General features: G+C 49.3%; 48 protein-coding genes and 1 tRNA gene. 25 read left to right on the forward strand and 24 right to left on the reverse strand.

What is annotated here, in order from left to right:
- The first annotated feature begins 114 nt into the window (after positions 1-114).
- The 8 genes from rimP to VK958_RS00450 all read left to right on the forward strand — a co-directional run bounded on the left by rimP (position 115) and on the right by VK958_RS00450 (position 9,817).
- Complete coding sequence (gene rimP, locus VK958_RS00415; protein ID WP_325238284.1) at positions 115-603, forward strand: ribosome maturation factor RimP; 489 nt, start codon at positions 115-117, stop codon at positions 601-603.
- 25 nt (positions 604-628) lie between these two features.
- Entirely contained in the window at positions 629-2,095 is a 1,467-nt protein-coding gene (nusA, locus tag VK958_RS00420) for a transcription termination factor NusA (RefSeq protein ID WP_325238285.1), read from the forward strand.
- 111 nt (positions 2,096-2,206) lie between these two features.
- On the forward strand, positions 2,207-4,903 hold the full coding sequence (gene infB, locus VK958_RS00425) for a translation initiation factor IF-2 (RefSeq protein WP_325238286.1): 2,697 nt from the start codon (positions 2,207-2,209) through the stop codon (positions 4,901-4,903).
- Positions 4,903-5,289, forward strand: coding sequence for a 30S ribosome-binding factor RbfA (rbfA, locus tag VK958_RS00430; protein WP_325238287.1), 387 nt, complete (start codon positions 4,903-4,905; stop codon positions 5,287-5,289). Before infB ends, rbfA begins: the two co-directional genes overlap by 1 nt.
- Before the next feature lie 6 nt (positions 5,290-5,295).
- Complete coding sequence (gene truB / locus VK958_RS00435; RefSeq protein ID WP_325238288.1) at positions 5,296-6,195, forward strand: tRNA pseudouridine(55) synthase TruB; 900 nt, start codon at positions 5,296-5,298, stop codon at positions 6,193-6,195.
- 64 nt (positions 6,196-6,259) lie between these two features.
- On the forward strand, positions 6,260-7,288 hold the full coding sequence (locus VK958_RS00440) for a histone deacetylase family protein (RefSeq protein WP_325238289.1): 1,029 nt from the start codon (positions 6,260-6,262) through the stop codon (positions 7,286-7,288).
- 59 nt (positions 7,289-7,347) lie between these two features.
- Positions 7,348-7,665 carry a DUF2946 family protein gene (locus tag VK958_RS00445; RefSeq protein ID WP_325238290.1) on the forward strand — a complete coding sequence of 106 codons (318 nt, stop codon included), beginning with the start codon at positions 7,348-7,350 and terminating at the stop codon, positions 7,663-7,665.
- Between the two features lie 112 nt (positions 7,666-7,777).
- Complete coding sequence (locus tag VK958_RS00450) at positions 7,778-9,817, forward strand: TonB-dependent receptor (protein WP_325238291.1); 2,040 nt, start codon at positions 7,778-7,780, stop codon at positions 9,815-9,817.
- A gap of 71 nt (positions 9,818-9,888) precedes the next feature.
- On the opposite strand, the gene VK958_RS00455 is transcribed toward VK958_RS00450, so the two are convergent.
- Positions 9,889-10,284, reverse strand: coding sequence for a diacylglycerol kinase (locus VK958_RS00455; protein ID WP_325238292.1), 396 nt, complete (start codon positions 10,282-10,284; stop codon positions 9,889-9,891).
- 76 nt (positions 10,285-10,360) lie between these two features.
- On the opposite strand from VK958_RS00455, the gene VK958_RS00460 reads away from it, so the two are divergent.
- The gene (locus VK958_RS00460) at positions 10,361-10,633 is read left to right on the forward strand and encodes an oxidative damage protection protein (protein WP_055829014.1); all 273 of its coding nucleotides are present in this window, start codon (positions 10,361-10,363) and stop codon (positions 10,631-10,633) included.
- A gap of 51 nt (positions 10,634-10,684) precedes the next feature.
- Here the strand turns inward: VK958_RS00460 and phoU are convergent, their stop codons facing one another.
- Together phoU and rpiA are read right to left on the reverse strand one after the other, a co-directional pair.
- Positions 10,685-11,389: a phosphate signaling complex protein PhoU gene (gene phoU / locus VK958_RS00465; RefSeq protein WP_325238293.1), complete on the reverse strand. Its 705-nt coding sequence runs from the start codon at positions 11,387-11,389 to the stop codon at positions 10,685-10,687.
- Between the two features lie 85 nt (positions 11,390-11,474).
- Positions 11,475-12,143, reverse strand: coding sequence for a ribose-5-phosphate isomerase RpiA (gene rpiA, locus VK958_RS00470; protein ID WP_325238294.1), 669 nt, complete (start codon positions 12,141-12,143; stop codon positions 11,475-11,477).
- 89 nt (positions 12,144-12,232) lie between these two features.
- Between rpiA and ilvA the strand changes: the two genes are divergently transcribed.
- Positions 12,233-13,744 (forward strand): threonine ammonia-lyase, biosynthetic, encoded by a 1,512-nt coding sequence (gene ilvA, locus VK958_RS00475; protein ID WP_325238295.1) that lies wholly within the window; start codon positions 12,233-12,235, stop codon positions 13,742-13,744.
- A 163-nt stretch (positions 13,745-13,907) separates the two neighbouring features.
- Entirely contained in the window at positions 13,908-15,029 is a 1,122-nt protein-coding gene (locus VK958_RS00480; RefSeq protein WP_325238296.1) for a YVTN family beta-propeller repeat protein, read from the forward strand.
- 62 nt (positions 15,030-15,091) lie between these two features.
- On the opposite strand, the gene VK958_RS00485 is transcribed toward VK958_RS00480, so the two are convergent.
- The 3 genes from VK958_RS00485 to VK958_RS00495 all read right to left on the reverse strand — a co-directional run bounded on the left by VK958_RS00485 (position 15,092) and on the right by VK958_RS00495 (position 15,786).
- Positions 15,092-15,325: a sulfurtransferase TusA family protein gene (locus VK958_RS00485; protein ID WP_325238297.1), complete on the reverse strand. Its 234-nt coding sequence runs from the start codon at positions 15,323-15,325 to the stop codon at positions 15,092-15,094.
- A 26-nt stretch (positions 15,326-15,351) separates the two neighbouring features.
- Positions 15,352-15,669, reverse strand: coding sequence for a rhodanese-like domain-containing protein (locus tag VK958_RS00490; protein ID WP_325238298.1), 318 nt, complete (start codon positions 15,667-15,669; stop codon positions 15,352-15,354).
- A 41-nt stretch (positions 15,670-15,710) separates the two neighbouring features.
- Positions 15,711-15,786 (reverse strand) — tRNA-Phe (locus tag VK958_RS00495).
- Between the two features lie 342 nt (positions 15,787-16,128).
- Between VK958_RS00495 and VK958_RS00500 the strand changes: the two genes are divergently transcribed.
- From VK958_RS00500 to VK958_RS00525, 6 genes are all read left to right on the forward strand, one after another.
- On the forward strand, positions 16,129-17,022 hold the full coding sequence (locus VK958_RS00500) for a PfkB family carbohydrate kinase (protein WP_325238299.1): 894 nt from the start codon (positions 16,129-16,131) through the stop codon (positions 17,020-17,022).
- 179 nt (positions 17,023-17,201) lie between these two features.
- On the forward strand, positions 17,202-17,471 hold the full coding sequence (rpsO, locus tag VK958_RS00505) for a 30S ribosomal protein S15 (protein ID WP_055828993.1): 270 nt from the start codon (positions 17,202-17,204) through the stop codon (positions 17,469-17,471).
- A 301-nt stretch (positions 17,472-17,772) separates the two neighbouring features.
- Positions 17,773-19,893, forward strand: coding sequence for a polyribonucleotide nucleotidyltransferase (gene pnp / locus VK958_RS00510; protein ID WP_325238300.1), 2,121 nt, complete (start codon positions 17,773-17,775; stop codon positions 19,891-19,893).
- Positions 19,894-20,091: 198 nt separating this feature from the next.
- A complete protein-coding gene (locus VK958_RS00515) occupies positions 20,092-20,316 on the forward strand; it encodes a hypothetical protein (RefSeq protein WP_325238301.1) in 225 nt (74 codons plus the stop codon).
- 50 nt (positions 20,317-20,366) lie between these two features.
- A complete protein-coding gene (locus tag VK958_RS00520) occupies positions 20,367-22,253 on the forward strand; it encodes an ATP-dependent nuclease (protein ID WP_325238302.1) in 1,887 nt (628 codons plus the stop codon).
- A 2-nt stretch (positions 22,254-22,255) separates the two neighbouring features.
- Positions 22,256-23,644, forward strand: coding sequence for a DUF2130 domain-containing protein (locus tag VK958_RS00525; RefSeq protein ID WP_325238303.1), 1,389 nt, complete (start codon positions 22,256-22,258; stop codon positions 23,642-23,644).
- Between the two features lie 61 nt (positions 23,645-23,705).
- Here VK958_RS00525 and VK958_RS00530 read toward each other — a convergent pair whose 3' ends face one another.
- The 6 genes from VK958_RS00530 to VK958_RS00555 form a co-directional block, all read right to left on the reverse strand.
- Positions 23,706-24,257, reverse strand: a complete 552-nt coding sequence (locus VK958_RS00530) for an isochorismatase family protein (protein ID WP_325238304.1) — start codon at positions 24,255-24,257, stop codon at positions 23,706-23,708.
- A 1-nt stretch (position 24,258) separates the two neighbouring features.
- Entirely contained in the window at positions 24,259-25,602 is a 1,344-nt protein-coding gene (locus tag VK958_RS00535; protein WP_325238305.1) for a TolC family outer membrane protein, read from the reverse strand.
- Positions 25,603-25,615: 13 nt separating this feature from the next.
- Positions 25,616-26,272 carry a protein-L-isoaspartate O-methyltransferase family protein gene (locus tag VK958_RS00540; RefSeq protein WP_325238306.1) on the reverse strand — a complete coding sequence of 219 codons (657 nt, stop codon included), beginning with the start codon at positions 26,270-26,272 and terminating at the stop codon, positions 25,616-25,618.
- A gap of 132 nt (positions 26,273-26,404) precedes the next feature.
- Complete coding sequence (locus tag VK958_RS00545; protein WP_325238307.1) at positions 26,405-29,596, reverse strand: efflux RND transporter permease subunit; 3,192 nt, start codon at positions 29,594-29,596, stop codon at positions 26,405-26,407.
- Entirely contained in the window at positions 29,597-30,676 is a 1,080-nt protein-coding gene (locus tag VK958_RS00550; RefSeq protein WP_325238308.1) for an efflux RND transporter periplasmic adaptor subunit, read from the reverse strand.
- The gene (locus VK958_RS00555; RefSeq protein ID WP_325238309.1) at positions 30,669-31,304 is read right to left on the reverse strand and encodes a TetR/AcrR family transcriptional regulator; all 636 of its coding nucleotides are present in this window, start codon (positions 31,302-31,304) and stop codon (positions 30,669-30,671) included. Before VK958_RS00555 ends, VK958_RS00550 begins: the two co-directional genes overlap by 8 nt.
- 249 nt (positions 31,305-31,553) lie before the next feature.
- On the opposite strand from VK958_RS00555, the gene VK958_RS00560 reads away from it, so the two are divergent.
- From VK958_RS00560 to VK958_RS00570, 3 genes are all read left to right on the forward strand, one after another.
- The gene (locus VK958_RS00560; RefSeq protein ID WP_325238310.1) at positions 31,554-31,958 is read left to right on the forward strand and encodes a DoxX family protein; all 405 of its coding nucleotides are present in this window, start codon (positions 31,554-31,556) and stop codon (positions 31,956-31,958) included.
- Positions 31,959-32,283: 325 nt separating this feature from the next.
- The gene (locus tag VK958_RS00565; RefSeq protein ID WP_325238311.1) at positions 32,284-32,673 is read left to right on the forward strand and encodes a DoxX family protein; all 390 of its coding nucleotides are present in this window, start codon (positions 32,284-32,286) and stop codon (positions 32,671-32,673) included.
- A 19-nt stretch (positions 32,674-32,692) separates the two neighbouring features.
- Positions 32,693-33,463 carry a DODA-type extradiol aromatic ring-opening family dioxygenase gene (locus VK958_RS00570; protein WP_325238312.1) on the forward strand — a complete coding sequence of 257 codons (771 nt, stop codon included), beginning with the start codon at positions 32,693-32,695 and terminating at the stop codon, positions 33,461-33,463.
- A 50-nt stretch (positions 33,464-33,513) separates the two neighbouring features.
- Here the strand turns inward: VK958_RS00570 and VK958_RS00575 are convergent, their stop codons facing one another.
- Positions 33,514-34,875 (reverse strand): sigma-54-dependent transcriptional regulator, encoded by a 1,362-nt coding sequence (locus tag VK958_RS00575; protein ID WP_325238313.1) that lies wholly within the window; start codon positions 34,873-34,875, stop codon positions 33,514-33,516.
- 12 nt (positions 34,876-34,887) lie between these two features.
- Positions 34,888-36,540, reverse strand: a complete 1,653-nt coding sequence (locus VK958_RS00580) for a sensor histidine kinase (RefSeq protein ID WP_325238314.1) — start codon at positions 36,538-36,540, stop codon at positions 34,888-34,890.
- 60 nt (positions 36,541-36,600) lie between these two features.
- On the opposite strand from VK958_RS00580, the gene VK958_RS00585 reads away from it, so the two are divergent.
- Entirely contained in the window at positions 36,601-37,623 is a 1,023-nt protein-coding gene (locus VK958_RS00585; RefSeq protein WP_325238315.1) for a hypothetical protein, read from the forward strand.
- Positions 37,623-38,111 carry a hypothetical protein gene (locus VK958_RS00590; RefSeq protein ID WP_325238316.1) on the forward strand — a complete coding sequence of 163 codons (489 nt, stop codon included), beginning with the start codon at positions 37,623-37,625 and terminating at the stop codon, positions 38,109-38,111. Before VK958_RS00585 ends, VK958_RS00590 begins: the two co-directional genes overlap by 1 nt.
- Here the strand turns inward: VK958_RS00590 and VK958_RS00595 are convergent.
- From VK958_RS00595 to VK958_RS00610, 4 genes are all read right to left on the reverse strand, one after another.
- Positions 38,085-39,869, reverse strand: a complete 1,785-nt coding sequence (locus VK958_RS00595) for a phosphoethanolamine transferase (RefSeq protein WP_325238317.1) — start codon at positions 39,867-39,869, stop codon at positions 38,085-38,087. The two genes, VK958_RS00590 and VK958_RS00595, sit on opposite strands and share 27 nt — an antisense overlap.
- Entirely contained in the window at positions 39,866-40,591 is a 726-nt protein-coding gene (locus tag VK958_RS00600) for a phosphatase PAP2 family protein (protein WP_325238318.1), read from the reverse strand. The genes VK958_RS00595 and VK958_RS00600 overlap by 4 nt, the downstream gene beginning before the upstream one ends.
- Positions 40,561-42,267, reverse strand: coding sequence for a phosphoethanolamine transferase CptA (gene cptA / locus VK958_RS00605; RefSeq protein ID WP_325238319.1), 1,707 nt, complete (start codon positions 42,265-42,267; stop codon positions 40,561-40,563). The genes VK958_RS00600 and cptA overlap by 31 nt, the downstream gene beginning before the upstream one ends.
- A 274-nt stretch (positions 42,268-42,541) precedes the next feature.
- A complete protein-coding gene (locus tag VK958_RS00610; protein WP_325238320.1) occupies positions 42,542-43,471 on the reverse strand; it encodes a quinoprotein relay system zinc metallohydrolase 2 in 930 nt (309 codons plus the stop codon).
- Between the two features lie 91 nt (positions 43,472-43,562).
- On the opposite strand from VK958_RS00610, the gene VK958_RS00615 reads away from it, so the two are divergent.
- Complete coding sequence (locus VK958_RS00615) at positions 43,563-44,159, forward strand: cytochrome b (RefSeq protein ID WP_325238321.1); 597 nt, start codon at positions 43,563-43,565, stop codon at positions 44,157-44,159.
- Between the two features lie 71 nt (positions 44,160-44,230).
- Here VK958_RS00615 and hemE read toward each other — a convergent pair whose 3' ends face one another.
- The 5 genes from hemE to VK958_RS00640 all read right to left on the reverse strand — a co-directional run bounded on the left by hemE (position 44,231) and on the right by VK958_RS00640 (position 54,501).
- Entirely contained in the window at positions 44,231-45,295 is a 1,065-nt protein-coding gene (hemE, locus tag VK958_RS00620) for a uroporphyrinogen decarboxylase (protein WP_325238322.1), read from the reverse strand.
- A 202-nt stretch (positions 45,296-45,497) separates the two neighbouring features.
- Positions 45,498-46,925, reverse strand: a complete 1,428-nt coding sequence (locus tag VK958_RS00625; protein WP_325238323.1) for a glutamate synthase subunit beta — start codon at positions 46,923-46,925, stop codon at positions 45,498-45,500.
- Between the two features lie 87 nt (positions 46,926-47,012).
- A complete protein-coding gene (locus VK958_RS00630; RefSeq protein ID WP_325238348.1) occupies positions 47,013-51,662 on the reverse strand; it encodes a glutamate synthase-related protein in 4,650 nt (1,549 codons plus the stop codon).
- Positions 51,663-52,132: 470 nt separating this feature from the next.
- Positions 52,133-53,413, reverse strand: coding sequence for a glutamate-1-semialdehyde 2,1-aminomutase (gene hemL / locus VK958_RS00635; RefSeq protein WP_325238324.1), 1,281 nt, complete (start codon positions 53,411-53,413; stop codon positions 52,133-52,135).
- A gap of 71 nt (positions 53,414-53,484) precedes the next feature.
- Positions 53,485-54,501 (reverse strand): S1 family peptidase, encoded by a 1,017-nt coding sequence (locus VK958_RS00640; protein WP_325238325.1) that lies wholly within the window; start codon positions 54,499-54,501, stop codon positions 53,485-53,487.
- A 150-nt stretch (positions 54,502-54,651) separates the two neighbouring features.
- Here VK958_RS00640 and VK958_RS00645 point away from each other — a divergent pair, with 150 nt between their 5' ends.
- Together VK958_RS00645 and gndA are read left to right on the forward strand one after the other, a co-directional pair.
- Positions 54,652-55,392 carry a dienelactone hydrolase family protein gene (locus tag VK958_RS00645; RefSeq protein ID WP_055828890.1) on the forward strand — a complete coding sequence of 247 codons (741 nt, stop codon included), beginning with the start codon at positions 54,652-54,654 and terminating at the stop codon, positions 55,390-55,392.
- Positions 55,393-55,533: 141 nt separating this feature from the next.
- A complete protein-coding gene (gene gndA / locus VK958_RS00650) occupies positions 55,534-57,048 on the forward strand; it encodes an NADP-dependent phosphogluconate dehydrogenase (protein WP_325238326.1) in 1,515 nt (504 codons plus the stop codon).
- 220 nt (positions 57,049-57,268) lie between these two features.
- Here gndA and VK958_RS00655 read toward each other — a convergent pair whose 3' ends face one another.
- Positions 57,269-57,454 (reverse strand): hypothetical protein, encoded by a 186-nt coding sequence (locus VK958_RS00655; RefSeq protein WP_325238327.1) that lies wholly within the window; start codon positions 57,452-57,454, stop codon positions 57,269-57,271.
- Positions 57,455-57,671 lie beyond the last annotated feature (217 nt).

The following is a 57,671-nucleotide window of genomic DNA, read 5'->3' on the forward strand; positions in this document are numbered from 1 at the left end:
GTGCATCAAGTATGGCTTTAAATTTAAAAGGAATTTTGGTATAATGCTTCGGATTGATGGGCTTTGCGCCCATTTTTCGTTTCTGGTCGATATGTTTGGGAATTAAGGCTCGTTATGCAAGATTTGCATTCGGTTGTTGAAAAGACGGTTACCCAGTTGGGGTATGAGTTGGTTGACTTTGAAGTAGCCAGCCGCGGTAAATTATTACGCGTGTTTATCGACAAGCTGACGCCTAAAGATATTAAAGACAGCGTTAACATCGATGATTGTGTATTGGTAAGTAATCAGTTAGGCAATGTGTTAACAGTTGAGCTGGATATTGATTATGACCGGCTGGAAGTTTCTTCCGCCGGTCTGGATCGTGTGTTGCGTAAAGAAAATGATTTTATTCGCTTTGTCGGCGAGCGCGCATTAGTTAAATTGCGCATAGGTATTAAGGATGATGGTCCTAAAGCTACTGCAACGACTTTACCTAGAAAAACCTTTTTAGGTGTTCTGCAAGGCGTTGAAGAGGGCAAAGTAAAGATTGAGTGCGATGGCTGGATGTACAGCTTTTCGCTGGATAATATAGATAAGGCTCGGTTGAGCCCGGTTTTTGATTAATTCGTACGGTGCGTTGGAGATTGCGATGAGTCGTGAAATATTGTTGTTGGTAGATGCTCTGGCACATGAGAAGAATGTCAGTAAAGAAGTGATTTTTACGGCATTGGAGCTGGCATTGGCTTCGGCAACTAAGAAGAACCATGAAGAAGGTGCTGATATTCGTGTCGAGATTGACCGCGAGAGTGGAGACTATAAAACGTTCAGACGCTGGCAATATGTGGAATACGACTTACTGGAAAGTTCTACCTACCAGTTTGACGAGGAGGATCAACGCGCCGAAGGCCGCCAGATTGGCGATTATTACGAAGAGCCATTAGAATCTATTTCTTTTGGCCGTATTGGCGCACAAGCAGCCAAGCAAGTGATTCTGCAGAAAGTCCGCGAAGCTGAACGTGAGCAAATGATCCAGGACTTTTTAGGCCGAGGTGAAAGCCTGGTGACGGGTGTGATTAAGCGCATGGAAAAAGGCAATGCGATTATCGAGGTAGGCCGTATTGAATGCCTGTTACCACGAGAGGCAATGATCCAGAAAGAAAACCTCCGCGTTGGTGATCGCGTACGTGCATATTTGTCACGCGTAGACCGTGGTGGCCGTGGCCCGCAATTGATTTTGTCGCGTATCGCGCCTGATTTCCTCAAGCGTTTGTTTGAACTTGAAGTGCCTGAAATTGAAGAGGGTTTGCTGGAGATTCGTTCAGCAGCCCGTGATCCAGGCCTGCGTTCCAAAATTGCGGTAAAAACCAATGACCAGCGCTTGGATCCAGTGGGCACTTGTGTGGGTATGCGTGGTTCACGCGTACAGGCAGTGACCTCTGAACTTGGCGGCGAGCGTGTGGATATTGTGTTGTGGAGCATGGATCCGGCGCAGTTTGTAATCAACGCATTGGCGCCTGCTGAAGTGAGCTCCATCGTGGTTGATGAAGATGCACACAGCATGGATGTTGTTGTAAGCGAAGAGCAATTGGCAGTGGCGATTGGCCGTAATGGTCAAAACGTACGCCTGGCTTCAGAACTAACCGGCTGGAGCTTGAATATCCTGACCGAAGAAGCCGCTGCACAGAAAAATCAGGACGAATACGCGAAAATCAGCCAGTTGTTTATTGAGAAGCTAGATGTGGATGAAGAAGTCGCTGACATTCTGGTACAAGAAGGCTTTAGTACGCTGGAAGAAATTGCGTATGTGCCGATTGCAGAAATGGCGGAAATCGACGCATTTGATGAAGATACCGTGAATGAATTACGTTCACGTGCGCGTGCTGCTTTACTGACCGAGGCGATTGCCAAAGAAGAGAAAGTTGAAGAAGACACGCATGATTTGATGACGCTGGAAGGCATGGATGCCGACACTGCGCACAAACTGTCCGCAAACAACATTCATTCAAGTGAAGATTTAGCTGAGCTTGCAGTGGATGAACTGGTTGAGTTAACCGGTATAGATGATGAACGTGCCAAGTCATTGATTATGACAGCGCGCGCTCCCTGGTTTAAATAGCCTGGGTTTGTAACCTGAGTTTAAGAAATTAGCGGTTTCTTGTAACCCGCCAGGCAAGAATCATGCGTACACCTTAAATTAGAATATAGAGTAATTGAACTGGAGCAGTACATGGCACTTTCAACCGTCGCACAATTTGCCGCAGAGCTAGGTCTTCCAACGACCCTGCTCATCGAGCAACTGAAAGGCGCAGGCGTTAATAAAACGTCTGTGGATGATTTTTTGGAAGAAGGTGACAAGGCTGCGCTGCTGGATTACTTGCGTAAAGAGCATGGCGCCGCCAATGCGCCGAAAAATAAAATCACGCTGATGCGCAAGCAAAATACCGAAATCAAGAAAACGGATAGTTCGGGCAAAGCACGCACCATCCAGGTAGAGGTGCGCAAAAAACGTGTACTAGAACGTCCGGAAGAGCTTGCATATGAATCTCCGGCAGAAGCAGCAGTTGAAGAGCCAAGTATTGTAGAGCCTGAGTTGCTTGAAGAAGTGCCAGAGATTGTCGCTCAACCGGAAGCCGAAGTCCCAGTTGTAGAAGTTGAGCCGGAACCTGAGCTTGATCCTGTTGTAGAAGAAGCTGACCCTGCGCCTGAAGCAGAAGCACCAGTCGCCGCCCCAACCAAATCCAAAGCAGCCGTGTTGTCTGTGCAAGAGATTGCTTTGCGCGAGAATGAAGCGGTGCGTCATGCTAAATTATTAGCGCTGCAAGCTGAGGATGTACAACGCAAACAGGCATTGACACAACGTCGCGCTGAAGAAGAGGCCAAGCGCCAAGCCGATGCTGAAGCGGCCAAAAACAAACCAGCCCCTACTAAATTATCTGAAGGGACGTTGCACAAGCCAGCGAACAAAGTCACTGACAAACCAGCGGAAAGCAAAGATAAAAAGAGCAAACCCGGTAACCGTGACTGGAACGATAACGAAAATAAAAAACGCGGCATTAAAACCCGTGGTGATGCCGCGGGTGGTGCCTCTCAAGGATGGCGAACACCTAAAGGCAAGCATCACAAATCAAATAAAGATGACCAGCATGCATTTAATGCACCGACAGAACCCGTCATCAAAGAAGTGATGATCCCTGAAACCATTTCAGTGGCTGACCTGGCACACAAAATGTCAGTAAAAGCGGCTGAAGTGATCAAGGCCTTGATGAAAATGGGCATGATGGTCACCATCAACCAGGTACTGGATCAAGACACTGCCATCATTCTGGTAGAAGAGATGGGACATAAAGCCGTGGCCGCTGCCGCCAATGATCCTGAAAGCTTCCTGGAAGAGACTGACATGACGGAAGCCGTGTTGCAAGCGCGTCCGCCGGTTGTGACAGTCATGGGTCACGTTGACCATGGTAAAACATCATTGCTGGATTATATCCGCCGTAGCCGTGTGGCTTCTGGCGAGGCTGGCGGTATTACCCAGCATATTGGTGCTTACCATGTAGAAACACCACGTGGTATGGTGACTTTCCTGGATACTCCGGGCCATGAAGCATTTACTGCCATGCGTGCACGTGGCGCCAAGGCCACTGATATCGTGATTCTGGTAGTTTCTGCTGACGATGGCGTGATGCCGCAAACGATTGAAGCGATTCACCACGCCAAAGCTGGTAACGTGCCTATCGTGGTGGCGATCAACAAGGTGGATAAACCGGAAGCACAGCCTGATCGTGTTAAGAATGAACTGATTACCCATGAGGTAGTGCCGGAAGAATATGGTGGTGAAGCCATGTTCCGTGAAGTGTCTGCTAAAACAGGTAAAGGCATTGATGAGCTGTTAGAAGCAGTGTTATTGCAGGCGGAAGTGCTTGAATTAATGGCACCACAAAATACGCCAGCCACCGGCCTGGTTATTGAAGGTCGCCTGGATAAAGGCCGTGGTCCAGTCACAACCGTACTCGTGCAATCCGGCATATTACGCCGCGGCGATATGTTGTTGGCAGGCACGGCTTATGGACGTGTACGCGCCATGCTGGATGAGAACGGCAATGACATTAAAGAGGCTGGTCCTTCTATCCCGGTAGAAGTGTTAGGCTTATCAGACGTGCCAAGTGCTGGTGAAGAAACCATTGTATTGAATGACGAACGCAAGGCGCGTGAAATTGCCCTATTCCGTCAAGGCAAGTTCCGTGATGTGAAACTGGCCAAACAGCATGCAGCCAAGTTGGAAAATATTTTTGAAAATATGGGTGAAGGCGCAGTGCAGACATTGAACCTGATTGTTAAATCAGATGTTCAGGGCTCTTTCGAAGCATTGACGACCAGCTTGCAAAAACTGTCTACCAGCGAAGTGCGCGTCAATATTATTCACACCGCTGTGGGTGCGATCAGTGAGTCTGATGTCAACCTGGCAGCTGCGTCTAAAGCCGTGTTGATTGGCTTTAACGTGCGTGCCGATACAGGCGCACGCAAGCTGGTCGAAACCTTGGGTGTTGATTTACGTTACTACAACATTATTTATGAAGCCGTAGACGAAATCAAAGCCGCTTTGGGTGGCATGCTGGCACCAGAGCAGAAAGAGCAAATGATCGGTACCGTGGAAATCCGCGAAGTGTATCGTATTTCTAAAGTTGGCGCTGTGGCTGGTTGTTATGTACAGGATGGCGTGGTTAAACGGAATGCTAAGGTCCGCCTGTTGCGTAACAATGTGATTATTCATACCGGTGAGCTGGATTCGCTGAAACGCTTTAAAGACGATGTGAAGGAAGTGAAAAACAACCTTGAATGTGGTCTGTCACTTAAAAACTACAATGAGATCGAAGTGGGCGATACGCTGGAAATTTATGAAGTCGTTGAAGTGGCACGTACGCTCTAATGGCAAAGGCATTTTCCCGTAACGACCGTGTCTCTGAGCAAATTCGCCGTGAACTGGCGGATTTGCTCATGTTTGAGGTTAAAGACCCACGTGTGCAAATGGTGACCTTGACTGATGTTGAGGTCGCTGGCGATATGGCACACGCAAAAGTGTTCTACACCGCATCCAAAAGCAGTAAAGGCTTGCAGGAAGGTCTTGAAAAGGCCGCCGGTTTCTTACGCTCGCAACTGGGCAAGCGCATGATGCTGCGCACGATGCCGCAACTGCATTTTGTCTATGATGATTCCATAGACCGTGGTATGCATATGGATAAGCTGATTGATCAGGCGGTATCCGAGCCATCGGTACCCGAACAAGCGACACCCGATACCCCCTCGCAAGACTAATTTTCTATGCAAACCAAACGCATCAAACGCGCCGTTCACGGCGTGTTACTGCTTGATAAGCCGCATGGTTACTCATCCAACCAGGCACTGCAAAAAGTTAAATGGCTTTACCAGGCACAAAAAGCCGGTCATACCGGCACGCTAGACCCGCTGGCGACTGGGGTGTTACCTATTTGTCTTGGTGAAGCGACCAAGTTTGCACAGCACCTGACCGACGAAAATAAAACCTACATAGCCACAGTGAAGTTTGGCGTCACGACCTCGACAGGCGACAAAGAGGGTGATGTTTTGCAGGTGGTTGCCTGCAATGTCCAGTCAAAAGACATTGAAGAAGTACTTCCTGTATTGACGGGTGAGATTACCCAAATCCCACCTATGTATTCTGCCCTTAAGGTTGAAGGTAAGCCTTTGTATGCTTATGCCAGGGAAGGAATCGAGCTCGAGCGCAAGCCACGCCAAGTGACTATTTATGCCATGCAACTGCTGGATTGCCAGGATAATATTGCGAACATTGAAGTCACTTGCAGTAAGGGCACTTATATCCGCACGCTCGCGGAAGATATTGGCAAGGCACTGAATGTCGGCGCACACCTGATTGATTTGCGCAGAACGGCCACAGCGACTTACCAGATAGTGCATACGGTGACGCTTGAGGGTTTGGAAGCGATGACGATGGAAGCGCGCGATGCGCTCTTACTACCGGTAGATACCGCGATTAGCGCCTTGCCAAAAGTAGAGCTGCATCCAGATGCGGCGTATTATTTCAAACAGGGCAATCCGGTGTGGTTGCCGGGACATATTCCAGATGGTGATGTGCGGGTTTACAGTGAAGCGGGCCTGTTTTTAGGCCTCGGTGTGCAACTTGAAAACGGAAGAGTCGCACCCAAACGCGTCGTTAATTTGTAGCGCTGCCTAGCCTGATTTATAGGTGCCTGGTATGTAGCATCGAATGAAGCTTGAGGAGAGCAGCATGCATATCCTTCGTCATTATTTTATCAGTCTGCTGTTGTTATCCATTTTACCTATCGAAGCCCGGGCTTCATCGGCGACTGTATTATACGATGAGCGTTTCCTGTTGCATGATGCCGGTGCCGGCCACCCGGAAAAGCCAGATCGGCTTGGCTATATCGTCCAGCATCTCAGACAACATAAAACCCTAAGCGCACACTTACGTTGGCCGTCGTTTTCTGCGGCTACCCGAGAAAATTTACGTGCGGTGCATCAGGACACTTATCTTGATTTACTCGATGCCGAGCAGCAACAACTGACTACCACTCGACCTTATCTGACGTTAAGTACCGGCGACACTGTTATCTCGAAAAAATCAATTGAAGTGGCCAAACTGGCTAGCGGTGCAGCAATGGCTGGGATAGATGCAGTCATGCAACACAATACCAAAAGTGCTTTTGCGCTGGCCAGGCCGCCTGGACATCACGCGACCGCTGATCGTGGCATGGGTTTTTGTATTTATAATCACGTGGCGGTGGCGGCGCGTTATGCGCAGAAGAAATATGGTGTACAGAGGGTGTTAATCATGGATATCGACGTTCATCATGGTAACGGTACGCAAGATATCTTTGACCAGGATGACAGTGTGTTTTATTTCAGCGCGCACCAGCATCCGCTGTATCCCGGATCTGGCAGGCCTGCGGAAAAAGGGCATGGTAAAGGTGCTGGCTATACGATGAATGTGGATGTGCCTTTCGGCAGTGATGAGGCCATCATTTTAAAAGCGCTTGCCTCACAACTGGAACCTGCCATGCAACGTTTCCGCCCTGAACTAATTTTAGTCTCGGCAGGCCTGGATGCACACCAGAATGACCTGCTGGGTGGATTGCGCTATACAGACGCAGGTTATGCTTCCATCGCGCAACAGGTGGTGAAGCTGGCGAATCTATATGCGCAGGGCAGGACAGTCTGGGTGTTGGAAGGCGGCTATGTGCCAGAAAATAATTCAAACGCTGTTGAAGCGATACTAGAGGTACTCATAGGTCAGTAGGCATAATTTTGCAACAAAATTGCATATAAAGCGTTGTGAGATATGTTAATATATTCAACATGTTAAAGCGGTTTTATACCTATGTGCTAATTTCCATGCTGTTTGCGTTCACGCAAATTGGCATCGCTGCACATGAAATTAGCCACTTAAACGATCTCAGCAACCAATCACAATCTGATCACCAGCATGCCGGTGGTGAGCCTTGTACATTATGTCTTGGCTTATCTGTGATTGCGGGCGGCATGCCTTCAACGGCCTTTGTTCTCCCTGCCATTGCGGGTGATAAACCCGACTACATTTTAATCACATCCACCTCAGTGCAATCCTTTACCAGGATCTATGCTGCACGCGCTCCCCCTTCTTTTTCTCAGCTTTAATTACCATTGAATGCGCCTAGAGCGCACCTGAATCCTTGCCTGTTGATCTGGCAGCCGCAGTCTGTGCGGTTGTCTTCATTGCAGGACGATTAATTGTTGAGAAAGAGTGATCATGAATATCGCAAAGCACATCGCACGTGCTCCAAATTTACAACTAAGCCCGGTGTGGCTGGCATTAACAACCGTGTTAGCCTTTCCTGTTTCAACATTGCATGCCGAAGAGCATAGCCATACACTGGATCTGGATAATGTGCCTATCACGGGTAATCCCCTAGGTGTAGGTTCAGATGATATGGTAGTGCCGGTGTCTGTGCTTGGTGGACGTGAATTAAGCTTACGTCGCGAAGGCACCTTGGGTGAAACTTTGAATGGTATTCCTGGGGTCACCGCCACGCAGTTTGGCCCTAATGCTTCGCGCCCGATTATCCGTGGCCTGGATGGCGAACGCGTGCGTATCATGCAAAACGGTGTCGGCATCCTGGATGCCGGTTCGCTTAGTTTTGATCACGCGGTTGCGATTGATCCTCTCATTATCGAGCAAGTCGATGTGGTGCGTGGGCCTGCAGCATTGCTATATGGCGGTAGCGCAGTGGGTGGTGTCGTGAATGCGATTGATCACCGCATTCCAAAAGAGTCTTTAAATGGCATGACAGGACGTGGAGAAGCACGCTTTGGCGGACCGGATAATGCGCGTAATGGCGCTGCAGTAGTCGATGTCGGTAACGGTACGTTTGCGATCCATGCCGACGTCTATTCACGTGAAACCAGTAATCTGGATATTCCTGGCTATGCAGTCTCAAAGCGTAAAAGCCTGGCAGATGGTACGGCCCGCGATAGCAAAGGCAACGGAAAGTTGAACAACAGTAGTGCCTTATCGAATGGTGGAGCGCTGGGCGCGGCCTGGACCTTTGACACTGGTTACCTGGGAGTTTCCTACTCAAGTTTGAATAACAATTATGGTGTTGTGGCAGAGGACGATGTACGTATTGATATGGAGCAGCAGCGCTGGGAACTGGCGGGTGAAGTCAGGGAGCTACGCGGCCCTATCCAGAAGTTGAAGTTACGCATGGCGCACACCGATTACCAGCACGTTGAATTGGAAGGTGGTGAAGTCGGTACGACTTTTAAAAACCGTGGCATGGAAGGCAGCCTGGAAGCGACCCATATTCCCTGGGCCAGCGTCAATGGCGTGGTTGGCTACCAGTTTCAGAACACTCGCTTCCAAGCCTTAGGCGAAGAGGCATTTGTGCCTAGCGTTGTGACCCAGACGCAGGCGCTATATGTATACGAAGAATTGCCGATTGACAGGCATAAAATCACTTTTGGTGGGCGCGTCGCAGAAACATCGGTGGCTTCCAGTGCGGATAATATATTTACGCAGGCTTTCAACAACCGGTTCAACCCGAATAGTTTTGCCTTGGGAGGCCTGTATACCATTGACGATGCCTGGAGTGCGACAGCAAATTTGTCACACAATGAGCGTGCGCCTAGCTATTTTGAACTGTATGCCAATGGCGAGCATGTGGCGACCGGCCAGTTTGAAGTGGGTAATACCAATCTGGATAAAGAGGTTTCAAACGGCATTGATGCGCAATTGAAGTGGAAAGCGAATGGGCACAGCATCACGCTGGGTGCTTATGCGACCCGTTTCCAGAACTTTATTGGCTTGTTGAATTCCGGTGCGACAGATCCTGGAACTGGTCAGGCGATTGCTAATTTCACTGCTGTGCCTGCGCTATTTAAAGGGCTGGAACTTGAAGGTAAGTTTGCATTGAATGATGAGTGGATACTGAAAATGCGTGGCGATTATGTACATGCCAAAGACACCCGCAATAACGAGTATTTGCCACGTATTTCGCCTTTACGATTGGGCGGTGGGCTGGATTACCGTTTAGGTAACTGGAATGCGCGTATGGACGTGCTGCATGCGTTCAAGCAAAACGATGTTTCTGAAAACGAGTTGAAAACAGATGGCTATACCAATTTAAGCGCGCTGCTGGCGTACAAGCTGCCGGTAAAATACCATGTCGAGCTGTTCGCCAAGGCGAATAACCTGCTGAATGATGAAATTCGCGAGCATGCCTCTTTCCTCAAAGATATTTCCCCAGCGGGATCACGCTCTGTGTTGATCGGTGCGAGAGCTGATTTCTAAGAGTTATCTGCGTTGGCAATGCAATAAAAAAGGGTTGGCGATTGCCAACCCTTTTTTATTGGGATGAACATCTAACTAAATAAAATAAGTCCCCAGACGATACCAAGATTAATCAGTGCCAATAAAACGGCGGCACTGCCAATATCCTTGGCACGTTTGGCCAGCGCGTGGCGCTCAATCGAGACACGGTCAACCACGGCTTCGACCGCAGAATTCAGTAATTCTACGATCATGACCAGCATGACGCTGCCCACCATCAGGATGCGGTGCAAGGCTTCTGCTTCGAGGTAAAACGCCAATGGAATCAGCACCAGGGATAACCAGACCTCTTGCCGGAAGGCGTCTTCATGCTGGTAAGCGGCTTTGAATCCGTCCATCGAATAACCGAATGCGTTCACCAGGCGACGGATGCCGGTTTTGCCCTTAAACGGGCTTTCTTCATGTGATGCGGAGGGTTTGTTTTGCATGGATATTCTCTAAAAATCTACATCACATTTTAACATGCGCTATGATAACGCTTTTAGCAGTGTAATGAGGGTTAACATGGCAAGAATGGTGCAATGCGTGAAACTGGGCAAAGAGCTGGAGGGCATGGATTTCCCGCCATATCCCGGTGAGCTGGGTAAAAAGATTTATCTGCATGTTTCAAAGGAAGCCTGGGCAGGTTGGCTGAAACAGCAAACCATGCTGGTCAACGAGAACCGCCTGAGCCTGGCTGATGCCAGTGCCAGGAAATATCTCGCTGAGCAAACTGAAAAATATTTCTTCGGGGATGGTGCGGATGTGGCCACAGGTTATGTTCCACCCAGTGCTTAAATAGCCGGGCATAAAAAAAAGCACTCGAAGGAGTGCTTTTTGTTTTAATGATTAAGACATGGTTTCGCGTTGAATGTCTTCCAGGCTGGTATGGCGGATATCTTTGCCTTTGACCATATACACAACGTATTCTGAGATGTTTTTTGCATGGTCACCGATACGCTCAATTGCTTTTGCCACGAATAGCACTTCCAGTGACATGGAAATCGTGCGTGGATCTTCCAGCATAAACGTAATCAGTTGACGCATGGCCGCACGGAACTGCTCGTCAACCTGCTCGTCCTGTTTCGCGACTTCAACGGTCTGGCTCACATCCAGGCGCGCAAATGAATCCAGTGAGGTGCGCAACATTTCACGTACCAGGCCGACCATGGATTTAATCTCGTTGAACCGAGGTTTGTACATGCGGTCTTGTTCATAAATACGCTGTGCCGTACGGGCGATTTTGGTGGCTTCGTCACCAATCCGCTCCAGATCGGTAATGGTTTTGACCATCATCATAATCATGCGCAGGTCGCGCGCCGCAGGCTGGCGGCGGGCAATGATATGGCTGCAATCTTCATCTACTTGCACTTCAAGCGCATTGACGCGAGCGTCACGCGCCATCACATCTTTAGCCAGATTAACATCAGCGGTCGTCAGTGATTCCAGCGCGTTTACAATTTGCTGTTCAACCAGCCCACCCATTTCCAGAACCTTGGCGCGTACCGATTCCAGTTCAACATCATATTGTTTTGAGGTGTGTTCAAATTGCATGACGTAATTTCCTAATTATTGTGCCCGCTAGGTTACCAGTACAATATGACAACTTTATGATGGTTGTTGGCGGGGTGGTTTTCAATTATTTGGTCAGGGTTTTAACACCGTTTGGCGTCGCCAGCAGCAAAACATTGGCTGGACGTGACGCAAATAAGCCGTTGGTGACTACACCTACAATTTGATTGATTTTGGTTTCCAGTTCGATCGGGTCGCTGATGGTCAGGCCGTGTACATCAAGAATAATGTTGCCATTATCAGTCGTGAAGTCACGCAGTTTTGGCTGGCCGCCGAGTTTGACCAGTGCACGCGCCACCTGGCTGCGTGCCATAGGCAATACCTCAACTGGCAACGGAAATTTGCCCAGCACTGGTACAAACTTGCTTTCGTCACAGATACAGATGAAAGATTTAGCCACTGCCGCAACGATTTTTTCACGCGTCAATGCGCCGCCGCCGCCTTTGAGCATATGCAGGTGTTCGGTGATTTCATCAGCGCCATCGACATAGATGTCCAGGCTGTCAACACTGTTTAAATCAAATACTTCAATGCCATGGTCGCGCAACCGTTTTGCAGTCGCTTCTGAACTGGCAACTGCCCCTTCAATTTTGTGTTTAACCTTGGCTAATTCATCAATAAAAAAATTGGCGGTTGAACCTGTACCTACACCGATAATGCCATCTTTTACATAGGTAATCGCTGCTTTTGCTACTTCCAGTTTGAGTGCGTCTTGTTGTGCTTTATCCAATGCCATCTGCTTCAATCCTTGATTAATTCTTTATAATACAAACAATTCCCTATCATACACTGCAACCTTGCGGTTTTAAAACCTTAAAGCATTTGATGACCACCGACTATCGCGAAAAAATCGAACACTCCCAAGTCTACGCCGTTGCCCGGCACACGCCGCTGGATATGATGCCAAACCTGAGTGTCCGCTTGCAAAACCAGGTATTGCTCAAGCGCGAGGATATGCAGCCGGTATTCTCATTCAAGTTGCGCGGCGCCTACAACAAAATGGCCAATCTCTCGCAAGAAGCGCTTGCGCGTGGCGTGATTTGCGCCAGTGCCGGTAACCATGCGCAAGGCGTTGCCCTGAGCGCGCAAAAACTAGGCTGTCGTGCCGTGATCGTGATGCCGACCACGACGCCAGCAATCAAGATCAATGCGGTGCGTGCGCGTGGCGCAGAAGTGGTGTTGTCCGGCGATAGCTATTCCGACGCTTATGCGCATGCACTCGAAGTAGAAAAAAGCGAAGGCCTGACCTTTGTGCACCCATACGATGATCCGGATGTGATTGCCGGGCAAGGTACCATCGCCATGGAAGTTTTGCAGGACCATCCTGAGCCTATCGAAGCGATTTTCTGTTGCGTTGGCGGTGGCGGTTTGCTGGCGGGGATTGCGGCTTATGTCAAAGCATTGCGGCCTGAAATCAAGGTCATCGGGGTTGAAGCACAAGATGCCGAAGCCATGACCGAGTCACTTAAAACCGGCAAGCGCATCATGCTGGAGCAGGTGGGTTTGTTTGCCGATGGCGCAGCCGTCAAGCAGGTTGGAGAACACACCTTTGCACTGGTGCAGCAATATGTAGATGAGATGATCGTGGTGGATAACGATGAGATTTGTGCCGCCATTAAAGACGTATTTGAAGATACGCGCAGTATCCTGGAGCCAGCAGGTGCACTGGCTGTGGCCGGGTTAAAAGCCTATACCGAACAACATCACCTGCAAGGTAAAACTTTGGTGGCAGTTGCCTCAGGTGCCAATATGAACTTTGACCGCCTGCGTTTTATTGCAGAGCGGGCCGAGTTAGGTGAACACCGCGAAGCCGTATTTGCGGTGACGATTCCCGAAACGCCAGGCGCATTCAAAACATTTTGCCGTTTACTGGGCAACCGCAACATCACTGAATTCAATTACCGTTACGCAGATTCAAAAGATGCACATATTTTTGTGGGCGTGTCGGTACAAAATCCAAACGAACCTGCCGAAATCACCCGCGCCCTAGAGGCAGCCGGCCTGAAGGCTCTAGACCTGACTGGCAACGAAATGGCTAAACTGCACTTGCGCCATCTGGTGGGTGGGCATGCGCCACAAGCCAGGAATGAGGTGGTTTACCGGTTCGAGTTTCCGGAAAAGCCCGGGGCATTGATGAACTTTCTCGAATCTATGGGTCACAATTGGAACATCAGTTTGTTTCATTACCGTAACCATGGCGCGGATTTTGGCCGTGTGCTGGTAGGCATGCAGGTGCCGCAGCAAGACAAGGCTGCTTTCGAGCATTTTCTAAAACAGCTAGGCTATCCTTACTGGAATGAAAGTGATAATCCGGCGTATCAGTTATTCCTAGGCTAAGCGTTGGCGGCTGATAGCAGCCAACATGGTGGTTGTTATCAGCCGTTTCGGAATAGCGATAAATGGTAATATGAATGAAAGCGGTGTTCACACTGGCTTTAATCGGTGAGAATGATTTTTGCTGGTGTCATTAAACTTAAATAATAATCAGGAGATAGATTGCATGTTGAACTCACCCTTAGCGCGTCGCACGCGCACCAGTTTGCTGTTGCTGGCCCTGGTCGCCACTGTGGCTGCCTGTAACAAACCGGAAGAGCCCGCGGCAGAAGCAGCCGCAGCGCCTGCCGCTGACAATCTGAGCGCCGGCCCGGTAGCGTACGTTTCTACGCAAGATGCTGGTGTAGAGGTGATTGACCTGGTGACCATGCAGGTGGCCAAGCAGTTCGATGTCAAAGCGGAAGGCCCACGCGGCCTGGCTGTGACGGACGATGGCAAGAAGCTGATTGTAGCGACCAAAGACAATGAAAGTATTTCTGTCATTGATACTGCGACCGGTGAAGTGTTACAGCAGATCAATGTCGGCAAAAACCCTGAGTTTGTGCGCGTGAGCGGCAATTATGCTTTCGTATCTTCCGAACCGAGCTCTAAAGGCGGGCCACCACCTAAACCGGGTGAAGAAGAGGATGACGATGATGATGAAGAGAAAGTCCCGGCCAAAATCGCTGTGGTTGATTTAACCAAAGGTGAAAAAATACGTGAAATCACCGGCGGGCCAGAAACTGAAGGCATTGAATTTTCAGCGGATGGCAAGCAACTGGTCATCACCAACGAGGCTGACAATACCGTGACGGTGCATAACATCGAAACCGGTGAGTTGATCAAAACCGTCCAAACGCATTCGCTTGGTGATCGCCCCCGCGGCATCAAGGTTTCGCCAGACGGTAATACTTACCTGGCCACACTGGAGTTCGGTAATAAATTCCTGGTGCTGGATAAAGAGTTCAATGTGGTGCGCACAGTAGATACGGCCGAAACACCCTATGGTATTGCCTACGATGCTAAAGGCGAACGTATTTTTGTGGCGACCAACAAAGCTAAATTACTGCAAGTGTTTGACGCCAATACCTTTGAGAAAATCAAAGAGGTCCCGACAGGTAACCGTTGCTGGCATTTCAGCTTCACACCGAATAACAAGGACATTCTGTTAGCATGCGGCAAGTCGGATGCGGTGCTGGTGATCGATGCGGAAAAGCTTGAGGTAACCAAGCAAATCGTGGTTAAAAACATGCCTTGGGGTGTGGTGACTTTCCCGAAAGCCATGGGTAGCCTGGAAAACGCCAAGTAGCAGGATACTTTCCAGAAACAAAAAAGCCCGCATCGCTGCGGGCTTTTTTATGACAGAACTGGTTATGCTGTGCGTTTTTTGATCCAGAAGGTGAAGATGCCCTCGTTCTCTTGTAATTCAAGCAGTGTATGGCCGGTCTGGCGGCAAAAAGCATCAAAATCTTTTTTTGAGCCAGGGTCGGTTGCCATGATCTTGAGCACTTGTGCCGGGCCTAAATCATTCAGGGCTTTTTTACAGCGCAAGATAGGCAAAGGGCAATTCAGGTTGCGTGCATCCACTTCTTTATCGCTTAACATTTGAATATCCTGGAATGAATATTTAACTACGCAGGCTTAATCGGCAGTCCGGCGCCAGCCCATGCCAATATGCCACCTGCCAGGTGAGAGACGTCAGCACACCCTTGCGCGAGGGCGAATTCACCGGCTGACACTGAGCGTACGCCACTGCGGCAATAAAATACCAGTTTTTTATCTTGTGGCAATTGATCAAAGGCGGTGGCGAGATTGCCAAGGGGCACATGAAGCGCGCCAGGTAATATGCCGGAGACCAGCTCGTGATCATTGCGGATATCGATCAGCAATACCGATGGGTCATTCAATAATGGGTGTAATTCATCCGGTGTTAAGTGTTTTAATGACATCAACAAACCCAGGAATAATATGCCGGGAGGCATGAAAGAAGTGGTGGCCAGAGGCAGAATCGAACTGCCGACACGAGGATTTTCAATCCTCTGCTCTACCGACTGAGCTATCTGGCCAACAACAATTCGAGATCGCCCCGAATTGCAAGAGGCGCATTATAGCAAAGTTATTCGTGTATGCACACAAAAGATAAAAAAATACTTACATGGCTGGCATGCTTATGCTGAGCACTGTTTAAAGCAATTGTAGGTTCTGGGCAGGTTCTGGTTAGATGAATGAAATCTATTGAAAATAGCTTTGTCTCAACTTCTTCGATCTTAATCAGCAAGTGATTAATGATTCATTGCAACAATGGATTCTGATTGCGGTCACACTTTTTCAGAGTTCTGCTCAGGTGGTTTAAGGTCGCTTCATCCCTGCAATATATAAGCTGCTCAAATAAAAATTAGGATAAACGTATGTCAAATTCAGTCATGATTTTAGGCGAAGTACTGGGAGATGTTTTTCCCGAACAGACCATTATCGGCGGTGCTCCATATAATGTTGCCCGTCACTGCCATGCTTTTGGCCTGGATGTACATTTATTAACGGCGGTTGGTGAAGACGCTTTGGGGCAGCGGATACTTGATGAAATGCACACCCAGGGCTTATCCACCAAAGGTGTGCAGCAACACCCTACTTTACCCACCGGGCAGGTGCATGTGCATTTCGAGCAACACGGGCATCGCTTCGAAATCCTGGATAATCAGGCTTATGATGCATTGGATTGGCTGCCGGTTGAGGCGTTGACTGAGCAATACTCACCCGAGTTGATTTATTTTGGCACACTCGCCTTAAGGCACGCGCCCATGCAGAATGTAGCCGGGCAATGGTTAACACTCTGCCGTAGCGCCATGGTATTTTGCGATATTAACCTGCGCGAGCCATGGTATGACAAAACCAACATAGCGCTAGCCTTGCAGGCAGCCAATGTCCTGAAAATCAATCATGAGGAATTGCCGGAAGTTTCCAAGCTGGTTGGTTTGCCGGGAGCTTCGGACCTGCATGCACAAGCCAGGCAGTTGCTTGAAACATTCGAGTTAAGCGAGATGTTTGTGACCTGTGGCGAGCAAGGCAGCTTCTGGCTGGATGAAAATGGCAGCAGTTTCCGCGAGGCACCGGTGCCATTAAAAGCCCCATTCGTTGATAGCGTTGGTGCAGGTGATGCCTACACTGCCATTGTGATTCGCGGCCTGTTGGCGAATGCGCCCAGGCAAACCATGCTGGCGGATGCAGCCAAATTTGCTGCCGCTATTTGCGGTGTCCGTGGCGCAGTGCCTGACAGTGCCGCGTTTTATAAAGAGTATGCATAACTGATGTGCATGCCCAATTCTGAAAAAATTAGCAAAAACAGAAACTTACTTACACAAATCTCTTTGCAAGGTAAGCCTTTGTCTCTATAATGCTCGGTTCGAGTAAATTGATTATCGACGCGGTAAGGCAAATAGGTTGTCTGGCTGCAGCGATATTGACGCTAATTAGGAAAATAAAGATGGCTGTTACCGCAGAACAATCCGCAAAAATTATCAAAGAATTCCAACGCAGTCCAGGCGACACGGCTAGTCCGGAAGTACAGGTTGCTTTGCTGACTAACCGTATTACCTACCTGACTGAGCATTTCAAAGCTAACAAAAAAGACAACCACTCACGTCGTGGTCTGTTGGCAATGGTTAGCCAACGTCGCAGCTTGTTAGACTACCTAAAAGGTAAAGACGTCAGCCGTTATCAGACATTGATTGAGCGTCTGAACCTGCGTAAATAATTTGGTTAAAGTGGCGAAAATTACAGCGCACTTTTAACGAAATAAAAGCCGATGGCATGGTGATTGCCTCGGCTTTTTTGCTTTTAAAAATCCCCGAAATGTATCAATTCAAGGGAATGAATCACCACCGGGGTGGCTTCTGTGAATATGTTTTGTTAGTTTGCAAAAAGCATATTGATAAAAAAGCGTATTGATAGAAGTCACCGCATATCGCGAAACGCGGAATAAATGCTTATTCCAAGTTTCTATTGTTGAGATTGGCTATTAGGTAGTGAATAGCCATGGTAGAAAAGGAAAAACAATGTTTGAAATTACTAAAAAAAGCATCCAGTTCGGTGCGCATACATTAACCCTGGAAACCGGGGAAATTTCGCGCCAGGCTGATGGTGCCGTGGTTGTAAGTTATGGTGACACCGTGGTGTTGGTGGCTGTGACCGCAAAACGATCAGTAAAAGAAGGCCAGGACTTCTTTCCATTGACAGTGGATTACCAGGAAAAAACCTATGCGGCAGGCCGCATTCCAGGTGGTTTCTTTAAGCGTGAAGGCCGTCCTTCTGAAAAAGAAACATTGACTGCACGTTTGATCGATCGTCCATTACGCCCGCTGTTCCCAGATGCGTTTTACAACGAAGTGCAAGTAGTGGCCACTGTACTGTCACTGGATCCTGAGATTGACTCAGATATCCCAGCAGTGATCGGTGCTTCAGCCGCTTTGGCATTGTCTGGTATCCCATTTTATGGCCCGTTAGGTGCCGCCCGTGTGGGTTATATCAATGGTGAATATGTATTGAACCCAACAGCTAGCCAGTTAAAAGAATCTGAGCTGGATCTGGTGGTGGGTGCCACTGAGTCTGCCGTGATGATGGTGGAGTCGGAAGCTAAAGAATTGTCAGAAGAAGTGATGCTGGGTGCCGTTGTATTCGGTCACGAGCAAATGCAACCTGTGATTGCGGCTATCAACGAGATGGCTGCTGAAGCAGGTAAAGATGCCTGGGACTGGACAGCACCAGCCCCGGATGTTGCCCTGATTGAAAAAGTAGCCGCGATTGCTGCTGATGACATCAATGCTGCCTTTAAAATCAAATCCAAAGGTGAACGCTCTACCAAACTGGATGAAATCAAATCACGCGTCATGAGCACGCTGATTACAGAAGAAACCTCAACAGAAGAAGCCAACACCATTAAAGACGAGTTCTTTAAACTGGAAGCGAAAACCGTGCGTAGCCAGATCTTGAATGGCGAGCCACGGATCGATGGCCGCGATACACGCACCGTGCGTCCGATTGTGATCCGTACTGGCGTGTTGCCACGTACACATGGCTCAGCATTATTCACGCGTGGTGAAACACAAGCGCTGGTGGTGGCCACATTGGGTACTGGCCGCGATGAGCAAACCATCGATGCCTTGGCTGGTGAATACTCTGACCGCTTCATGCTGCATTACAACATGCCTCCGTATGCGACCGGCGAAACTGGCCGTGTAGGTACGCCTAAGCGTCGTGAAATCGGTCACGGCAACCTGGCTAAGCGCGCATTGAAAGCAGTATTGCCAGCGAAAGAAGACTTTGATTACACCATGCGTGTAGTGTCAGAGATCACTGAGTCTAACGGTTCAAGCTCCATGGCTTCTGTCTGTGGTGGTTGCCTGTCTTTACTCGATGCTGGCGTACCATTGACTGCGCATGTGGCCGGTGTGGCCATGGGCCTCATCAAAGAAGGTAACCGCGTAGCGGTGCTGACTGACATCCTGGGTGATGAAGATCATCTGGGTGACATGGACTTTAAAGTAGCGGGTACCGACAAGGGCGTCACCGCACTGCAAATGGACATCAAAATCACAGGCATCACTGCACAAATCATGCAAGTGGCGTTGGCACAGGCTAAAGAAGGCCGCGCCCATATCCTGGGTCTGATGAAACAGGAAGTATCCGGCGTAAACAGCGAGATGTCACAATTTGCTCCACGCATCATCAGCATGAAAATCAATCCGGACAAAATCCGTGATGTGATCGGTAAAGGCGGCGCAGTGATCCAGGCACTGACTAAAGAAACCAACACCAGCATCGACATCGAAGATGACGGTACAGTGAAAATCGCTTGTACTAATGCGGATGAAGGTGCTGAAGCACAACGCCGTATTGCACAGATCACTGCCGAAGTAGAAATTGGACAGGTTTATGAAGGCCCGGTAGTCAAGATTCTTGACTTCGGCGCAGTAGTGACCTTGATGCCAGGTAAAGATGGCCTGGTTCACATTTCACAAATTGCCCACGAACGCGTAAAAGCGGTGGGCGACTACCTCAAAGAAGGCGACATCGTGAAAGTGAAAGTCGTTGAACTGGATGATAAAGGTAAAGTGCGTTTAAGCATCAAAGCCCTGATTGATCCACCAGCAAGAGAAGAAACACCGGCTGCTGAGTAATTTGCAGTGAAGTAAAAAGCCCGCGCAAGCGGGCTTTTTTTATGACCATTACATCCATGAAATATAGAGAGCACGCGCTGCGACGCGTCACGAGTTCCCATATAGATGACCTGGCGGATGGCTACATTAGTGTTTTATTAATCAGTAGGTTATTCTGAAGGTTTATTAGGCCATCAACTTAAGACGAGGAGGCATTGTATGAAAGTCTATAAAGATATAAATAATGATTCTGGCGTTATAGCATATGACTACACTGATACAAGTATCCAGGTTCAATTTGAATCTGGAGAAGTATATGAATATCCGGCATCTATTATTGGTTTACAGCACCTATCCAATATGAAAAGACTTGCTGACTCAGGAGATGGTTTAAACGCATACATAATGAAAAACTCTACAGTTAGAAAAGGATATAAACGCTAAGTCATTAATCATGATCTACAAAATAAAAAAAATTAAGAGGGTGAAGGGCTATGAAAATAAAGTCAGTGCGAATAAAAAACTTCCGCACTTTGAAGGATGTGACCATACCGTTCGATAAAGTGACTACATTCATAGGTCCTAATGGAGCAGGTAAGTCTACAGTTTTGAGAGCACTAGATTGGTTTTTTAACGGTAAGTCAGGTTCACTTTCTGGAAATGATTGCTCTTTTGGAGCAGTCGATGAAGACATCGAAGTACGAGTTACTTTTAATGAACTTACCCCAAGAGATAAAGAGGCATTGGGAAAGTATGTGCCCACTGGAGTTGAAACATTTACAGCATTGAAGTATAGAAATCCAGCAGGTATTGAAGTCTTGTCGGCAAACGCTAAAAGTTATCCTCCGTTTAATCAAATACGCTCTAAAGGTTCAGCAGGTGATAAGAAAACAGCATATAACGAATTAAGAGCTGCTGATTCTTCACTTAAACTGCCAGCATGGACAAGCCAAGATGCGGCCTTGGGAACTTTGATTGCATGGGAGGCAGCAAACGTTGAACTCCTTGGTGATGCACCTGACGTATTAGAGACGAATTTTTTTGGGTTTAATAGTGGGGGCAAGATGAATGGCTTATTTGACTTTGTCCTTGTTACCGCAGATCTAAGAGCTAGTGAGGAGTCTCAGGATGGTAAATCAAGCATCATTGGGAAGATAATTGAAAGATCAATTAATCGGACAGCTGCAGATGCGAAAATTGCTGAAATAGTCGCCGAGTCAAAACTAAAGCAGCAACAAGTTTATGAAGAAACGTTTAATGCACAACTTAATGTTTTAACTAATCAACTTAATGATGTAATTTCGATCTACTCACCCGGGCGTAGAGTTACTGTTGAACCTGCTGAAATAGAATTAAAAGCGCCAAAGACTACTTTCAATGTCGGTATTTTAGATGGTAATACCGAGACAGCTGTAGATCGTCAAGGGCATGGCTTTCAAAGAACATTGCTAATTTCAGCACTTCAACTACTGGCCCAATCAACTGCCGCTGATACTGAAGGCGTTATATGTCTTGCAATTGAAGAGCCCGAGCTTTTTCAACATCCAATCCAAGCACAAGCATTCGCAAAGGTTTTAAGGTCGCTTGCCGAAGACGAGTCGAAAAGAATTCAAGTAACCTATGCTACTCATAGTCAGTATTTCATTGAGGCTAAATATTTTGATCAAGTAAGACGGCTAACAAGAAAATCTGGCCCTGAAGGTAAAACGAATGTGGCAGTTAACTTTTCGACAGTTGAGATAGTAAAAGAGAAATTAAAGGAAATAGTGCCTCCAAATCAGGTCGATCGTCAATTGGATGGAATTGTTGCAGGAAGACTCACAGTTGGATTATTTGCTGAGAGTGTGCTTTTGGTTGAAGGTACTACTGAAGTGGCGGTATTTCATGGTGTCGGTGATAGAGAAAGTATTGGTTTTTTAGAGTCAAATGGCCTTGCTGTTATAGATGCTGGCTGTAAGGGCGGAATAGCTTTAGCACATGCAATTTTAACTAGCATTGGTATACCAACCTTCGCACTATTTGATGGTGACGGAGGTTATGTAGATAGGGCTTTAGCACTTAATCAGCCTGAAAAAGTAATAAATAATGAACGAGCAAAAATCATCAAAGAGAATCGTCTTTTATTAGCTTATCTTCATGAAGATATAGTTGACTTTCCTTCCGATAAAATTGGAAAAAAATCAGCCACGCTAGGTGATAACCTTGAGACTTATCTAGAGACGAACTGGACTGAATGGGTGATATCTTGTAAAGAGCTTGAGGATCAAGCTGGAATAGAATTAAAAAAGAATAATTCTGCTTATAGACAAGCAACACTTAAAGCTGGAGGTAATGCGCCAGAATTATTAAAACAAATATTGAATAAAGTACTAGAAAGGTGAATATGCAAGAAATTATCTGTCCCCATTGCAACACAGCCTTCAAAATTGATGAGGCTGGTTACGCCGGCATTCTCAAACAAGTACGCGATAGTGACTTTGAGCATCAGCTCCACGAACGCCTTGAGTTGGCTGAAAAAGATAAGCAAAATGCAATCGAGTTAGCTAAAACCAAATTGACCAGTGAGTTACAACAAACTGCAGCAGCCAAAGATAGTGAGATTAAAGAGCTTAAAGCCAAGCTAGAGTCTGAAGCCGTGGCTCGGCAATTAGCGATAACTCAAGCTCTGAATCAGGTTGAAAAAGAGCGTGATACTTTGGCGAACCAGCTTGCTCAAACAAAACAAGAAGTTAGTAGTATGGCTAATTTGGCAGAAGCAAAGCTTATGAATGAGATTCAAAAAACAACTTCAGCCAAAGACAGTGAAATCCAAGGTTTAAAAGCAAAACTTGAAGCGATTGAAACGGAAAAGAAACTGGCGATTAATCAAGCCGTTAATCAGGTGGAGAAAGAACGCGATGAGCTTAAAGCAAGTTTGGTACGCGCAGCCTTAGAAAAAAACTTAGCTGAACAATCGCTAAAAGATAGATATGAAACCCAGATTAAAGACCGTGATGATGCTATTGAGCGTTTGAAGGACTTGAAGGCAAAGCTCTCAACCAAAATGGTCGGTGAAACACTGGAGCAGCACTGCGAAACCGAGTTTAATCGCATTCGCGCTACTGCTTTCCCTAAAGCCTATTTTGAAAAAGACAATGATGCGCGTTCTGGCAGTAAAGGCGACTATATCTTTAAAGACCACGATGATGGTGGTACCGAAATTGTTTCTATTATGTTTGAGATGAAAAATGAGAATGACACCACTGCCACTAAAAACAAAAACGAAGATTTTTTAAAAGAGCTGGACAAAGATCGGAACGAGAAAGGTTGTGAGTATGCGGTGCTGGTTTCACTATTAGAGCCTGAGAGTGAGTTATACAACACCGGTATCATTGATGTGTTTCATCGTTACCCTAAGATGTATGTGGTACGCCCGCAGTTTTTTATTCCCATGATTACGCTCTTACGTAATGCCGCTTTAAATTCGATGAAATACAAAACTGAGCTGGCTACTGTAAGAGCTCAAAATATAGACATCACCAATTTTGAAACTGAGCTTGAGACCTTTAAAAACGCGTTTTCTCGTAACTATGAACTTGCGTCAAATCACTTTCAAAAAGCGATTGATGAGATTGATAAATCTATAGATCATTTGCAAAAAACTAAAGATGCATTGCTCAGTACCAGCCGCAACCTTCGTTTAGCGAATGACAAGGCACAGGATGTGACTATTAAAAAGTTGACTAAAAATAATCCGACTATGGCTGAAAAGTTTGAAGAATTAAAGCCATAGTAAAACATTTTTCAGTACCTTATACCAAATAAACTGACCTAATCTCAGCGTGTGTATCCGACTAGCGAATCAGCGCGGAGATAGCCTTGAATTGCGGATGCGTTGCACCTTGCATGGGCTCGAATAACACAGATTCAGTATTGGTAATGATGCAACCAGCTGCCTGTAATCTCGCCAACGCATTTAAACGATGGGCTTCATTGCGTGAGATCACAGCGTCTTCAACCACAAATACCTGCTTGCCGGAAGCCAGTGCATCTAATGCAGTTTGCAATACACAGATGTGAGCTTCCAAGCCAAACAGTACAACTTGTGGCGCTACGCTGACGGAGGATTCCTGCAAGGCTGCTTCATGCCAGGCGGAGAAAGCCAGCTTGGCGAAACGTGGTGTGTACTCTGGTAATAGTGTCTGCAATTCCGGTAAGGTTTCACCCAGTTTGTCCGGATATTGCTCAGTCACCCAAAGTGGAATATTGAGGAGCTGTGCGCCTTGGATCAGTCGTTGAATGTTATTCACCACGGCGGACATGGCGTCTTTTTGCATGACTGCGCACAAGCGTGTTTGCACATCGACGAGCATCCAGACGGCGTCCGTACTTGCTATAGTATTCATACTATTTCCTTGCCAGTTGCTGGTCTATATCCTGCAAATCCGCTTCTGACACAATGCCACTGGCGGTTTTCAGGCGGATGATATTCACGAGATAGTTGTAGCGCGCCTGCAATAAATCGCGGTTGGCGCTGAAGTATTGCTGTTGCGCGTTGAGCACATCTACGCTGGTGCGTATGCCGACTTCATAACCTAATTGCGTGGAGTCCATCTGGCTTTGGCTGCTTTTAAGTGCTTGTTCTAAAGCTTTTACCTGTGCGATGCTGGTATTTAAATTCAAATAGGCACGCTGGGTTTCCAGGGTTGCCTGGCGTAAGGCATTCTGCAAGTCATCCAGCGCTTTTTGCCGGTTAAAAGCGGCCTGGCGCACACGCGAAGTCACTGCACCGCCCTGATATAAGGGCATGGAGACTTCGACTCCGATGCTGGCGCTTTTCAGGTCACCGCCAAATCCATACTGGCCACCATTGCTGTAACTGTCCTGGTAGCTGGCCACTGCATCTACCGCCGGGTAATGGCCGGCGCGGGCAATTTCAATGTCTTTTTCACTGACCTGTATGGTTTCCTGCTGGATCTGGATATTCAGATTGCTGGCATTGGTCACGTCCTGCCATTCCTGCATGGCTTTCAGGTTGGGTATGACCTGGATATCTTCGCGAACGCTGGCGAGTTGTTCCGGTAGTTTGCCGGTAATTGCCTGCAGGCTGCGTCTGGCAATTTCCATGTCATTCAGCGCAGAAAGTTCTTGCGCGGCAATCAGGTCATAACGCGCCTGCGCTTCGTTGACATCGGTCACGGTGGCGGTGCCTACTTCAAAATTGGCGTTTGCCTGCTGCAACTGGCGTTGAATGGCTTTTTTCTGCGCGTCGATCAAGGTGATGCGGTCTTGCGCGAGCAACATATCAAAGTAAGCCTGCGTGGTGCGTAACATCAGCCCTTGCTGGGCAAGGTGATACTGCTTGTCTGCGATGCTGACCTGTACTTTGCTTTGGTCTATGCGCTCCAGGTTTTCTTTACGGAAGAGGGGTTGTCTGGCTTGCAGTTGCGCCTGGTAGCCTTCAAAATTATTTCGCCCGCCAGGGAAGGGTGCCGGACTGCCAACAATCTTTAAATCGGTGCGATTGGCATTGGCCCCAGCCAGGAAGTTGACCGATGGCCGGTAACCGGCTTTGGCCTGCTCTATGATTTCCTGGGCAGCCTGGTTGGCGCTACCGGCAGAAGCAAGTACCGGGTCATTGGCTTTGGCTTCCTGGTAAATATCCACCAGGCTTTGCGATGACGCCGATGCTGGCTGTGTGAGGATGAACCCCGGCAGTAACAAGCAAAAAATCAACCTGGCAATGGGCATGGTGGGCGGTAACCTAAAATGAAAATGCCTGTGCTTGTGGCGCATTCTGCATTTCTGACAGGCTGGTCTCAAACAGTACGTCCTGTTTGTAGCTATGCTCAGCCAGGCGCTGGATCAATGTTGCCTGCATCACTGGCGCTTTGCCAAGCACGATCAGCATGCGGCCACCAATGCTCAGCTGCCGACGGACACCTTCAGGCTCAACCGGGCTGGAGGCTGTGAACACAATCGCGTTAAACGGGGCATGTGATTCATAACCGCTATGCCCATCCGCTTCTACTACCTGCACATTCTGGATACCCTGTTTGCTCAGGTTCTGGCTGGCCAGTTGACATAGATCAGGGAAGATTTCCAGCGCGGTGACTTTCGCACTGTGTTGTGCCATGAGCGCCGCCAGGTAACCGCTACCGGCACCAATGAGTAATACTTTATCGGTTGGCTGCAGTTGCAACGCTTGCAAAAAACGGCCTTCCACTTTCGGGCTCAGCATCTGCTGCGCATGCGCTAACGGAATTTCAATATCGGCAAAGGCCAGTCCGCGGTAGGCATCGGACACGAAGTTTTCACGCGGGATACTGTTTAACGTTGCCAATACCTTGGGATCCAGCACCTCCCAGGTACGGATCTGTTGCTCAATCATGTTAAAACGTGCGGTTGCCTGGTTTGTCATGGTCTAGTCCTAAAGTGTAAGTTCAATGTCCATCTGGCTTGCAGAATGCAAGGCGATTGCCTTTGATCCCGTCCTGCATTGAATGCCTGTTTTCTCTCGCTATTATAGTTTATTGTACCCATTGATTCTTTGTCATTTCGAGGCTTTGGAAGTCAATCCGGCCCAGAAGGTATACAGGGCAGGCACAAATAATATGGTCAGTACCGTTGCAACTGCCAGCCCCCCCATGATCGCTACCGCCATCGGACCGAAAAATACACTACGCGTCAGCGGGATCATGGCCAGGATCGCGGCGGCGGCGGTGAGTACGATAGGCCGGAAACGGCGTACGGTGGACTGTATGACGGCTTGTTCCAGCGAAGCGCCCTCAGCGATATCCTGCTTGATCTGGTCGACCAGGATCACCGAGTTACGCATGATCATGCCCGAAAGTGCAATGCTGCCAAGCATGGCCACAAACCCGAACGGCATATTGAACAGCAGCAAGGCGAATGTGATGCCTATCATGCCCAATGGTGCGGTCAATACCACTAGCAACACATTCGATATACTCCGTAACTGCAACATCAATAAAGTAAACACTGCGGCAAAAAATAAGGGCACGCCTTTGGCGACCGATGTCGCGCCTTTGGCAGACTCTTCAATCGCCCCGCCTGTTTCTACAGTCACGCCAGCAGGCAATGTTTGCAATAACGGCTGAATCGCTTGCGTAATTTGTGTGGAAACCACGGGTGCCTGCGTATTGCCGCGTAAGTGGGCACGTACTGTCAGTGATGGTACGCGGTTACGCCGCCAGATGACGCCTTCTTCAAAACCGTCATGGATATCGGCGACCTGTGCCAATGGTACCCGCTCGCCGCGTTGACTTAATACCGTGAGTTGCGCCAGCTGCGAGAGTTTTTTGTGATCCTCTTCAGGGCTGCGCATGACGAGGTCTATGCGTTCATTGCCTTCCCTGAACTCGCTGACCACCTGCTCGTAATACTGGGTATTCAGCAGTTGCGCGATATCAGGCGAACTGACACCTAACAGCCTGGCTTTGTGCTGGTCTATGTCTACATGAATGACCTTACTGGGCTCTTCCCAGCCCAGTTGCACATTACGCAGGTGTGGATTGGCACGCATGACATCGGCGATCTTGTGTGCCACCTCCCTGATCGCCTGCAAGTTCTGGCCATCGACACGGTATTGCACCGGAAACCCGACCGGCGGACCATTTTCCAGCCGCAGGATGGACGCGCGTAACTGCGGGAAGTCGCTTTCAAACAATGTCAGCAGGTCGTTACGTAAAGCTTCGCGTTGTTGCAAGTCCTTACACAAGATCACCAGCTGCGCAAATGCACGATGTGGCAGTTGCACATCCAATGGCAAATAATAACGTGGCGCACCGGAACCGACATAGGACACTACATTCTGTAATGGCGCGTGGGTATGTTGCCATTGCTGCAACCACTGCTCGAATTTTTTCACGGCCGCATCGGTAGACTGGTCGCTGGCATTTTCTGCCAGGCGCAGATCCACCACGATTTCAAGCCGGGTAGAATCAGGGAAAAACTGTTGTTGTACTTTGCCAAAGCTGAGCATGGAAAGCACAAACAGGATAATGGTGGCGATAATGACCATGCCTTTGTGCATCACGCACCAGCTGACGACGCCTTGCAGGCGCTGGTAAAATTTTGTTTCATAGATGGAGTGATGGTGAGCGCTTGCTTCGCTTTCAGCACGTTCTTTCAAGCCTAAAAAATGTCTAAATTTTTGTATCAGTCCGTTTGGTGAATGGGTTGGTTGCGCAGCATTCGGTAACAGGTGATAGCCTAAAAACGGCACCACGATGACGGCAGCCACCCAGGACAAACTCAGCGCAATGGCAGAAACCTGAAAGATGGAGCGGGTATATTCACCGGTTGAGGAAACGGCAGTGGCAATCGGCAAAAAACCAGCCACAGTGACCAGCGTGCCGGTCAACATCGGCATGGCCGTGGAGGTGAATGCGAATGAAGCGGCCTGCATCCTTTCCCAGCCTTGTTCCATTTTTGAGGCCATCATCTCCACCGCAATAATGGCGTCATCCACTAACAGCCCCAATGCCAGGATCAGGGCGCCCAGCGAGATCTTATGCAGGCCGATGTCGAACCAGTCCATCAGCAGGAAAGTGCCAGCGAGCACGATTGGGATTGCGACGGCGACCACAATGCCGGTCCGCCAGCCGAGCGAGAGCAGACTGACAGCCAGAACGATGATGAGTGCTTCTGTCAGGGAGTGTACAAAGTCTTGAACCGAGTGCTGGACAATGTCCGGTTGCGACGTGACCAGTTGTAACTGCACACCCACCGGTAACTGTGTTTGCACGCTGGTGATGGTTTGCTGCAATGCTTTGCCCAAGGCGATGACATCGCCGCCTTGTTGCATACTGACGCCAATCAGTAAGGCAGCATGGCCGTTAAAGTGGATGCGTTGCGCGGGCGGATCGGCATAGCCGCGTTTAATCGTTGCAATCTCGCCTAAGGTGAGGTTTTGGTTGCCTGCGCGGATGGGGAAACTCCGTAAGTCTTCCAGCGTTTGCAAGCGACCACTCACATTGATCCTGATGCGCTCAGGGCCTGCATCAAAAGTGCCTGAACCAGTCACCGCATTTTGCTGTTGCAGCATTTGCGCTAATTGCGCCGGGCTGATGCCCAGCGAAGTCAGTTTCTGGTTGGAAATCTCAATGATGATTTTCTGTGGCTGTTCACCGAACAGATCGACTTTTTCCACATCTGGTAGTTTAAGCAGGCGTGCGCGTACCCATTCAGCCTGCCGTTTCAGTTGCTGCGGATTCAGGCCATCGGCCGTCATCGCGTACATGGTGCCGTACACATCGCTGAACTCATCGTTGAATGTGAGACTTTGCAGGTCACTGGGGAAAGTGTGGCGGATATCCCCTATTTTTTTTCGTATTTGGTACCACAACTCGGGAATTTTCTCTGAGAAAGTATTATCCCGGATCACAATAAACACCACCGATTCACCAGGCCTGGAATAGCTGCTGGTGTAATCGATAGATGGAATCTCCTGCAGTTTTTTCTCTATCCGGTCAGTGACTTGCTGTTCGACCTCCTGGGCTGACGCACCCGGCCAGCTGCCACGGATCAGCATGACCTTGAAAGTGAATGGCGGGTCTTCAGATTGACCCAGGTGGGTATAAGCCAGCACACCACCAATCAGCGTCAGGATAATAAAATACAACACCAGCGCCTGGTTTTTGAGTGCCCAGGTCGAGAGGTTGAAGTGCTGGTGTTCTTCAGCTTGGTGCTGTTGCTCAGGCGGCATATTCGGTGCAGTCATTTAGCGTAACACCTCAGGTCCGGGCGTCACCGCTTTTACCTGCATGCCTTCGGTCAATGTGTGCACGCCTATGGTGGCGATGGTTTCACCGGCTTGCAGGCCGGAAGTGATTTCTATGCCTTGTTCGTTGAGCGGGCCGGTCGTCACCGGGCGCAAATGCACCTGCTGTTGGTGATCGATGACCCAGACTGCGGTTTGTTGACCATGTTGCGTGACGGCTGTGGCAGGGGCGAACATCCTTTGTGCTGTATCCGGCTGTGAAAAGGTCACGTTTGCCGTCATCCCAAGCTTGATGCGCTGGTCGATATTGATTAGCTGGATACGCAGGTCAAAGGCATGTGTCTGGCTGTTAGCCGCCGGCGAGATTTCGCGGATACGCCCGCTATACGTTTGGGCTGATTCATTCAGCCTGACCTCTGCCGCATCCCCGATTTTCAGTGTGTCTATAGTGGTTTCCGGGACGGAAATCTGGATTTCCAGGGTTTGCAAATCGTATATCTGCGCAACGGTTTGCCCGGCGGCAACCACTTGCCCTGGTTCTGCCTGGATCATGCCGACCGCGCCGGCACGATCAGCGAGTAATTGCGCGTAGGCCGTTTGGTGCTGGCTGACGGCCGCTTGCGATTGCGCCTGGGCCAGGCGAGCCTGTGAGGTTTTGACTTGTGTTTCGTAGCTTTCCAGTGCGGATTTGGAAATAAACTGTTTTTGGTAAAGTTGTTCGCGACGCGCCAGTTCTGACTTGGCTAGCGCCAGGTTGGCCTGTGCGGTCTGCACTTCGGCATTGGCGGCCTGTGCATTGAGCCGGGTGTCATTCGGGTCAAGGCGGGCGATCAGCTGGCCTTTCTTTACCAAGTCACCGACATTGACTTCACGAGAGGTGATCTTGCCGGCAATGCGGAAGCCGATGCTGGATTCGTACCGTGAGCGAACTTCGCCGGTGTAGCTGCCACTTGCATGACTACCTGTAGTACCGACCTTCATCACCCATACCGGGCGAGGTGCCGCAACTTCCTGGGTTTCCTTGTGGCAGGCGCCGAGTAGCAGGGTGAAGCATAGCGTCAATAAAAAAGCGTTATTCATGTGGAGTGACTTTCAACAATCCTTGTAAACACATCCGCATCATGAAATCGATGCGGGCTTCGATTGGCTGCCAATCAATCCAGGCATCATCGGCCATGTTGATCTGCAATGCACACAACCCGTGCATGGCTGCCCATACGGTTTGTGCCAGGAGCACCGGGTGGTTAAATTCATCTTTAAATATGCCGGCCGCACAAGCGCTGGTAGCCACACCTATCAACTGGGCATAGCCGTCCTGTTCAGGATTATGTTGCTCAATGCTTGATAAGGCCGGGTCGCAAGGATGTTGCGTCATGAACATCATCCGGTAATGATTGGGGTTAGCCAGTGCAAACTGCACATAATGCTGGGCGAACTGTAGAAACCGTTCCAGCGGATCGCTGATGATTAAAGTCGAGTGCAGCGCCTGCGCCAGTTTAAGGGCATCGGCATCCACCACTGCACGCAGTAATTGTTCCTTGTCGCTGAAATAAAGGTAGATGCTGGTAGCTGAATAGCCGATCTTGTTAGCCACGCCGCGCATGGTCACTGCATCTACCCCTTGATGAATAAACAAGTCACGCGCCGCATCAATGATGACGGTGCGGATAGCCAGTTTTTCAGCATCGGTTTTTAGTTTAGGTGGCATGAATCTGGGGGCGGAATTTATTGTTAACGACGTTAACTTAACATCGTTAAATATTAAAGTCAAATCATGCTGGCATTTCAGCCAAGAATCGTGCAGAGTAACAAATGTGATACACCGGTAGTCAGATGGGCTGAGTCACTGAGTGGTAACAATGCCCGCCTGTCACCGGCATGCATCATACCGATGTCCGTAGCGTGCACGTAGAAAGCGCGCGGATTGCGAGTCCAATAACGATTAGGAGCGAAGCGTATGAATGTGCGGCAACGGTGGGTCAGTTTTCTGGGACGTGTATTGTTATCATTGATTTTTATTATTAGCGGGATTGCGAAACTGCTGGACCCGGCAGGCACGATTGCCTACATCGAGAGTGCTCACTTGCCATTACCGCAAGTCGCTTATGTGGTCGCATTAATTGTTGAGCTGGGCCTCGGTGTGGCTTTGCTGGTAGGTTTCAAAGCGCAACTGGCGGCGGCCGGGATTGCGATCTTTACCTTTATTACCGCGCTGATGTTTCACAGCAATATGGCTGATCCCGTGCAAGTGGTCATGTTCCTCAAAAACACCACCATCATTGGCGGGTTGCTGGTCGTGATCGCTTTTGGACCGGGTGGTTATAGCGTCGATCATGGCAAACGGTTCACCGTGGTCGAATAAAGGTGTCGGATCAGGGTTCGCCTGATCCAAGCCATTTCCGCGAGTGACCAATGAGTGTATGGGCGGTGACTGATTATGAGGATACAAGGGCATTAATCCCCGATGAGTGCATGCGGTATTCCACGGCTACTTCTGCAAGTCGTCCGTTTGTTAACCTTTCGCAGACAAGTTTTAACGCATTACAAAAACATTCAGTGATAGCATTACCTGTCATTTAAACATGGTGCTCTCGAGTGAAGCGGGAAGCTCAAGTTAAAGTTGAAAAGACAGGGCAAAAAGTATTTAAAAGACCGGTAACCATGCCATACAACAGGAGGAGTAAAAAATGAATTCATTTCAATCTGCAGTCAGTGTGTTAGGACGCGTGCTGTTATCACACATTTTTATTATTAGCGGTATCGGCAAGGCTACCAATCCGGCTGGCACCATTGGGTATATCCAGAGCGTAGGCGCACCGTTGCCAGAGGTAGCGTATGCCATCGCGTTATTCGTAGAGCTGGTTTTGGGTGTGGCTTTGCTGGTAGGTTTCAAGGCACGCTGGGCCGCGGCTGGCATTGCATTATTTACGCTTGCGACGGCTTTCCTGTTTCATTTCAACCTGGCAGACCAGATGCAACAGATCATGTTCCTGAAAAACCTGACCATTGTGGGTGGTTTACTGCTGGTAGTGGCATTCGGCGCGGGGGCTTACAGCCTGGATAATCGTCGCCGTTAATGAGCGCGTTGATGATTAAATGACGACCTTGTTTGTATCGCATGGCGCGCCGACATTAGTGCTGGAGCCAGGGGAAACCGGCAACATGCTGGCAAGCCTGGCGGCTTCCTTGCCAAGGCCGGATGCTATCCTGGTCATCTCCGCCCATTGGGATACGCGCGTACCTACCGTCAGCCTGGCAGCGCGTCCGGTGACTATTCATGATTTTTCCGGGTTCCCGGAGGCTATGTATGCCATCAATTACCTGGCGCCGGGTGCGCCGGGACTCGCTAAAAAGGTGGTTGAATTATTGCAGGCGCACGATATTCCTGTGCAAACGCATGCTGATCGCGGATTAGACCATGGCGCCTGGGTGCCGATGTCGCTGATGTATCCCGCGGCTGATATTCCGGTCACCCAACTATCGATACAAAGCCGTAGTACGCCGGCAGCACAGTACGCATTGGGGCAGGCGCTGCAGTCTTTGCACGCTGAGAATGTATTGATCCTGGCTTCAGGAGCGATCACGCATAATCTGTCAGATTTTTTCACCGGCAATCGCGATGCTGCGCCATTGGCATATGTCAATGCTTTTGCCGATTGGGTTGCGGGGCAACTGGCAACTGAGCAGGCGCAAACATTGTTGAATTACCGCACTGAAAATACGGCAGGCCTGCAGGCCCATCCCAGTGAAGATCATTTGATGCCTTTGTTTGTGGCGGCGGGCAGTGCGCCGGGCATACCGAAAAGGTTCACCCCGGAAACCACTTACGGCATTCTGGCCATGGATGCTTATGTGTGGGAAGCCTGACTGATGCAACAGGCTGCAACACTATCTAAAAGCCTATCTAAAAGTAAACCTTAACGAAAGCCATATTGGTTAAGTTTATTCCAGAGTGATCGCTCACTGATCTCTAACAGCTTGGCAGCTTTGGTTTTATTGCCCTGACAAGCCTCTAGCGCTTGTGAGATCAATCGCCTTTCCATCGCTTCTGTGGTGCGGGGAATCGAAAGCATATTTGTTTCGGCAGCGGGAGTGGCTTCCACAGACGATGGTTCCAGGTCGGTAATATTTCTTGCAATATCCGTTGGCAAATGTTGCGGCTGGATGGTCTGGTTGCCCGCCAGAATCGCGGCACGTTCCAGGATATTTTCCAGCTCCCGTACATTGCCAGGCCAGGCGTAATGTTGCAGGCAAAGCCGTGCGCTTTCGCTGAGCTTGCAATGGCGCTTATCCAGGAAAAACTCAGCCAGCAAGTCGATATCATCACTGCGTTCGCGCAGGGGTGGAATCTGTAATTGCAACACGTTCAAGCGGTAATACAGATCTTCGCGCAGCTTGCCTTCCTTGACGGCCTGAATCGGGTCCCGGTTAGTCGCGGCAACTACCCGCACATCCAGGGGAATCTGCCGGTTACCCCCCAGCTTTTCCACGACGTTTTCCTGCAATACACGCAGTAATTTTGACTGCAACTGAATCGGCATTTCGGTGATTTCATCCAGAAACAGCGTACCGCCATTGGCCAGTTCAAATTTGCCTATGCGTTCTTTCATCGCGCCAGTGAAGGCGCCTTTCTCATGCCCGAACAATTCGGATTCAAGAATATCCGCCGGGATGGCAGCACAGTTGATGGCGACAAACAAAGCAGCATTGCGTGGAGAGGCTTCATGTAAAGCCTTAGCTACCAGTTCTTTACCAGTGCCGGTTTCACCGACTATAAATACCGTAGCTTTTTCCGGCGCGGCCTGCTGAATCATATGCTTAAGTGATTGCATGGCCTGGCTGTTACCGACCAGACCATTAATATTTGGCTGCTGTGTTTCTTTAAAAAAACTGTTTTCCTGCTTGATACGTTTGAGGGTCAGGGCTTTATCAATGGCGACTTCCAGCGTCTCAAGCTCAAATGGGCGCAAAATGTAATCGCTGGCACCAAGTTTCATTGCCTCCACAGCGGTTTTGATTTCACCTTGTGCCGTGACCATAATCAAGGGCAGATGCTCATGCTCTTTACGTAACGCATCCAGCAACTGCAGGCCATTCATGCCCGGCATATGTAAATCGCTTACCACCAGGTTAATTTGTTGCTGCTGGATAATCTCCAGTGCTTCGCGGCCATTGCCTGCCGACAAGGCGCGATATCCGGCCTGGCGCAAGCTGATTTCCAGCAGGCGCCGCATATTCGGTTCATCATCGACAGCTAAAATAGTGATTGGGGCTGACATGTCTTATTCCGGCTAAAACGGAAGTGCTATGTTAAATTGCGCGCCTTGCGAGGGGCTGGCGCTGTAGGTGATTGTACCACCGTGCCCTTCAATGATTTGTTTGACCACCGCCAGGCCCAAGCCCACGCCGCCAGCGCGCTGGGTAAAAAAGGCTTCAAATAAATGTGTTTGCTGCGCTTGTGGCACGCCTGGGCCGTTATCTGCCACAGAGATATAAGCATACTGCTGGTCATGAAAAAGCGAGACCATGACCTGGCCATGCTCGGGCAAAATCTGGATGGCGTTCATCATCAGGTTAACCATCACCTGGGTCATCTGGTCCTGATCAACGTGAGTGATGACGGGTTCAGTCGCGTTTAATGAAAGCTGGATGTGTTTAGCCTGCGCCTGCTTTTGCAGCATATCGCATACATGCTGCAAGTGAGATTGCAGTTCGAGTGGCGTTTTGCTTGGCAGGCGCGGCCGGGCCGAATCAATCAGTGTTGTGACCAGTTTGTCCAGTCGCTCGGTCTCGGAAATGATGAAACCCAATACTTCACGGCCATCTTCACTGAGTTCGGGTTCGCGTTTTAAGACGTCTGCAGAAGAGCGCATGATGCCCAGAGGCGTGCGTACTTCGTGGCTCATGGCAGCCGCCATTTCGCCAACCACGGCCAACTTGGCTGCACGGGTCAACTGTTGTTCTGACTCAGCCAAATCAGCCGCCATTTTGTTAAATGTCTGGTGGAGTGCTTGAACCTCTACCGGACCGCTAAGCGGTGGAGACACCACATCAGGCTGCCGGAGTTTTTTTACAAAACGCAGCAAATCATCCAATGGTTCGGTGATGCGCCTGGCAATCGGCCTGACCAGGATCAACGAGAAAAACAGGATCACAATCAACAGGATAATAAAAATAATCCCTAGCCTGTGCACGGGGGCGACTGCCACATCATGTTCTTTATTCAGCTTTACTTCCCAGCCATAGATAGGCAGTGAGCTCTGTATGGGAATGTGTGTATGCAAGTTATAGCGTGGCTGGGACCAGTTTTTGGATTGTGCCAGCAGGCGCTCATGCTCATCTACCAAAGCAAGTTCGGTGGCGTGCTGTGCGGCATTATTCAGCAAGTCCTGGATCACAGACCAGTTAAACGTGGCAATCAGGTGACCTAAGGGCTGCAGGGTCAGGTCAGAGTAAATCGGGGTGGAAATCATCAATCTTTCATTTTGCAGATGATAGATTGTGATCGGCTGGTCATCTTCTTTAAACGAAAACCATACCGGCGGGCTGCTTAACCGCTGGTTGATGTGATACGGATCACTGGATGCAACGATGGTTGACTGCAGGTCTATCACGTCGATCGCAATATATTGTGCGGCATAACTCAAACGGGTTTCTTCGAGAAATACGGACAAGCGCTTATCAATATCGCCAATTTGCATGTCTTGCATGATGGCTAGCTGGCTCCAGCTGCGCACGTTTTGTACACGCTCGAACAACACGCGGTCTATGTGTTCCCCCACTGCTTTTCCTGTCGTTTGCAGGTCATGTTTGATTTCGGTGCGCAACGCTGTGCGCGCTTGATAAAAACTTAACGTGCTGACCAATAGTGCAGGTAATAAGCCTGCCAGCAAAAATGCGATTAACAGCATTTTTCGGATGGTTAAAGGTGCTTGTTTAGGCATGGAGTATGAGAAAATACGGTCTCAATTATAGGCGTTGCATTGCTTAATCAGAAAGTGTCTATGTTTACGTTATTACTGCGTTGCGCGGTCAGTGTAATCAGCCTGTGCATGATGTGCAAGCCACTACTGGCGGAAGAAGAGTCGTCCTTCTGGGATGGCTTCCGTTTGGGGGGCTATACCAGCGTTGACCTTAATGTCCCCCGCACAGAATCCACCAGGTTAAACTGGAACGAGCTGGCCATGATCGTGACGTGGGATAAAAACACCCGAGTCAAGTTTTTCGGTGAGCTGGACCTGGAAGATGTTGCTAGCTATACACACAGGCAAGGGCTGGATTTCAGAGATGTTTATATCAATCCTGAGCGCCTGTATTTTGACGTGAACCTGACTGAGCGTGCCAACGTGCGGCTTGGACGTTTCCTGACCCCCTTAGGCCGCTGGAACCAGTTGCATGCTTCGCCGCTGGTGTGGACAGCCAGCCGTCCGGTAGCGACTACCGAACTATTCCCCACGTTTACCAGCGGCATACAGTTTTTTGGTACGGTACCGTTTCAGGAGCGCTCGCTGGATTACCAGATTTACAGTGCTACCATGAATGCACAACCGGAAAGCCGCGGCGAAACGCAATACAAAGATATGCGCGGCGGGCGGATTGCCATCAATAATGTATTTAATTTCACCGATGAAAATGCCGGCCTGAATACCATAGGCCTGAATTACGCCACTTACCGCGAAGAACAATCCTTTGGGCCTAAATACAAGATTCTCGGCATTGACTTCCTGCTTGAATTTAATCGCTGGGAACTGAGCGGTGAAGCCTATACCCGCAAGATAGATCATGGCCAGGGCGGTGGCAGTGGCGCATACCTGCAAAGTGCCTATTTAATCAAGAACGACTGGTACTGGATCACACGGCTGGAAAATTTGCATCAACCTAATACTCCCAACGCCGAGCGCTGGATTGTGGGCGTGACCAAAAGACTTAAACCAAATCAGTTGCTGAAATTTGAAGTCGTGGGCGGTAATGGAGAATATGAGGATATACCGCGCGGATTCACCACTTCATTTGCGATGATGTACTGATGCGTTTCTGTTTGCTCAGTTTCTGGATACTGGCCACAGGCTTGATGCCTGCGTTAAGCATGGCGGATGAGCCGGTGATTGCCGTCATTGTGTCAGCCCAGGCTGCTTACAGCGTGCCTGTCGCTGCCAATGATGTTGCGTCTGTTTACTGGCGCAAAAAGCTGTATGACAACCATGGTAAACCGTTACATCCGGCTAATTTATCCAGCGATCACCCTTTACGCCTGCGTTTTTCACAGCAGGTATTGCACAGTAGCCCCAGGTCGCAGGTAGGTTACTGGAATGAGCTTTATTTCCATGGTATTCAACCGCCATATACCGTGGAATCACAAGAGGCCATGATCCGCTATGTGGCTTATACCGAAAGCGCGATCGGTTATATCGATGCGTGTAAGGTAGACGACCGGGTGCGGCCGGTGATATGGGTGGCATCCAATAAAATCCTGAGTGACCCGCCCAATTTACGATGCAGTACTACTTCGCCGTAAAGCGGCATTGTGCATGGTCTTCACACTTTCTGCCTGTTGATTGAGTGGTGGCCGTTGCTCATGACTGACAACAGCAGGCAGCACAAGAGGTGTTTCCAGCTGCGATGGCAGCGGTGGCAAGTTAAGTTCTGCACGCACCACCGGGTTTGCCATCAACCAATTGTAATGTGAATGACAGGACTCTGATTTCAGCTCATAAGCAGTCAGCAATGTGCAAAACAAGTCATCATGGCTAAGTGGGTAGTTCTGGTAGGGCTGAACCTGGCTGATGGAGTAATCAAACTGCTTGCCCAGCCATAAAATAGCCGGTACATGTGTTTGCTCTTTGGGGGCAATCATGTAGGGGGCTGCATGCAAATACAGGCCATGCTCACCCAACGACTCCCCATGATCCGCCACATACAACATCGCCGTTTCATGGCTATTGTCATATTTCTTCAGTAACTGAATCACTTCACTCAAAAAGTAATCGGTATATAAAATCGCGTTGTCATAAGCATTATCAATTTCCTGCTGGCTGCATTTGGATAAATCACTACTGCTGCAGACCGGGGTGAATTTTTCAAAGGCTTTCGGGTAGCGGCGATAATATTCCGGACCATGATTGCCCATCTGGTGTAATACGATCATGATGTCCTGTGTCTGATGGGACTGAATATACTGGTCCAGGCCCTTTAGCATCCCTACATCCCGGCATTCTGTATCACAGGCGCTGTTATGCGTCGGTGTTTGGAAATCTTCATAAGCCATACGCGTGGCCACGCCTTTTGAATCCGAATTATTATCCCTCCATAACACGCTGACATTATGTTCTTTCAATACATCCAGCGCATTTTCCATATGCCTGGCTTTTTTTGCGGAATATTGTTGCCTGCCCAGTACCGAGAACATGCATGGTACCGATACGCCGGTGGACGTGCCGCATGAAGTCACCTGCTTAAAGCTCACCACGTTCTCCTGTTGCAGGCGCGGGTTAGTCAACTTATGGTAACCGTTCAGTGAAAAGCGATCATAACGTGCGGTTTCACCCACCACCATGATCACAAGTTCGTGTTTGGGGCTATTGCCTATTTTTTGCGTGTCCATGGCTACTTGCTCAAGCGCATGACTCTCCGGAATACTCATTTGCTGATTGGCCCATTTGATCATTGAGTAATGCATAAAGCTCGGATTGGCATACATACGGGCCAGTTTATGTTCGCGAATAAAACTGGCGTATCCGGCAGAGTAAGGCCAGACGCACGTGACCATTACCACCAGTAGCCAACCAATATGCAAGGCTCGAATATGCAGGCGATCGCGTTGAAACCATGTTTGCGGTGCTTTAAACAACAACCACAAAGCCGGTAACACGCCGATCACGCTCACAAATGCGACCATCTCCCACGAAAAAAGTCCAGCCGCTTCTTTGCGGTCGGTCTGTAATAGATTGTCTAACATCACTGTGTCAATAATGATGCCGAACTCCTGCATATAGAACCCTGCAAAGGCACTGCTGAATACCACCAGTGCCAATAGCCAGCGCGCACTGCGGCCATGGCTGATCAGCATGAGCCATACAGCGGTGACCAGTGTAAAAAATAACAGCAAACTGGCCAGCAAGCCGCTTTGTCCGCCTCCTGGTGGGTAGAGCTGGGTCAGGTGTGAAACCAGTGCAGAGTTATCAAATGCCATGAGCCATAGCGTGACGCCCCAGATCAACAGTATTTGTGGCGTGAATAGATGGCGCATTATCACTAACGGGGAAAGTTTTTTCATGCGTAACGGCTTTTGGAATAAAGGTCACTCGCGTAACCACTGTTAAAAAATGACAACACGCACAACAGCAAGGCGCACATCAGCCAAACCGATGTCAGTGTGTGAGAAAGAAAATGTGCCCCGCGTATCTGCTGGCACCAGCCGAGCACAAAGCCCACAGCCAGTCCGGCAAGTGCTATCACCAAAGCTTTACGCGGATGCTGCGGTAACCAGCATAAACACAGGGCGGATAACCATAATCCACTGCTGGCGTGCCCTGCCGGAAAGCAATGGCCGGCCATCTGTGGGCCATGTGCAGCAAACGCAGGAAACCAGTCAGAAGTGCCACCGTAGCGGGTGATGTCCCATGGGCAGGCATGCGGCATCCGATGTTTTAACCATGACACCAGCCCGCTATGCATCACGGCCAGCGCGGCTACCCAGCGTAAACGGTATTGCTGTGATGAAGAAAAGCCGCTGGGTCGCAAGCCACCAGGCAGCAGGGCAAACACCAATAGCACCAGCCAAACGCCCAGCAGCAAGTCCCTGGCATAGCGATGCATGACCGTATCAAAGAAAAACGCATGTTGATAAGTGAATTGGCCACTGTTGAAATCGAACATCCGGTCCGCCAGCATTAAATCTACTTGCGTGTAATTTGCCATGGCGAAAATGCCCAGGGCACACATGCCCAGCAATAGCCATAGCCAGGCTAGTCGCTTGTAGGCAAGCCAGCGTTCCATAACGCGACCTCGCTTTCAGGGAAGTGCTGCGTGCCAGGCAGGGTCTGCAATTTGCCGATATAGGGGTCACCGACCAGGATGCTGTCCGGCATGAATTGTGCGTTGACGATACTCTCATCCGGGCGGAAACCATTGAATGACAGCCCGACCAGGTCGGCCAGGGTGTGGATCAAATCCGAATTGTCGTATTGCATATGCGTATCTGCATTCGCCAGCAATTTCTTGGCATTAAACCAGTTGTCCGAGTGCCAGATAATCAGTGGGATGCTGTACATCGGCAGTGTAGGCGCGGCTTCGTTACGCCCCTGAAAATTGTGCGGTGCCGTGTCATACACATCTTCACCATGGTCAGAGAAATACATGAGCAAGCTATGTTGCTGTTTGACTTTCAGGGTCGAAATAAGCTGGGCCATGATCCAGTCGTTGTAGCGGACAGCATTGTCATAACTGTTGATCAATGCGGTTTTTTCTTCATCCAGCCCGGCTGCCGGTAAGCCCTGGGCCGTTTTAAATACATCAAAGCTTTCCGGGTAGCGGTAGCTGTACTTCATATGGGTGCCTAACAGATGTACGATGATCAGTTTCTTTGGATGCGGGTCGTTCAGACTTTCAGCAAACGGTGCCAAGACCTTTTCATCGAAGCTGTAAGCATTCTGCCTGCGCTCGTTATTCAGGAAGTATTGTTTGTCGGCCTGCTTGGCAAACGTCGTCAGCATGGTGTTACGTCCGGTCAGTGTTTGCTGGTTAGTGATCCAGGTGGTGTGATACCCCGCCTGTTTCATCATCGCTACCAGTGATGGTTTGGTTTTGTAATCGTCCGGATGTTTCTGGTCGGCAAATGTGAGCACTTGTTGCAGGCTTTCAATGGTGTTTGGACGAGGGGAGTACACATTGTCGAACACCGTCAGTTCATGCCTGATTTTGCCCAGTTCCGGGTTGGTATCACGACCATACCCATACAAGCCCATATGCAGGCGCGAGGTAGACTCGCCAATCACCAGCACCACCGTGGTTGGCCCCGGCTTGGCTTGTTCTGATAACCGCGCCAGCGGCGGGATTTTATTCATGGTCAGCAAGGTCTGGTTGACTTCCTCCAGCTGCTGCTGGTAATTCAGGTAACCCAAGGCCAATTGATAAGGAGGCACGCCACTAAAGTGCTTGTTAAAGCTTTTGTATGCGTATACCCACTGATTGTTGAGGGCATGCTTTAACGGGGATGAAAACGCGATCAATACCGTCATCAATGTATAAACTGCCGCGCGTGATTTTGAAAGCTGCGCAGGTTTTAATGTGCGCCAGTACAACGCGGGGATAAATATGCAGGCCAGCAATATCAGCAAAATCCACCATGAAAAATAATTGTGCAGATATTCCTGAGACTCGCTTTTGTTGGATTCAAACAGAATCATCATCAAGCTCTGGGTGAGCTCTTGGCGGTAAATCAAAAAGTAGGCGATGCCAGGTAAGGCAGATAGACCGATAAATACGGCAATCGCTGCGCTCCACAGGCGCAATCGTTGTGGTTGCCACCAAAGCGGAATCAACCACAGTGTGGAAACGATCACCGCATCTTTAAAACCTTCCAGCGATGCGGCCCCAAACAGCCAAAGCAGTAATTGTGTTAAACCGCCCAACAGGAGAAACAGGCCATAGGCGCGTAAGAATGGATGCTTCACTAGACTTCCCTGATTATTTTTGATGAATACCGGGATGTCTTTGCAAGCGTTATGCCACAGTGATCTGATAAAAGAAGTTAATCATTAACTAATTGAAATTAATAGGGTTTATTTGTCTTAGGCTGGTATTTGAATGAATGTTTATTTCTGAAATTATGCAAAGATTGCAGAAATTGCATAATCCAAAAACTAAAAACTCTGCAAAATTTGCAGAGTTTTCAGAGGCTTGAAAAGTCAAAGTTCAATGCGTTAAAAGCGCTTTAACACGTGGCATTTATTCCCATTCGAGCTGCGGGTAAATCACATTCACATTGCGGCGGTTGGCAATATCAAACAATACCCATTTTTTGCGTTCGGATTCCGCTGCGGTGTCCATCGTCTGTTCCATGCTGACCCCTTTTTTGATGCTGGTACGTACGTCTGCCAGCAACAGGTTCAGGTAACGCAATTCATCACCGATGATGGTTTTCTGGTCTGCGCTTTCCAGCCCGTGGCCGGGCACAATCAGCGCATATTGGCTTTTGTTGATTTTTTCCAATGCAGCAATCAGCCCTTTGATGTCGCCTTCTACAACTGGCGTGCGTTGTGCAAACACCAGGTCGCCGGTAAACAGCGTATTGGTTTTTACATCCAGCACGGTCAGGTCGGTATGCGTATGCGCCACGGTTTGCGACTGTAGCTGCAGTACGCGGTCACCTAACTCTAACGATAACTGGTCATGCACAGCGGTATCAGGGGGAACGGTGGTGCTGGCTTTGCCTGCATCGCCCAATAGGGAAGCATTTAATTTTTCGTATTGCTCTTTGCGCAGCAACATGGCGTTGGCCAGTTTTTCATGACCGACAAAATGTACTGATTCACCCTGGAAAGCCGCATTGCCGTAAGTATGGTCAGGATGCACGTGGGTGTTGATCACGTAACGTACTGGTAATTTGCTGATAGTGCGGATAGCCTGCAGTAATTGCTCGCCGGTATGTTTGCTGCCACCGCTGTCAATCACCGCGATGGCGTCGCTGCCAATGATCACCCCCAGGTTACAGATATCACCTTTGTAACCGTCATCAATATCCTGATGCTGGCCATGGTGCACATAAATACCCTCGGCTACTTTTTTCAATTCAAATGTATCTGCCCACACATGGCTACAAAACGTTACAACCCCGAATGAAACACCGACACATAGTGGCTTGATTTTTGATAACATGCTGATTCACCCATGAATGTTTCATACATCATAATCAATACATTCATGATGACAAAGTGACAGTGGTCACAGGGGATTTCAAGGAGAAGACATGAGTTCTACGCAACGATATACCAAAGTTGCTGTTATTTTGCATTGGCTGATTGCATTGGCCATCGCCGGGATGTTTGCACTGGGGTGGTATATGACCGGGCTGCCGAAAGATGGCCCCAAAGAAACGCAATTCGATTTATTTGGCTGGGGCATCTACACCTGGCAGATGGATGAGCCGGGCAGTGCGCGCACCCTGTATTTCAATTTGCACAAATCGCTAGGCTTTACTTTGCTGTGGTTGGTGGTATTCCGCCTGTTCTGGCGTGTAAGCCATACGCCGCCTGCTATGCTGAGTAGCTATCCTACTTTTGAACGCAAATTAGCGACTGCTGCCCATCATTTTCTGTATGTGTTGATGGTGGCGATGCCGTTGAGTGGCGTGTTAATGACGCTGTATAGTAAATATGGATTGAAGTGGTTCGGGCTGGAGGTTTTTGGTGGCCTGGATAATGCGGATCTGCGGGATATTTTCAAAGACTCGCATGAGTTGTTTGCGACTATCCTGCTGGCGGTGATTGCCCTGCATATCGTCGGCGCACTCAAGCATTACTTTATTGATAAGGATAAAACGTTGTCGCGTATGACACTCAAGTAATCTTTACCTCATAAAAAAATCCCGCTCATTGTGTAGCGGGATTTTTTTAGATTGTTTTTTAATTCAGCATTTTATTGATGATATTGCGGGCTAAGCTTGCGCACGGTTTCCAGCATACAGGCTGCATGCTCGGGCGGGGTCCACTGCGTAATGCCGTGGCCCAGGTTGAATACATGTCCATGCCCATGACCATAACTGGCCAGGATGCTAGCCACTTCTTTTTCAATCGCTACCGGTGAGCTCAATAAAATCGCCGGATCCATATTGCCCTGTAATGCGACTTTATCACCCACACGCTGGCGGGCGTTGCCCACATCCATGCTCCAGTCCAGGCCAAGGGCATCTGCACCAATGGCTGCCTGGGCTTCAAGCCACAAGCCGCCGCCTTTGGTGAATACTATACAAGGTACTTGTCGGCCTTCTGCGGTTTTCGTCAGGCCATCGACAATCTTCTGCATATAGTTGAGTGAAAATTCTGTGTAGGCATTGTGCGAAAGTGCGCCGCCCCATGAGTCAAAAATCATCACAGCCTGTGCGCCAGCCGCAATCTGGGCATTCAGGTACTGGATCACCGTTTGTGCGGTGATTTCCAGAATCCGGTGCAACAGTTCCGGCCTGGCATACCCCATTTTCTTGGTATTCAAAAAGTCCGTACCACCTTTGCCTTCGACCATATAAGTCGCCAGTGTCCACGGGCTGCCGGAAAATCCGATCAGCGGCACGCGGCCATTGAGTGCCTTGCGGATGCTGCTTACGGCATCAAACACATATTGCAACTTGGACATATCCGGAATTTCAAGCTTGAGGATATCGGCTTCGGCCTGCAAGGTGCGCTCAAACTTAGGACCTTCACCTTCCTCAAAATACAGCCCCAACCCCATGGCATCCGGTACGGTCAGGATGTCACTGAATAAAATGGCTGCATCCAGTTGTGGATACCTATCCAGCGGTTGCAGGGTGACTTCAGTAGCAAATGAAGGGCTTTGGCACAACTGCATAAAGCTGCCTGCTGTTTTGCGGCTTTCACGGTACTCAGGCAGGTAGCGTCCGGCCTGGCGCATCATCCACACTGGGGTATATTCAGTTGGCTGGCGCATGAGTGCGCGTAAAAAAGTATCGTTTTGCAGTTGGCTCATAGGGATCACAGGGTCCTGATTCAAATTAAACTCACCAATCTTTTAAGTCTGAATAGCGAGTGATTTGATCGTCAAAAAATCAAAATAGCATTATAAAGTGCACAGTCATTTTTCACCGGAAAGAATGCTGTTTTTTTGCGTTAGCACAAATAAAAACGCCGATGAGATCGACCCATCGGCGTTGAGTGATTTTTGTCAGCGATTAACGAGGCAGGGTTGAGCTTCCCATCAGGAAAGCATCCACTTCGCGCGCACACTGGCGGCCTTCGCGTATAGCCCATACTACCAATGATTGGCCGCGGCGAATGTCACCAGCAGCAAATACTTTATCTTTACTGGTTTTGTAGCAACCTTCGCCATCTGTAGTAGCTTTGGCATTGCCGCGGTTATCTTTTTCTACGCCGAAAGCATCCAGCACCTTCTGGATAGGGGAAACAAAGCCCATCGCCAAAAATACCAGGTCAGCCTTGATCGTGAATTCAGTGCCTGGCACCTCGATCATTTTGCCGTCTTTCCACTCTACGCGAGCGCCTTTAAGTGCGGTCAGTTTGCCGTTTTCGCCTATCAGTGCTTTGGTAGTGATAGACCAGTCGCGGTTAGCGCCTTCTTCGTGAGAGCTGGAAGTACGCATTTTGAGCGGCCAGTTTGGCCACACCATGAGTTTGTTTTCTTTTTCCGGTGGTTGCGGCATTAATTCGAATTGCGTAACGCTGGCTGCGCCATGGCGATTGGATGTGCCGACACAGTCGGAACCGGTATCACCGCCACCGATGACAACCACGTGTTTGCCAGTCGCTTTGATCTGGTCAGGCACATGGTCACCTGCCACCATTTTATTGTTAGGGGTCAGGAAATCCATGGCGAAATGCACGCCATCCAGCTCACGGCCAGTCACTGGCAGGTCACGAGGTAGCTCTGCACCACCAGCCAATATGACAGCGTCGTAATCGCGCTCCAGATCAGCGGCGCTGACATTTTCGCCTACGTATTGATTCACCTTGAAGGTCACGCCTTCGGCTTCCATCTGGGTGATACGACGGTCAATGCCGGATTTGTCCAGTTTAAAGTCAGGAATGCCATAACGTAATAAGCCACCGATGCGGTCATTTTTTTCGTATACGGTGACGCTGTGACCGGCACGGGCCAGTTGCTGTGCTGCCGCCAGGCCCGCAGGGCCAGAGCCGACAATCGCGATACTCTTGCCTGTTTTATTCGGATTGATTTCCGGGGTAACCCAGCCATTCTCCCAGGCTTTGTCGATAATCGCATGTTCAATCGATTTAATGCCTACCGGGTCATTATTGATGTTTAGCGTACAAGCAGCCTCACATGGTGCAGGGCAGATACGGCCGGTAAAATCCGGGAAATTATTGGTGGAATGCAGCACATCAATCGCATTGCGCCAGTCCTGGTGATATACCAGGTCATTCCAGTCAGGAATAATGTTATTGATCGGACAGCCGGTAGTACAGAACGGGATGCCGCAGTCCATGCAGCGTGCACCTTGTTGTTTGGCCTGGTCGTCTGTCAAATGCAGAACAAACTCTTTGTAGTTTTTGACGCGTTGCGGAACCGGTAGATTGTCTTCTGCCAGTCGGTCAAACTCCATAAAACCTGTGACTTTACCCATGTGAAATTATCTCTTCCCTATTGCGCCGGTCAGGCACAACCTTAACAAGACCCCGCGCAGACGCGGGGCATTCAATAACAACAACTATTAAGCCGCTTGTTTGGCCGAGGCCGCAGCCATTTCTGTTAGCACGCGTTTATATTCGTTCGGGAACACCTTGACGAATTTTGCGCGTTCAGCTGGCCAGTCAGCCAGGATATCTTTGGCACGTGGACTGCCGGTCAATGCTGCATGCTGCTCGATCAAGCCTTTCAGAATCACTTCATCAGGCTGACCCATATGCTGCACTTTACCGACATCGGCTTCAGCAGCTTCTACTTTTTCCAATGACACCATGCTCATATTGCAGCGCTTGGAGAATTGGCCATCGACATCATAAATATAAGCAATACCGCCGCTCATACCCGCAGCAAAGTTCTGGCCGGTTTGACCCAGCACCACCACAGTACCGCCGGTCATGTATTCACAACCGTGGTTGCCTACGCCTTCAATCACCGCAGTCGCACCTGAGTTACGTACACCGAAACGTTCGCCAGCCACACCACTCAAAAAGCTTTCACCGGTGGTTGCACCGTACATCACAGTGTTACCAACAATGATGTTCTCGTAAGACAGGCCACGGAAGGTGGTTGGTGGTTTGATAATGATGCGACCACCGCACAGGCCTTTACCAACGTAGTCATTGCCTTCACCAGTCAACTCAAAGGTGATACCTTTAGCCAGGAAGGCTGCAAAGCTCTGGCCTGACGTACCAGTAAAGTTAACGTGGATGGTGTCATGTGGCAAGCCATCATTACCGTAGCGGCGCGCTACCTCATGCGACAGCATGGTACCGGCAGTACGGTTGGTATTCATGATCGGCAGGTCCAGGGTGACTTTTTCACCTTTTTCCAGGGCCGCTTGCGATAAGGCAATCAGTTGGTTATCCAGCGCTTTGGCAATACCATGGTCTTGAATATCATTATTTTTGCGTGATACGCTGGCTGGCATGTCCGGCAGATGGAAAATCTTGCTGAAGTCCAGGCCATTGATTTTCCAGTGCTCGATACCGGCTTTCATATCCAGTAAGTCCGCACGACCAATCAGGTCTTCAAATCTGGCGATACCAATGCTCGCCATCAACTCACGCAATTCTTCAGCTACAAAGAAGAAGTAGTTCACCACGTGTTCTGGCTGGCCGGTGAATTTCTTGCGCAATTCAGGGTCTTGTGTCGCCACACCGACCGGGCAGGTGTTCAAATGACACTTGCGCATCATGATACAGCCTTCAACCACCAGTGGCGCGGTGGCAAAACCAAACTCATCCGCACCCAGCAAGGCACCAATCAACACGTCACGGCCAGTTTTCATCTGGCCATCGACTTGTAACACAATACGGCCACGCAACTGGTTCAATACCAGCGTCTGCTGTGTTTCAGCCAGGCCCAGCTCCCAAGGCGTGCCTGCATGTTTAACTGAGGATAATGGTGATGCACCAGTACCACCGTCATGACCGGCAACCACGATATGGTCAGATTTGGCTTTTGCCACACCTGCGGCAACGGTACCAATCCCGGTTTCAGACACCAGTTTCACCGAGATAGAGGCTTGTGGATTGGCATTTTTGAGATCGTGAATCAGCTGCGCCAGGTCTTCAATCGAGTAAATATCATGGTGCGGTGGTGGTGAGATCAAACCCACGCCCGGCACGGAGAAGCGCAGTTTCGCGATATATGGCGAAACTTTATGGCCAGGTAATTGGCCGCCCTCACCAGGCTTGGCACCTTGTGCCATCTTGATCTGGATCTGGTCAGCACTACTCAGGTATTCAGCAGTCACACCAAAGCGGCCGGAAGCCACTTGTTTGATGCGTGAGCGCATGGAGTCGCCAGCTTTAAGCGGCACATCGGCTTCAACCAGTTCGCTGCCCAGTACTTTGGCAATGCTGGAATCGGTTTGCACCGGGATAAAGCGCTTAACGTCTTCCCCACCTTCGCCAGTATTGGATTTGCCGCCAATGCGGTTCATCGCCACCGCTAAAGTCGCGTGTGCTTCTGTAGAGATAGAGCCCAGTGACATTGCTCCGGTGGCGAAGCGTTTAACGATCTCTTTCGCAGATTCAACCTGGTCCAGTGGAATGGCTGCCGCAGCCGGTTTGATTTCAAACAAGCCACGCAATGTCATATGACGGCGGCTTTGATCGTTGATCAGCGCTGCGTATTCTTTATAAGTATCATATTGGCCGGTACGGGTGGCACTTTGCAATTTGCTGATGGATTGCGGTGTCCACAAGTGCTCTTCACCACGCACGCGGAAGGCATATTCGCCACCAGCTTCGAGTGCGTTGGATAAGGTGGGGTCATTGCCGAATGCCTGATCATGCATACGCATGGTTTCTTCAGCCACTTGCTCCAGGCCTATACCTTCGATCTGGCTGACTGTGCCGGTGAAGTAATCATTCACAAACTGGCTGTTCAAGCCAATCGCTTCAAAAATCTGCGCGCCGCAGTAAGACTGATAGGTAGAAATACCCATTTTGGACATGACTTTATACAAGCCTTTGCCCACTGCTTTCACAAAGTTCTTGCCAGCTTTTTCTACATCGCCAGTCATGCTCTTCATGGTTTCATACACCAGCCATGGGCATACTGCTTCAGCACCGTAACCGGCTAATAAGGCAAAGTGATGCACTTCACGTGCAGAGCCGGTATCAATCACCAGGCCAGTGCTGGTACGTAACCCTGCTTTCACCAAAAACTCATGGGTTGCAGAACAGGCCAGCAAGGCAGGAATCGCAACACGCGTAGCTGATACCGTGCGGTCTGACAGGATCAATATGTTGTAACCATCATGCACCGCTTTTTCAGCCTGGTCATGCAGCGTGTCCAGCGCCTGTTTCATGCCATCTTTACCCAAGGCTACATCGTAAGTCAGGTCCAAGACGATAGATCTGAACTGGCCTTTGGTTAAAGTATCAATTTGCTTGAGTTTTTCCAGGCCATCTAAACTCAATACGGGCTGGCTACCTTCCAGACGCAATGGCGGGTTGGTTTCATCCACAGCCAGCAGGTTAGGTTTAGGACCAATAAAGGTGACCAGTGACATCACCAGTTCTTCACGAATCGGGTCAATTGGCGGGTTGGTGACCTGTGCAAACAACTGTTTGAAGTAGTTGTACAGGGTTTTTGCCTTATTGGATAACACTGGCAAAGCCGCGTCGTTACCCATGGAGCCAGCGCCTTCTTCACCGTTGTCCAGCATCGGTTGCAGAACAAACTTGAGGTCTTCCTGTGAGTACCCAAATGCTTGTTGTGTATCTAACAGGCTTGCCTGCAATGCGACTTCACCGGAACCAACATCAGGCAATTCAGCCACGTGGAAACGGGTTTGCTCAATCCACTGGCGGTAAGGTTTAGCTTGTGCCAGCTCTTTTTTGACTTCTTCGTCATCGATGATGCGGCCTTGTTCCATGTCGATCAACAACATTTTTCCAGGCTGCAGACGCCATTTCTTGACGATTTTTTCTTGCGGGAAAGTGATCACGCCCATTTCAGATGCCATCATTACGATGTCATCTTCAGTCACCAGGTAACGCGCTGGACGCAGGCCGTTACGGTCTAATGTCGCACCAATCATTTTGCCGTCGGTAAACGCAACTGCGGCCGGCCCATCCCATGGTTCCATAATGGCCGCATGGTATTCGTAGAATGCACGACGGTCTTCGTCCATCAGTGGATTGTTGTTCCAGGCTTCCGGAATCAGCATCATCATCGCGTGTGGCAGGCTGTAACCACCGGCAACCAGCAATTCAAGACAGTTGTCGAAGCAGGCTGAATCAGACTGGCCTTCAACAATCAGAGGCCACAGTTTTTCCAGGTCTTCACCCAGTACTACAGATTTAATCGTTTCATGACGGGCAGTCATCCAGTTGACGTTGCCTTGCACGGTATTGATTTCGCCATTGTGCGCAATCATTCTGAATGGATGCGCTAGGTCCCAGGCCGGGAAAGTGTTAGTGGAGAAACGTTGGTGCACCAGCGCCAATGCTGACACAACGCGAGCGTCTTTCAGGTCTTTGTAGTAGACGCCTACCTCATTCGCCAGCAACATGCCTTTGTAGACAATCGTGCGCGAAGAGAAAGAAGGCATGTAGAACTGAGCGTTATCCTGTAAGGCAAGTGCGCGAATCGCGTGCTCGATACGTTTACGGATCACAAAACATTTACGCTCAAAAGCATTGTTGTCAGCCACTGTGCTGGCAATAAATACCTGACGCATGGCTGGCTCAACAGCACGCGCTGCATCAGCAATATTGCTGTTATCGACTGGCACATCGCGCCAGCCTAAGAGTGTCTGGTTTTCTTCTGCAATAATCTGCGCAAAAATGGCTTCGCATTTAGCACGATTAGCTGCATTTTGTGGCAAGAAGGCTTGACCCACTGCGTATTGGCCAGCCGCCGGCAGAGTCATGCCCAGTTTGGTGGCTTCCTCACGCATAAAAGTATCTGGCATTTGCATCAACAGACCAGCGCCATCACCCAGTTTCGGGTCGTAGCCCGTTGCCCCGCGGTGGGTCAGGTTGTCAAGGAGTTGCAAGCCTTTGGCAACAATGTCATGACTCTTTTGGCCTTTAATGTGGGCAACAAAGCCCACACCACAGCTATCTTTCTCATGACGTCTGTCATATAAACCCTGCGATTGCGGGGCTAAACCGAGCTGGCGATCCAGGGTGGTTGCGGAATCTTGAGAAACACTCATCAGGTTGTTGTCGGGCTGCATATCCATTGCCAGATTCTTCACTTACAAAACATTTGGAGGAACCTTCAATGATACCGTTAAAGTTTAGCAATTTCAATCGTTTAGCCTGCGTTAAATAACGCATGCATGTATTTTTAATTCGCAGTTGAGAATGATTTTCATTTGTTTAATGTTGTGGGTGAAAATCCAGCCAAGTATCCAAAATTAGTGGCTAATTAGCAGCGGAAAATTGATCAGAACTATTCTAACTAATTAAGACTTTACTTCTTTCCGTTCATCTGGTTAAGCTTTTAAGAACATCAAGATTTTATAAATAGAAGATATGACTTTTACAGCCTACCAACTAAATTATTTGGGAAAGTTTCCCCATTACTTTTAGTTGGTAGATATGTTTAGCCCCGCATTCAAGCGGGGCTATCAATATTTTGAAAAGCTTTCTTAACTACTTAATTCAATAAACACAAGAGCAGTTACAAAGCCGCAAACGCTTTTTCTGCGGCGGTGATTGTTTCCGCAATATCCTGATCAGTATGCGCAGCAGAGACAAAGCCCGCTTCAAAAGCTGAAGGCCCCAGGTAAATACCGCTGTCCAGCATGCTATGGAAGAATTTATTAAATGCATTTTTATCGGATTGCATGATTTCGGCGAAACTGGTGGGGTTGTTTTCGCTGAAATACAGCCCAAACATGCCGCCTACATTTTGTGCGTTGAAGGTAATGCCGGCTTTCTTGGCCGCAGCTTTAAAGCCTTCCATCAACTTGGCAGTTTGTGCTGTCAGTGTTTCATAAAAGCCTGATGCCTGGACCAGTTTCAAGGTAGCCAAGCCAGCGCTGACGGCTACCGGATTGCCTGATAATGTGCCTGCCTGGTAAACCGGGCCTAACGGTGCCAGTACGCTCATGATATCTCTGCGACCGCCAAAAGCGCCTACAGGCAAACCGCCGCCAATCACTTTGCCTAATGTGGTCATGTCCGGTGTGATGTTATACAAAGCCTGTGCGCCACCCAGGGCTACCCGGAAGCCAGTCATTACTTCATCAAAAATCAGTACCGTGCCATGCTGAGTACACAGGTCGCGTAGCGTTTGCAAGAACTCCTGATACGGCACAATCAGGTTCATGTTACCAACGACAGGTTCCAGGATCACACAGGCAATCTCATCGCCAATGCTGGCAAAAGTGTCTTTCAACATTTGAGTATTGTTGTAATCCAGCGTCAGCGTGTGCGCCGCAACTTCGGCAGGCACGCCAGCTGAGCTTGGTTCGCCAAAGGTCAGCAAGCCGGAACCAGCTTTCACTAATAAAGCATCGGCATGGCCGTGGTAACAGCCTTCAAACTTGATGATTTTATTGCGTTTGGTAAAACCGCGTGCCACGCGGATGGCACTCATGGTGGCTTCAGTGCCGCTACTTACCAGGCGTACTTGTTCCATGCTGGGCACTAACTTATTAATTAACTCGGCCATTTCCAGCTCAAGGCCGGTAGGTGCGCCAAAACTCAGGCTGTTGGCAGCCGCCTGCTGAACGGCAGCGACCACTTCCGGATGCGCGTGACCCAGAATCATCGGTCCCCAGGAATTGATGTAATCGATATATTCCTTGCCATCGGCATCCCATAATCTGGAACCCACGCCTTTTTTAAAGAAAATCGGCGTGCCACCAACACTGCGGAAAGCGCGGACTGGCGAATTAACGCCACCCGGGATCAGTTTTTGGGATTGTTCAAACAGTTGCTGATTGCGAGAAGTCATAAGCCTGAGGGTATCAAAACATCAAAGACGTTATTCTATCAGAGGCATGTAGCCTGATGGCATATATGGCGCTAGCGATTCTCTTGCAGGCGTTGCTGCAAATCAGCAAACGCCTGTGCATCCAATTGCCGGATGTGATTTTCGGCATCAGCTAATTTCTCAGTTTGTTGCTTCTGTTGCGCGAGGATGGCTAAACCGATCCAGGCATCGATATGTGCCGGTTGTAGTGCTACTGATTGTTGATAGGCCTGCTGGGCAGCGTCGAGTTGCCCTTGTCCATGAAGCGCACTTGCCAGGTAAAAAGCTGCCTCCGCCGAGCCAGGCTGCTGGCTGAGCCAGGCGCGCGAAACGGCTTCCAATTCTTTCCAGTCACTGTTTTGGTAAGGTTGCACCACTTGCATCCAGTAAGGGCGCTCAAGCGGTGGTAAATCCCAGAACGGCGTGCCGTCCGGAACAGGCGTTGATACACTATCTTTCTGCATCAACGCTTGCACCCACTCGACCGGGATACTGTAAAAATAAGCGCGCTTTCCCGGACTTTTAAACGTGCTGAGGGATACCAGTTCACCCGCCTGGTTAAAAGTCGGGCTACCGCTGGAGCCCATCACAAAAGCGGCATCGGTGCGCACAACAGTGCCGGCATCAAAAGGGTATAGGGCCCGTACTTTCCCGGCAATGGTTTGTGGTTTGGGCGGCCCGCCGGGAAAGCCTATGGTGAAGACTTCATCCCCATAATGCAGAGAGGTTGCCGAGGCCAGTTTGACTGGCACCAACTCAAGGTATTGGAACTTAAGCAAACAGGCGTCATGCGCCCAATCTGCCACCATGCCAACCGGGCTGATACTCTCGCCAAATTTTGAAATGCTGATGCCGTTGCTGTTTGCCAGCACATGGCAATTGGTGGCGACAGTGTCTTTAGCGACCACCACGCCAGTGCCGACGCCATGACCGCCTGTTTGTGTAATCACATGCACTTTTACGATGGATGCTTTTAACTTGTACACCAGTTCACGGTCTGGCTCTGCAAACGCAACATGTATAGAACATAACAATGTGAGTGCGATAAAGCCTTGAAACAGAGTGCGCATGCTAACTCCTTGTGACCGTTTTGCTAGGTAATAATGAGACTAATTTAAAGCGAAAAAATGCAAAAAAATCTGCGACTAGCCATTAATACAGTGAAAAGCCAGCGAAACAGCGCTAGAATAGCCGATATTTTTGATTGTTGAAGGATAGTTATGCTGATTACAAGCGAAATCGTTGATTTGGACACGCCGACCGGGGTGATGCGCACCTATGTTCACCGTCCAAAGCAGGATGGTAAAGTGCCTGCGGTTTTGTTTTATTCGGAAATTTTCCAGCAAACCGGCCCCATCGAACGTGCCGCGCGTTTTTTAGCCAGTCACGGTTACGCGGTATTAGTACCGGAAGTATTTCATGAGTTGAACCCGATTGGCACCGTGCTTGGGTATGATGATGCCGGTCGCGATAAGGGTAACGCGGATAAGTTTGCTAAAGACGTGCAGGCTTACGACACTGATAACCGCGCCATGATTGAGTTCCTGAATGCGCAGCCATGGTATAGCGGTAAGTTGGGCGCAGCCGGTTTCTGCATAGGTGGTCATCTGGCATTCCGCGCAGCTTTGCAACCTGAAGTGAAAGCGACCGCTTGTTTCTACGCGACCGATCTGCATACCAACCTTATCCCGAATAAACCTGGCCAGCACAGCATGGAGCGTGTGAACGAGATTAAGGGTGAATTGCTGATGATCTGGGGTAAACAAGATCCCCATATTCCTGGCGATAAGCGTGCTGAGTTATATAACCGCTTCGCTAACATACCCGGTTTGAACTACACCTGGCATGAAGTCAACGGGCAACATGCCTTTATGCGTGATGAGGGTGAACGATATGATGCGCAGGTGGCTGGTATCGGTTATCAGCTGGCTCTGCACTTGTTGGGCAACGCATTAAAATAATTCATTGGGTTGAGCGATAAATGACTGTTGTTAAGGTTGGTTTTTCAGCAAGCATTGAACGTTCAATTGCACTACGAAGTCCAAGCACAGGCCAAAAGCCTGTGCTTTTTTTTAACCAAATCAAAAATTTAAGAGACTGATATGACCACAAAGAATGCTGACATCGGCCTGGTGGGCCTCGCAGTGATGGGCCAAAACCTGGCCCTGAACATTGCCGACCACGGTTACACCATCGCGGTATACAACCGCGACCCGAAAAAAATGCTGAATTTTATTGAGGAATGCAAAGCTAATGAGCCCTCGCATGAACGCGTGGTTGGTCATGCCGACCTGGCTTCCTTTGTATTGAGTATCAAGCGTCCGCGTAAAATTGTATTGCTGGTAAAAGCCGGCAGTGCTACCGATGTCACCATCAATGCGTTGCTGCCATTCCTCGAGCAGGGCGACATTATTATCGATGGCGGTAATGCATTGTGGACGGACACGATCCGTCGTGAAAAAGAGTTGGCCGCCAAAGGCATTGAGTTCATTGGTTCCGGTGTTTCCGGCGGTGAAACCGGTGCCCGTTTTGGTCCTTCATTGATGCCATCCGGCACACGCAAGGCATGGTCCAGCCTGGAGCCGATCTGGCGTGATATCGCTGCCAAGGTAGACCCGGTCACCGGCACGCCGATGGAAGGTGGCGAGCCAGGCAAGCCTGTAGAAGGCGGTTTCTCCTGTGCGGAATATATTGGCCCTGACGGTGCCGGTCACTACGTTAAAATGGTGCACAACGGGATCGAATACATCGATATGCAGTTGATCTGCGAAGCTTACTGGCTCATGAAAAACCTGTTGGGCATGCCAGCAGATGAAATCGGTAAAGTATTTGCCGAGTGGAACAAGGGCGAGCTGTCCAGCTTCCTGATTGAAATCACGGCAGATATCCTCCAACAAAGAGACCCGGGTGGCAAAGGCTTCCTGGTAGACCAGATTCTGGATACCGCGGGTCAGAAAGGTACCGGTCAGTGGACTGCTGCCAACGCCTTGGAGCTGGGTGCGCCAGCTAACGCGATTGCCGCCGCAGTATACGCGCGTGCATTATCCAGCCTGAAGGAAGAGCGGGTTGAAGCTAGCCGCATTCTGAAAGGGCCAGAGATCGTAAAAGAAACCGACAAGCCATCCATTATTGAAGCGATTAAGAATGCTTTGTATTGCTCCAAAATTTGCGCGTATGCACAAGGTTTCCAGCTGATTGATAAAGCGCAAGTGGCTTACAACTGGAAACTCAACTTCGGTGAGATTGCCCAGATCTGGCGTGGTGGTTGTATCATCCGCGCGCGCTTCCTGCAAAAAATCACTGATGCGTATGCATTGAATTCACGCCTTAAAAACCTGATGCTGGATCCGTACTTCACGAATGCCATGAATGAAGGCCAGGCAGGCTGGCGTAAAGTGATTGCGCTGGCAGTGACCAATGGTATTCCGGCACAAGGCTTTGCTGCAGCGCTGGCTTATTACGATGGCTACAGAAGTGCTGATTTGCCTGCTAACCTGTTACAAGGCCAACGTGACTTTTTTGGCGCACATACTTATGAGCGTAAGGATCATCCGCGTGGTCAATTCTTCCACCTTGACTGGCCAGAAAAAGGGCGTCCTGAGCTGGTGATTGAGTAGTTTCCGGTGATTTAAATCACTGATGTGTGGATGCCACTTCGGCATCTGCGCATGGGTCAGGCAAAAAATAAAAAGATGGCTAGATGCCATCTTTTTTGTCTTTTATCTGCTAGCAGCAAAAAAGCGAAAACAGTGCAACTTCACTATTCAATCATTTATTTCGCTTGGCACAAATAAAATGTGATCCTACCAGGATCATGGTCGAGCGTGGTGTGAAGCTTTAAACGCAATCGCAACTGGATTCCAGAAAACGATGTAACTCGAGAATGGCTTTTTTGTGTTCCTGCGCTTTGAGTGAAGCTTTTGAAGCGATCACATCGGCTGCAGTGTTTAAGCCTGGGGAATAAATTTCATCGGTTAAAAAATGAACAGATGAAGCTGGTTGATAAGACTCTACAATTTGCATTTCAATTTTCCTTTTGGGATTCAATATTTCCAGTACGACATAACGAATTTTGTTCGTCGTGTCTGTGGCGACAAAATTAACAAAAAGTTCCTGATTGAGCAAAGGGTTAAACGTCAAAGTGCCCAATTTGGTCCAATTGTGATGCTGTATTTGCGCCGCTACAACATCAAAGCAAACATGATGCCATGTTTGATTTGAGTTAACGCGCAGCCATCAC

Origin of the sequence: Methylophilus sp. (genome assembly GCF_035460085.1) — a bacterium.
In the GTDB taxonomy this organism is placed as follows: domain Bacteria; phylum Pseudomonadota; class Gammaproteobacteria; order Burkholderiales; family Methylophilaceae; genus Methylophilus.

Excerpts from the sequence above, each read along its gene's own strand:
- rimP (WP_325238284.1), top strand. The coding sequence starts at position 115 with ATGCAAGATTTGCATTCGGTTGTTGAAAAGACGGTTACCCAGTTGGGG.
- nusA (WP_325238285.1), top strand. The coding sequence starts at position 629 with ATGAGTCGTGAAATATTGTTGTTGGTAGATGCTCTGGCACATGAGAAG.
- infB (WP_325238286.1), top strand. The coding sequence starts at position 2,207 with ATGGCACTTTCAACCGTCGCACAATTTGCCGCAGAGCTAGGTCTTCCA.
- rbfA (WP_325238287.1), top strand. The coding sequence starts at position 4,903 with ATGGCAAAGGCATTTTCCCGTAACGACCGTGTCTCTGAGCAAATTCGC.
- truB (WP_325238288.1), top strand. The coding sequence starts at position 5,296 with ATGCAAACCAAACGCATCAAACGCGCCGTTCACGGCGTGTTACTGCTT.
- VK958_RS00440 (WP_325238289.1), top strand. The coding sequence starts at position 6,260 with ATGCATATCCTTCGTCATTATTTTATCAGTCTGCTGTTGTTATCCATT.
- VK958_RS00445 (WP_325238290.1), top strand. The coding sequence starts at position 7,348 with ATGTTAAAGCGGTTTTATACCTATGTGCTAATTTCCATGCTGTTTGCG.
- VK958_RS00450 (WP_325238291.1), top strand. The coding sequence starts at position 7,778 with ATGAATATCGCAAAGCACATCGCACGTGCTCCAAATTTACAACTAAGC.
- VK958_RS00455 (WP_325238292.1), bottom strand. The coding sequence starts at position 10,284 with ATGCAAAACAAACCCTCCGCATCACATGAAGAAAGCCCGTTTAAGGGC.
- VK958_RS00460 (WP_055829014.1), top strand. The coding sequence starts at position 10,361 with ATGGCAAGAATGGTGCAATGCGTGAAACTGGGCAAAGAGCTGGAGGGC.
- phoU (WP_325238293.1), bottom strand. The coding sequence starts at position 11,389 with ATGCAATTTGAACACACCTCAAAACAATATGATGTTGAACTGGAATCG.
- rpiA (WP_325238294.1), bottom strand. The coding sequence starts at position 12,143 with ATGGCATTGGATAAAGCACAACAAGACGCACTCAAACTGGAAGTAGCA.
- ilvA (WP_325238295.1), top strand. The coding sequence starts at position 12,233 with ATGACCACCGACTATCGCGAAAAAATCGAACACTCCCAAGTCTACGCC.
- VK958_RS00480 (WP_325238296.1), top strand. The coding sequence starts at position 13,908 with ATGTTGAACTCACCCTTAGCGCGTCGCACGCGCACCAGTTTGCTGTTG.
- VK958_RS00485 (WP_325238297.1), bottom strand. The coding sequence starts at position 15,325 with ATGTTAAGCGATAAAGAAGTGGATGCACGCAACCTGAATTGCCCTTTG.
- VK958_RS00490 (WP_325238298.1), bottom strand. The coding sequence starts at position 15,669 with ATGTCATTAAAACACTTAACACCGGATGAATTACACCCATTATTGAAT.
- VK958_RS00500 (WP_325238299.1), top strand. The coding sequence starts at position 16,129 with ATGTCAAATTCAGTCATGATTTTAGGCGAAGTACTGGGAGATGTTTTT.
- rpsO (WP_055828993.1), top strand. The coding sequence starts at position 17,202 with ATGGCTGTTACCGCAGAACAATCCGCAAAAATTATCAAAGAATTCCAA.
- pnp (WP_325238300.1), top strand. The coding sequence starts at position 17,773 with ATGTTTGAAATTACTAAAAAAAGCATCCAGTTCGGTGCGCATACATTA.
- VK958_RS00515 (WP_325238301.1), top strand. The coding sequence starts at position 20,092 with ATGAAAGTCTATAAAGATATAAATAATGATTCTGGCGTTATAGCATAT.
- VK958_RS00520 (WP_325238302.1), top strand. The coding sequence starts at position 20,367 with ATGAAAATAAAGTCAGTGCGAATAAAAAACTTCCGCACTTTGAAGGAT.
- VK958_RS00525 (WP_325238303.1), top strand. The coding sequence starts at position 22,256 with ATGCAAGAAATTATCTGTCCCCATTGCAACACAGCCTTCAAAATTGAT.
- VK958_RS00530 (WP_325238304.1), bottom strand. The coding sequence starts at position 24,257 with ATGAATACTATAGCAAGTACGGACGCCGTCTGGATGCTCGTCGATGTG.
- VK958_RS00535 (WP_325238305.1), bottom strand. The coding sequence starts at position 25,602 with ATGCCCATTGCCAGGTTGATTTTTTGCTTGTTACTGCCGGGGTTCATC.
- VK958_RS00540 (WP_325238306.1), bottom strand. The coding sequence starts at position 26,272 with ATGACAAACCAGGCAACCGCACGTTTTAACATGATTGAGCAACAGATC.
- VK958_RS00545 (WP_325238307.1), bottom strand. The coding sequence starts at position 29,596 with ATGACTGCACCGAATATGCCGCCTGAGCAACAGCACCAAGCTGAAGAA.
- VK958_RS00550 (WP_325238308.1), bottom strand. The coding sequence starts at position 30,676 with ATGAATAACGCTTTTTTATTGACGCTATGCTTCACCCTGCTACTCGGC.
- VK958_RS00555 (WP_325238309.1), bottom strand. The coding sequence starts at position 31,304 with ATGCCACCTAAACTAAAAACCGATGCTGAAAAACTGGCTATCCGCACC.
- VK958_RS00560 (WP_325238310.1), top strand. The coding sequence starts at position 31,554 with ATGAATGTGCGGCAACGGTGGGTCAGTTTTCTGGGACGTGTATTGTTA.
- VK958_RS00565 (WP_325238311.1), top strand. The coding sequence starts at position 32,284 with ATGAATTCATTTCAATCTGCAGTCAGTGTGTTAGGACGCGTGCTGTTA.
- VK958_RS00570 (WP_325238312.1), top strand. The coding sequence starts at position 32,693 with ATGACGACCTTGTTTGTATCGCATGGCGCGCCGACATTAGTGCTGGAG.
- VK958_RS00575 (WP_325238313.1), bottom strand. The coding sequence starts at position 34,875 with ATGTCAGCCCCAATCACTATTTTAGCTGTCGATGATGAACCGAATATG.
- VK958_RS00580 (WP_325238314.1), bottom strand. The coding sequence starts at position 36,540 with ATGCCTAAACAAGCACCTTTAACCATCCGAAAAATGCTGTTAATCGCA.
- VK958_RS00585 (WP_325238315.1), top strand. The coding sequence starts at position 36,601 with ATGTTTACGTTATTACTGCGTTGCGCGGTCAGTGTAATCAGCCTGTGC.
- VK958_RS00590 (WP_325238316.1), top strand. The coding sequence starts at position 37,623 with ATGCGTTTCTGTTTGCTCAGTTTCTGGATACTGGCCACAGGCTTGATG.
- VK958_RS00595 (WP_325238317.1), bottom strand. The coding sequence starts at position 39,869 with ATGAAAAAACTTTCCCCGTTAGTGATAATGCGCCATCTATTCACGCCA.
- VK958_RS00600 (WP_325238318.1), bottom strand. The coding sequence starts at position 40,591 with ATGGAACGCTGGCTTGCCTACAAGCGACTAGCCTGGCTATGGCTATTG.
- VK958_RS00610 (WP_325238320.1), bottom strand. The coding sequence starts at position 43,471 with ATGTTATCAAAAATCAAGCCACTATGTGTCGGTGTTTCATTCGGGGTT.
- VK958_RS00615 (WP_325238321.1), top strand. The coding sequence starts at position 43,563 with ATGAGTTCTACGCAACGATATACCAAAGTTGCTGTTATTTTGCATTGG.
- hemE (WP_325238322.1), bottom strand. The coding sequence starts at position 45,295 with ATGAGCCAACTGCAAAACGATACTTTTTTACGCGCACTCATGCGCCAG.
- VK958_RS00625 (WP_325238323.1), bottom strand. The coding sequence starts at position 46,925 with ATGGGTAAAGTCACAGGTTTTATGGAGTTTGACCGACTGGCAGAAGAC.
- VK958_RS00630 (WP_325238348.1), bottom strand. The coding sequence starts at position 51,662 with ATGAGTGTTTCTCAAGATTCCGCAACCACCCTGGATCGCCAGCTCGGT.
- hemL (WP_325238324.1), bottom strand. The coding sequence starts at position 53,413 with ATGACTTCTCGCAATCAGCAACTGTTTGAACAATCCCAAAAACTGATC.
- VK958_RS00640 (WP_325238325.1), bottom strand. The coding sequence starts at position 54,501 with ATGCGCACTCTGTTTCAAGGCTTTATCGCACTCACATTGTTATGTTCT.
- VK958_RS00645 (WP_055828890.1), top strand. The coding sequence starts at position 54,652 with ATGCTGATTACAAGCGAAATCGTTGATTTGGACACGCCGACCGGGGTG.
- gndA (WP_325238326.1), top strand. The coding sequence starts at position 55,534 with ATGACCACAAAGAATGCTGACATCGGCCTGGTGGGCCTCGCAGTGATG.
- VK958_RS00655 (WP_325238327.1), bottom strand. The coding sequence starts at position 57,454 with ATGCAAATTGTAGAGTCTTATCAACCAGCTTCATCTGTTCATTTTTTA.